This window comes from Streptomyces sp. NPDC057302 (genome assembly GCF_042667685.1).
Classification (GTDB): domain Bacteria; phylum Actinomycetota; class Actinomycetes; order Streptomycetales; family Streptomycetaceae; genus Streptomyces.
On sequence record NZ_JBHUZJ010000054.1, the window covers coordinates 1 to 56,706 of the forward strand.

General features: G+C 71.2%; 51 protein-coding genes and 1 riboswitch (1 of these 52 only partly in view). Of the genes, 37 read left to right on the plus strand and 14 right to left on the minus strand.

All coding sequences use genetic code 11. From position 1 onward, the window contains the following. Positions 1 to 57 precede the first annotated feature (57 nt). On the minus strand, positions 58 to 558 hold the full coding sequence (gene bldD / locus ACFUPX_RS29860; RefSeq protein WP_135330908.1) for a transcriptional regulator BldD: 501 nt from the start codon (positions 556 to 558) through the stop codon (positions 58 to 60). A 198-nt stretch (positions 559 to 756) separates the two neighbouring features. Between bldD and pyrR the strand changes: the two genes are divergently transcribed. From pyrR to ACFUPX_RS29930, 14 genes are all read left to right on the plus strand, one after another. After that, positions 757 to 1,329 carry a bifunctional pyr operon transcriptional regulator/uracil phosphoribosyltransferase PyrR gene (gene pyrR, locus ACFUPX_RS29865; RefSeq protein ID WP_383329432.1) on the plus strand — a complete coding sequence of 191 codons (573 nt, stop codon included), beginning with the start codon at positions 757 to 759 and terminating at the stop codon, positions 1,327 to 1,329. Between the two features lie 80 nt (positions 1,330 to 1,409). Beyond that, entirely contained in the window at positions 1,410 to 2,396 is a 987-nt protein-coding gene (locus tag ACFUPX_RS29870) for an aspartate carbamoyltransferase catalytic subunit (RefSeq protein WP_383329435.1), read from the plus strand. 4 nt (positions 2,397 to 2,400) lie between these two features. Further along, complete coding sequence (locus tag ACFUPX_RS29875; protein ID WP_383329438.1) at positions 2,401 to 3,690, plus strand: dihydroorotase; 1,290 nt, start codon at positions 2,401 to 2,403, stop codon at positions 3,688 to 3,690. Continuing rightward, positions 3,687 to 4,280 (plus strand): hypothetical protein, encoded by a 594-nt coding sequence (locus ACFUPX_RS29880; RefSeq protein ID WP_383329441.1) that lies wholly within the window; start codon positions 3,687 to 3,689, stop codon positions 4,278 to 4,280. Before ACFUPX_RS29875 ends, ACFUPX_RS29880 begins: the two co-directional genes overlap by 4 nt. Further along, positions 4,277 to 5,422: a glutamine-hydrolyzing carbamoyl-phosphate synthase small subunit gene (gene carA / locus ACFUPX_RS29885; RefSeq protein ID WP_383329444.1), complete on the plus strand. Its 1,146-nt coding sequence runs from the start codon at positions 4,277 to 4,279 to the stop codon at positions 5,420 to 5,422. Before ACFUPX_RS29880 ends, carA begins: the two co-directional genes overlap by 4 nt. Further along, positions 5,415 to 8,723 (plus strand): carbamoyl-phosphate synthase large subunit, encoded by a 3,309-nt coding sequence (gene carB, locus ACFUPX_RS29890; protein WP_383329447.1) that lies wholly within the window; start codon positions 5,415 to 5,417, stop codon positions 8,721 to 8,723. Before carA ends, carB begins: the two co-directional genes overlap by 8 nt. Positions 8,724 to 8,786: 63 nt before the next feature. After that, positions 8,787 to 9,896 carry a quinone-dependent dihydroorotate dehydrogenase gene (locus ACFUPX_RS29895; RefSeq protein WP_383329450.1) on the plus strand — a complete coding sequence of 370 codons (1,110 nt, stop codon included), beginning with the start codon at positions 8,787 to 8,789 and terminating at the stop codon, positions 9,894 to 9,896. Next, positions 9,893 to 10,738: an orotidine-5'-phosphate decarboxylase gene (gene pyrF / locus ACFUPX_RS29900; protein WP_383329453.1), complete on the plus strand. Its 846-nt coding sequence runs from the start codon at positions 9,893 to 9,895 to the stop codon at positions 10,736 to 10,738. The genes ACFUPX_RS29895 and pyrF overlap by 4 nt, the downstream gene beginning before the upstream one ends. Positions 10,739 to 11,025: 287 nt before the next feature. Then, positions 11,026 to 11,349, plus strand: a complete 324-nt coding sequence (locus ACFUPX_RS29905; protein ID WP_005319887.1) for an integration host factor — start codon at positions 11,026 to 11,028, stop codon at positions 11,347 to 11,349. Positions 11,350 to 11,387: 38 nt separating this feature from the next. Next, entirely contained in the window at positions 11,388 to 11,981 is a 594-nt protein-coding gene (gene gmk / locus ACFUPX_RS29910; protein WP_383329456.1) for a guanylate kinase, read from the plus strand. Between the two features lie 74 nt (positions 11,982 to 12,055). Beyond that, positions 12,056 to 12,328, plus strand: coding sequence for a DNA-directed RNA polymerase subunit omega (gene rpoZ / locus ACFUPX_RS29915; RefSeq protein WP_005319902.1), 273 nt, complete (start codon positions 12,056 to 12,058; stop codon positions 12,326 to 12,328). 118 nt (positions 12,329 to 12,446) lie between these two features. Continuing rightward, entirely contained in the window at positions 12,447 to 13,658 is a 1,212-nt protein-coding gene (gene coaBC / locus ACFUPX_RS29920) for a bifunctional phosphopantothenoylcysteine decarboxylase/phosphopantothenate--cysteine ligase CoaBC (protein WP_383329459.1), read from the plus strand. Positions 13,659 to 13,971: 313 nt separating this feature from the next. Continuing rightward, a complete protein-coding gene (gene metK, locus ACFUPX_RS29925; protein WP_383271923.1) occupies positions 13,972 to 15,180 on the plus strand; it encodes a methionine adenosyltransferase in 1,209 nt (402 codons plus the stop codon). A gap of 135 nt (positions 15,181 to 15,315) precedes the next feature. Continuing rightward, positions 15,316 to 17,514 (plus strand): primosomal protein N', encoded by a 2,199-nt coding sequence (locus tag ACFUPX_RS29930; protein ID WP_383329462.1) that lies wholly within the window; start codon positions 15,316 to 15,318, stop codon positions 17,512 to 17,514. Positions 17,515 to 17,943: 429 nt separating this feature from the next. Here ACFUPX_RS29930 and ACFUPX_RS29935 read toward each other — a convergent pair whose 3' ends face one another. Further along, a complete protein-coding gene (locus tag ACFUPX_RS29935) occupies positions 17,944 to 18,510 on the minus strand; it encodes a hypothetical protein (protein WP_383329465.1) in 567 nt (188 codons plus the stop codon). A gap of 317 nt (positions 18,511 to 18,827) precedes the next feature. Here ACFUPX_RS29935 and fmt point away from each other — a divergent pair, with 317 nt between their 5' ends. Both fmt and ACFUPX_RS29945 read left to right on the plus strand, forming a co-directional pair. After that, complete coding sequence (gene fmt, locus ACFUPX_RS29940) at positions 18,828 to 19,772, plus strand: methionyl-tRNA formyltransferase (protein ID WP_383329468.1); 945 nt, start codon at positions 18,828 to 18,830, stop codon at positions 19,770 to 19,772. Positions 19,773 to 19,806: 34 nt separating this feature from the next. Beyond that, positions 19,807 to 21,255 carry an RsmB/NOP family class I SAM-dependent RNA methyltransferase gene (locus ACFUPX_RS29945; protein ID WP_383329471.1) on the plus strand — a complete coding sequence of 483 codons (1,449 nt, stop codon included), beginning with the start codon at positions 19,807 to 19,809 and terminating at the stop codon, positions 21,253 to 21,255. On the opposite strand, the gene ACFUPX_RS29950 is transcribed toward ACFUPX_RS29945, so the two are convergent. Next, positions 21,229 to 23,496 (minus strand): MMPL family transporter, encoded by a 2,268-nt coding sequence (locus ACFUPX_RS29950; protein ID WP_383329474.1) that lies wholly within the window; start codon positions 23,494 to 23,496, stop codon positions 21,229 to 21,231. The genes ACFUPX_RS29945 and ACFUPX_RS29950 overlap by 27 nt on opposite strands. Before the next feature lie 132 nt (positions 23,497 to 23,628). On the opposite strand from ACFUPX_RS29950, the gene rpe reads away from it, so the two are divergent. From rpe to ACFUPX_RS29975, 5 genes are all read left to right on the plus strand, one after another. Continuing rightward, positions 23,629 to 24,315 (plus strand): ribulose-phosphate 3-epimerase, encoded by a 687-nt coding sequence (gene rpe, locus ACFUPX_RS29955; RefSeq protein WP_383329477.1) that lies wholly within the window; start codon positions 23,629 to 23,631, stop codon positions 24,313 to 24,315. Between the two features lie 203 nt (positions 24,316 to 24,518). After that, the gene (locus tag ACFUPX_RS29960; protein ID WP_383329573.1) at positions 24,519 to 25,517 is read left to right on the plus strand and encodes a sugar-binding transcriptional regulator; all 999 of its coding nucleotides are present in this window, start codon (positions 24,519 to 24,521) and stop codon (positions 25,515 to 25,517) included. Between the two features lie 91 nt (positions 25,518 to 25,608). After that, positions 25,609 to 26,016: a ribonuclease domain-containing protein gene (locus ACFUPX_RS29965; protein WP_383329480.1), complete on the plus strand. Its 408-nt coding sequence runs from the start codon at positions 25,609 to 25,611 to the stop codon at positions 26,014 to 26,016. Then, positions 26,013 to 26,387 (plus strand): barstar family protein, encoded by a 375-nt coding sequence (locus tag ACFUPX_RS29970; protein ID WP_383329483.1) that lies wholly within the window; start codon positions 26,013 to 26,015, stop codon positions 26,385 to 26,387. The genes ACFUPX_RS29965 and ACFUPX_RS29970 overlap by 4 nt, the downstream gene beginning before the upstream one ends. Before the next feature lie 174 nt (positions 26,388 to 26,561). After that, complete coding sequence (locus ACFUPX_RS29975; protein WP_383329486.1) at positions 26,562 to 28,004, plus strand: GuaB1 family IMP dehydrogenase-related protein; 1,443 nt, start codon at positions 26,562 to 26,564, stop codon at positions 28,002 to 28,004. On the opposite strand, the gene ACFUPX_RS29980 is transcribed toward ACFUPX_RS29975, so the two are convergent. Genes ACFUPX_RS29980 through ACFUPX_RS29990 form a run of 3 tightly spaced genes read right to left on the minus strand, consistent with a single transcriptional unit; the run spans position 28,001 to position 30,938 of the window. Next, complete coding sequence (locus tag ACFUPX_RS29980; RefSeq protein ID WP_383329489.1) at positions 28,001 to 29,020, minus strand: GDSL-type esterase/lipase family protein; 1,020 nt, start codon at positions 29,018 to 29,020, stop codon at positions 28,001 to 28,003. The genes ACFUPX_RS29975 and ACFUPX_RS29980 overlap by 4 nt on opposite strands. Continuing rightward, entirely contained in the window at positions 29,017 to 29,826 is an 810-nt protein-coding gene (locus tag ACFUPX_RS29985) for an SDR family NAD(P)-dependent oxidoreductase (protein WP_383329492.1), read from the minus strand. Before ACFUPX_RS29985 ends, ACFUPX_RS29980 begins: the two co-directional genes overlap by 4 nt. Further along, entirely contained in the window at positions 29,823 to 30,938 is a 1,116-nt protein-coding gene (locus tag ACFUPX_RS29990) for an LLM class flavin-dependent oxidoreductase (protein WP_383329495.1), read from the minus strand. The genes ACFUPX_RS29985 and ACFUPX_RS29990 overlap by 4 nt, the downstream gene beginning before the upstream one ends. 329 nt (positions 30,939 to 31,267) lie before the next feature. On the opposite strand from ACFUPX_RS29990, the gene ACFUPX_RS29995 reads away from it, so the two are divergent. Both ACFUPX_RS29995 and ACFUPX_RS30000 read left to right on the plus strand, forming a co-directional pair. Continuing rightward, the gene (locus ACFUPX_RS29995; RefSeq protein ID WP_383329499.1) at positions 31,268 to 32,731 is read left to right on the plus strand and encodes an amino acid permease; all 1,464 of its coding nucleotides are present in this window, start codon (positions 31,268 to 31,270) and stop codon (positions 32,729 to 32,731) included. Positions 32,732 to 32,741: 10 nt separating this feature from the next. Beyond that, the gene (locus tag ACFUPX_RS30000; protein ID WP_351168714.1) at positions 32,742 to 33,197 is read left to right on the plus strand and encodes an Lrp/AsnC family transcriptional regulator; all 456 of its coding nucleotides are present in this window, start codon (positions 32,742 to 32,744) and stop codon (positions 33,195 to 33,197) included. 60 nt (positions 33,198 to 33,257) lie between these two features. On the opposite strand, the gene ACFUPX_RS30005 is transcribed toward ACFUPX_RS30000, so the two are convergent. Further along, positions 33,258 to 33,842, minus strand: a complete 585-nt coding sequence (locus tag ACFUPX_RS30005; protein ID WP_383329503.1) for a Repetin — start codon at positions 33,840 to 33,842, stop codon at positions 33,258 to 33,260. Between the two features lie 184 nt (positions 33,843 to 34,026). Beyond that, positions 34,027 to 34,668: a Repetin gene (locus ACFUPX_RS30010; protein ID WP_383329576.1), complete on the minus strand. Its 642-nt coding sequence runs from the start codon at positions 34,666 to 34,668 to the stop codon at positions 34,027 to 34,029. 435 nt (positions 34,669 to 35,103) lie between these two features. Here ACFUPX_RS30010 and ACFUPX_RS30015 point away from each other — a divergent pair, with 435 nt between their 5' ends. Further along, the gene (locus tag ACFUPX_RS30015; protein ID WP_383329579.1) at positions 35,104 to 35,892 is read left to right on the plus strand and encodes a carbon-nitrogen hydrolase family protein; all 789 of its coding nucleotides are present in this window, start codon (positions 35,104 to 35,106) and stop codon (positions 35,890 to 35,892) included. Between the two features lie 61 nt (positions 35,893 to 35,953). After that, positions 35,954 to 37,648, plus strand: coding sequence for a flavin monoamine oxidase family protein (locus tag ACFUPX_RS30020; protein ID WP_383329506.1), 1,695 nt, complete (start codon positions 35,954 to 35,956; stop codon positions 37,646 to 37,648). Positions 37,649 to 37,745: 97 nt separating this feature from the next. On the opposite strand, the gene ACFUPX_RS30025 is transcribed toward ACFUPX_RS30020, so the two are convergent. Together ACFUPX_RS30025 and ACFUPX_RS30030 are read right to left on the minus strand one after the other, a co-directional pair. Beyond that, positions 37,746 to 38,678, minus strand: coding sequence for an LLM class F420-dependent oxidoreductase (locus tag ACFUPX_RS30025; RefSeq protein WP_383329508.1), 933 nt, complete (start codon positions 38,676 to 38,678; stop codon positions 37,746 to 37,748). An 88-nt stretch (positions 38,679 to 38,766) separates the two neighbouring features. Beyond that, positions 38,767 to 39,471, minus strand: coding sequence for a DUF5995 family protein (locus tag ACFUPX_RS30030; protein ID WP_383329511.1), 705 nt, complete (start codon positions 39,469 to 39,471; stop codon positions 38,767 to 38,769). Positions 39,472 to 39,673: 202 nt separating this feature from the next. Here ACFUPX_RS30030 and ACFUPX_RS30035 point away from each other — a divergent pair, with 202 nt between their 5' ends. Further along, on the plus strand, positions 39,674 to 40,804 hold the full coding sequence (locus ACFUPX_RS30035) for a glycoside hydrolase family 6 protein (protein WP_383329514.1): 1,131 nt from the start codon (positions 39,674 to 39,676) through the stop codon (positions 40,802 to 40,804). Here the strand turns inward: ACFUPX_RS30035 and ACFUPX_RS30040 are convergent. Then, a complete protein-coding gene (locus ACFUPX_RS30040) occupies positions 40,783 to 42,207 on the minus strand; it encodes a uracil-xanthine permease family protein (RefSeq protein WP_383329517.1) in 1,425 nt (474 codons plus the stop codon). The genes ACFUPX_RS30035 and ACFUPX_RS30040 overlap by 22 nt on opposite strands. 86 nt (positions 42,208 to 42,293) lie before the next feature. After that, the gene (locus ACFUPX_RS30045; protein WP_383329520.1) at positions 42,294 to 43,499 is read right to left on the minus strand and encodes an MFS transporter; all 1,206 of its coding nucleotides are present in this window, start codon (positions 43,497 to 43,499) and stop codon (positions 42,294 to 42,296) included. A gap of 98 nt (positions 43,500 to 43,597) precedes the next feature. Here ACFUPX_RS30045 and ACFUPX_RS30050 point away from each other — a divergent pair, with 98 nt between their 5' ends. The 11 genes from ACFUPX_RS30050 to ACFUPX_RS30100 all read left to right on the plus strand — a co-directional run bounded on the left by ACFUPX_RS30050 (position 43,598) and on the right by ACFUPX_RS30100 (position 53,746). Then, the gene (locus tag ACFUPX_RS30050; RefSeq protein ID WP_383329523.1) at positions 43,598 to 44,755 is read left to right on the plus strand and encodes an ROK family transcriptional regulator; all 1,158 of its coding nucleotides are present in this window, start codon (positions 43,598 to 43,600) and stop codon (positions 44,753 to 44,755) included. Between the two features lie 105 nt (positions 44,756 to 44,860). Continuing rightward, a riboswitch (FMN riboswitch) is annotated at positions 44,861 to 44,991 on the plus strand. A gap of 171 nt (positions 44,992 to 45,162) precedes the next feature. Next, the gene (gene ribD / locus ACFUPX_RS30055) at positions 45,163 to 46,266 is read left to right on the plus strand and encodes a bifunctional diaminohydroxyphosphoribosylaminopyrimidine deaminase/5-amino-6-(5-phosphoribosylamino)uracil reductase RibD (RefSeq protein ID WP_383329526.1); all 1,104 of its coding nucleotides are present in this window, start codon (positions 45,163 to 45,165) and stop codon (positions 46,264 to 46,266) included. Between the two features lies 1 nt (position 46,267). Then, entirely contained in the window at positions 46,268 to 46,915 is a 648-nt protein-coding gene (locus tag ACFUPX_RS30060; RefSeq protein ID WP_383329529.1) for a riboflavin synthase, read from the plus strand. 56 nt (positions 46,916 to 46,971) lie between these two features. Beyond that, entirely contained in the window at positions 46,972 to 47,577 is a 606-nt protein-coding gene (locus ACFUPX_RS30065) for a nicotinamide riboside transporter PnuC (RefSeq protein ID WP_383329582.1), read from the plus strand. After that, positions 47,574 to 48,872 carry a bifunctional 3,4-dihydroxy-2-butanone-4-phosphate synthase/GTP cyclohydrolase II gene (locus ACFUPX_RS30070; protein ID WP_383329531.1) on the plus strand — a complete coding sequence of 433 codons (1,299 nt, stop codon included), beginning with the start codon at positions 47,574 to 47,576 and terminating at the stop codon, positions 48,870 to 48,872. The genes ACFUPX_RS30065 and ACFUPX_RS30070 overlap by 4 nt, the downstream gene beginning before the upstream one ends. 54 nt (positions 48,873 to 48,926) lie before the next feature. After that, entirely contained in the window at positions 48,927 to 49,412 is a 486-nt protein-coding gene (ribH, locus tag ACFUPX_RS30075) for a 6,7-dimethyl-8-ribityllumazine synthase (protein ID WP_383329534.1), read from the plus strand. A gap of 35 nt (positions 49,413 to 49,447) precedes the next feature. Further along, complete coding sequence (locus ACFUPX_RS30080; RefSeq protein ID WP_107019637.1) at positions 49,448 to 49,720, plus strand: phosphoribosyl-ATP diphosphatase; 273 nt, start codon at positions 49,448 to 49,450, stop codon at positions 49,718 to 49,720. A gap of 55 nt (positions 49,721 to 49,775) precedes the next feature. Beyond that, positions 49,776 to 50,624 carry an ATP phosphoribosyltransferase gene (hisG, locus tag ACFUPX_RS30085; protein ID WP_383329537.1) on the plus strand — a complete coding sequence of 283 codons (849 nt, stop codon included), beginning with the start codon at positions 49,776 to 49,778 and terminating at the stop codon, positions 50,622 to 50,624. A gap of 21 nt (positions 50,625 to 50,645) precedes the next feature. Continuing rightward, positions 50,646 to 51,092 (plus strand): PH domain-containing protein, encoded by a 447-nt coding sequence (locus ACFUPX_RS30090; protein WP_383329540.1) that lies wholly within the window; start codon positions 50,646 to 50,648, stop codon positions 51,090 to 51,092. Between the two features lie 198 nt (positions 51,093 to 51,290). After that, positions 51,291 to 52,667 carry a hemolysin family protein gene (locus ACFUPX_RS30095; protein WP_383329543.1) on the plus strand — a complete coding sequence of 459 codons (1,377 nt, stop codon included), beginning with the start codon at positions 51,291 to 51,293 and terminating at the stop codon, positions 52,665 to 52,667. Then, positions 52,664 to 53,746: a hemolysin family protein gene (locus ACFUPX_RS30100; RefSeq protein WP_383329546.1), complete on the plus strand. Its 1,083-nt coding sequence runs from the start codon at positions 52,664 to 52,666 to the stop codon at positions 53,744 to 53,746. Before ACFUPX_RS30095 ends, ACFUPX_RS30100 begins: the two co-directional genes overlap by 4 nt. Positions 53,747 to 53,781: 35 nt before the next feature. Here ACFUPX_RS30100 and ACFUPX_RS30105 read toward each other — a convergent pair whose 3' ends face one another. Beyond that, positions 53,782 to 55,644 (minus strand): AAA family ATPase, encoded by a 1,863-nt coding sequence (locus ACFUPX_RS30105; RefSeq protein ID WP_383329549.1) that lies wholly within the window; start codon positions 55,642 to 55,644, stop codon positions 53,782 to 53,784. Positions 55,645 to 56,077: 433 nt separating this feature from the next. Next, positions 56,078 to 56,706: the 3' portion of a uridine kinase gene (locus ACFUPX_RS30110; RefSeq protein WP_383329552.1), read on the minus strand. It continues 16 nt past the right edge of the window; only the last 629 of its 645 coding nucleotides appear in the window; its start codon lies off the right edge, out of view — the gene reads right to left on this strand; its stop codon occupies positions 56,078 to 56,080.

The following is a 56,706-nucleotide window of genomic DNA, read 5'->3' on the forward strand; positions in this document are numbered from 1 at the left end:
ACCCATTGGTTCCGGCCACCCCGGCGTTACGTTTCTGCTCAATTGCCCCTTGAGGGATCAGACGTCGTCGTGGGCGACTGCCCGGCGCGCGTCCGCGTCCAGGACGCCCCAGCTGATCAGCTGCTCGGTGAGAACCGAGGGCGACTGGTCATAGATCACGGCGAGGGTGCGCAGGTCGTCCTGGCGGATCGAGAGCACCTTGCCGTTGTAGTCACCGCGCTGCGACTGGATCGTGGCGGCATACCGCTGCAGCGGTCCTGCCTTCTCGGCCGGGACGTGCGCGAGGCGCTCCAGGTCGAGGACGAGCTTGGGCGGCGGCTCGGCCGCACCGCCCGGAGCGGTGCCGGGCAGCAGCTCCTGGACCGGGACGCCGTAGAAGTCCGCCAGCTCGGCAAGGCGCTGTACGGTCACGGCGCGGTCGCCGCGTTCGTACGAACCGACCACGACCGCCTTCCAGCGTCCCTGGGACTTCTCTTCGACACCGTGAAGGGAAAGGCCCTGCTGGGTACGGATGGCGCGGAGTTTGGCCCCGAGCTGTTTGGCGTATTCGCTGGACATATAGCTCCCCGGACGAAGAACGGTAACTCACTGTGAGGTTACGCAGCGTTACTTGGGTGCGTCAAGCCGAATGGTCCGTACCGACCCCTCCCAGGGGGGTCGTGACCGGCGACGTTGTCGTTGCTGGTAGCGTGGATGGCGCAATTTCGACGTCCTTTAAGGTCCGTCCCGTGAGGCGGAGAAGGAGGTCCGTTTCATATGGACTCGCACGACACGAACGAACCCGATGTCGCCCGGCCCGTGCTCGAAGGCCCGGACATCGCACGGGTGTTGACCCGAATCGCGCACGAGATCGTCGAGCGCGCCAAAGGCGCCGAAGACGTGGTGCTGCTCGGCATTCCCACCCGCGGCGTCTTCCTCGCCCGGCGACTCGCCGAGAAGCTCGAAGAAATCACCGGACGCACGATCCCGGTTGGCTCACTCGACATCACGATGTACCGCGACGATCTGCGCATGCATCCGCCGCGCGCACTGGCCCGCACCGAGATCCCCGCTGACGGCATCGACGGCCGCCTCGTCGTCCTCGTGGACGACGTGCTCTTCTCCGGCCGCACCATCCGCGCCGCCCTCGACGGCCTGAACGACATCGGCCGACCGCGCGCGGTCCAGCTCGCCGTCCTCGTCGACCGGGGCCACCGCGAACTTCCGATCCGCGCCGATTACGTCGGCAAGAACCTCCCCACGTCGTTGCGGGAGACGGTCAAGGTCCAGCTCGCCGAGGAGGACGGCCGCGACGCCGTGCTGCTCGGTGCCAAGCCCGCTTCCGCGTAGGACCGGCTTCCCTGCGGACCCGGGGCACAGCCCTGCGCGTCCGCATGCCCGCAAACCTCCCCATGACGGAGTAAACCCAGATGATGCGACACCTCATCTCGGCCGCCGACCTCACCCGCGACGACGCCGTTCTCATCCTCGACACCGCCGAGGAGATGGCCCGGGTCGCCGACCGGCCGATCAAGAAGCTCCCCGCCCTGCGCGGCCGCACGATCTGCAATCTGTTCTTCGAGGACTCCACCCGCACCCGGATCTCCTTCGAGGCCGCCGAGAAGCGCCTCTCCGCCGACGTCATCAACTTCGCCGCCAAGGGATCCAGCGTCTCCAAGGGCGAGTCCCTCAAGGACACCGCCCAGACCCTGGAGGCGATGGGCGTCGACGCCGTCGTCATCCGGCACGGCGCGTCCGGCGCCCCCTACCGCCTGGCCACCTCCGGCTGGATCGACGCCCCGGTGATCAACGCGGGCGACGGCACCCACCAGCACCCCACCCAGGCCCTGCTCGACGCCTTCACCATGCGGCGCCGCCTCGTCGGCAAGGACGAGGGCCTGGGCAAGGACCTGAGCGGCAAGCGCATCACGCTCGTCGGCGACGTCCTGCACAGCCGGGTCGCGCGCTCGAACGTCGACCTGCTGCACACCCTGGGCGCCCAGGTCACCCTGGTCGCCCCGCCCACGCTCGTACCGGTCGGCGTCGACAGCTGGCCCTGCGACGTGAGTTACGACCTGGACCGGGTGCTCCCGAAGTCCGACGCCGTGATGATGCTGCGCGTGCAGCGCGAGCGCATGAACGCCGCTTTCTTCCCGACCGAGCGCGAGTACTCCCGGCGCTACGGCCTGGACGGCGAGCGCATGGCGAAGATGCCCGAGCACGCCATCGTGATGCACCCGGGCCCGATGGTCCGCGGCATGGAGATCACCGCCGAGGTCGCCGACTCCGAGCGCTGCACGGTCATCGAGCAGGTCGCCAACGGCGTCCACACCCGGATGGCCGTCCTCTACCTGCTCCTGGGCGGCAACGAACCCGCCGTCACCCACACCCGCCCCACCGCCCACGAGGAGAAGTAAAACCATGAGCAAGACCCTGATCCGTGGTGCGAAGGTCCTTGGCGGCGAGCCCCAGGACGTCCTGATCGACGGCGAGACGATCCTCGAAGTGGGGACCGGCATCGAGGCGGGCGACGACGTGACCGTCGTCGAGGCCGACGGCAAGATCCTGCTGCCGGGCCTCGTCGACCTGCACACCCACCTGCGCGAGCCCGGCCGTGAGGACTCCGAGACCGTCCTGACCGGCACGCGCGCCGCCGCCTCCGGTGGCTACACCGCCGTGTTCGCCATGGCCAACACCTTCCCCGTCGCCGACACCGCCGGTGTCGTCGAGCAGGTCTACCGCCTCGGCCAGGAGGGCGGGTACGCCGACGTCCAGCCGATCGGCGCCGTCACCGTCGGCCTGGAGGGCAAGAAGCTCGCCGAGCTCGGCGCCATGCACGAGTCCGCGGCCGGCGTCACCGTCTTCTCGGACGACGGCAAGTGCGTCGACGACGCCGTGATGATGCGCCGCGCCCTGGAGTACGTGAAGGCGTTCGGCGGAGTCGTCGCCCAGCACGCGCAGGAGCCGCGCCTGACCGAGGGCGCCCAGATGAACGAGGGCGTCGTCTCCGCCGAGCTGGGCCTCGGCGGCTGGCCGGCCGTCGCCGAGGAGTCGATCATCGCGCGTGACGTGCTGCTCGCCGAGCACGTGGGCTCGCGGGTGCACATCTGCCACCTGTCGACCGCGGGTTCGGTCGAGATCGTGCGCTGGGCCAAGTCGCGCGGCATCGACGTGACCGCCGAGGTCACCCCGCACCACCTGCTCCTGACCGACGAGATGGTCCGCTCGTACAACCCGGTCTACAAGGTCAACCCGCCGCTGCGCACCGAGCGCGACGTCATGGCGCTGCGCGAGGCCCTGGCCGACGGCACCATCGACATCGTCGCCACCGACCACGCCCCGCACCCGCACGAGGACAAGGACTGCGAGTGGGCCGCGGCCGCCATGGGCATGGTGGGCCTGGAGACCGCGCTCTCCGTGGTCCAGCGGACGATGGTCGAGACGGGCCTGCTGACCTGGGCCGCGGTCGCCGACCGGATGTCCGTCAAGCCCGCCGAGATCGGCCGGGCCGAGGGCCACGGCCGCCCCGTCTCGGCAGGTGAGCCCGCGAACCTCACGCTTCTCGATCCGGATTACCGTGGTGTCGTGGACCCCGCGGGCTTCGCCTCGCGCAGCGGCAACACCCCCTACGAGGGCCGTGAGCTGCCCGGCCGCGTGACGCACACGTGGCTGCGGGGCCGCGCCACGGTCGTCGACGGGAAGCTCGCGTGACATCTCTGATCTCTGCGGCCGCAGGAAACGCCGCCGCAATCGCCGCCGAACAGAAGTCGGCGGACGTGACGGACTGGGCCGCCCGCGCGGGCTGGGTCGTCGGACTGCTGCTCTTCATCGCGCTCGTCTACTGGCTGATGCGCGAGGGCTGGAAGTGGCGCGGCACGCTCCAGGGCGACCTGCCCGAGCTGCCCACCGCGCCGAGCGAGCCGGGCCCGGCGAAACTTGAGCTGAGCGGCCGCTACCACGGCTCGACCACGGCAGGGCAGTGGCTCGACCGCATCGTGGCGCACGGCCTCGGCACCCGAAGCCGCGTGGAGCTGACGCTCACGGACGCGGGACTCGATGTCGTACGCCCCGGGGCGGCCGACTTCTTCGTCCCGGCCGCACAGCTGCGCGAGGCCCGGCTCGACAAGGGCATCGCGGGCAAGGTCCTCGCGGAGGGCGGTCTGCTGATCGTCACCTGGGAGCACGGCGAGAAGCTGCTCGACTCGGGCTTCCGCTCGGACCGCGCGGCCGAGCAGGCGCACTGGGTCGAGGCAATCAACAACATGATCAAGACCAGCACTACGGAAGGCACCGCACGATGACGACCTCCACCAGGGGAGCCAGCAAGGCTCCCGCCGTACTCGTCCTGGAGGACGGCCGCATCTTCCGCGGCCGTGCTTACGGGGCCGTGGGGGAGACCTTCGGCGAAGCGGTGTTCTCCACCGGCATGACCGGCTACCAGGAGACCCTCACCGACCCCTCGTACCACCGCCAGGTCGTTGTCATGACGGCCCCGCACGTCGGCAACACGGGCGTGAACGACGAGGACGACGAGTCGAAGCGGATCTGGGTCGCCGGATACGTCGTGCGGGACCCCGCGCGCGTGCCCTCCAACTGGCGCTCCCAGCGCACGCTCGACGAGGAACTCGTCAACCAGGGCGTCGTCGGCATCAGCGGCATCGACACCCGCGCCCTCACCCGCCACCTGCGCGAGCGCGGCGCCATGCGCGTCGGCATCTTCTCCGGCGAGGCCGTCGCGGACGACGCGGCGCTGCTCGCCCGCGTCAAGGAAGCCCCTCAGATGGTGGGCGCGAGCCTGTCCGCCGAGGTCGCCACCACCGAGCCGTACGTCGTCCCGGCCATCGGCGAGAAGAAGTTCACCGTGGCCGCCCTGGACCTGGGCATCAAGGGCATGACCCCGCACCGCATGGCCGAGCGCGGCATCGAGGTGCACGTGCTGCCCGCCACGGCGACGATCGAGGACGTGTACGCGGTCAACCCGGACGGCTTCTTCCTGTCGAACGGCCCCGGCGACCCCTCGACCGTGGACCTGACCGTGGTCAAGGGCGTCCTGGAGCGCAAGACGCCGCTCTTCGGCATCTGCTTCGGCAACCAGATCCTCGGGCGCGCGCTCGGCTTCGGCACCTACAAGCTGAAGTACGGCCACCGCGGCATCAACCAGCCCGTGCAGGACCGCACGACCGGCAAGGTCGAGGTCACCGCGCACAACCACGGCTTCGCCGTCGACGCGCCGCTCGACAAGGTCTCCGACACCCCCTACGGGCGCGCCGAGGTCTCCCACGTGTGCCTCAACGACCAGGTGGTGGAGGGGCTCCAGCTCCTCGACCAGCCCGCGTTCAGCGTCCAGTACCACCCCGAAGCAGCCGCGGGCCCGCACGACGCCGCGTACCTCTTCGACCGCTTCGTATCCCTGATGACCGCAGAAGGAGCCCAGCGTGCCTAAGCGCTCCGATATCCAGTCCGTCCTGGTCATCGGCTCCGGCCCGATCGTCATCGGGCAGGCCGCCGAGTTCGACTACTCCGGCACCCAGGCGTGCCGCGTGCTCAAGGCCGAGGGCCTGCGCGTCATCCTGGTGAACTCCAACCCGGCGACGATCATGACCGATCCGGAGATCGCCGACGCCACGTACGTCGAGCCGATCACCCCGGAGTTCGTCGAGAAGATCATCGCCAAGGAGCGCCCCGACGCGCTGCTCCCGACCCTCGGTGGCCAGACCGCGCTCAACACCGCGATCTCCATGCACGAGCAGGGTGTCCTGGAGAAGTACGGCGTCGAGCTCATCGGCGCCAACGTCGAGGCGATCAACAAGGGCGAGGACCGCGAGCTCTTCAAGGGCGTCGTCGAAGAGGTCAACAAGAAGATCGGGCTCGGCGAGTCCGCCCGCTCGTACATCTGCCACTCCATGGACGACGTCCTCAAGGGCGTCGACGAGCTGGGCGGCTACCCCGTGGTCGTCCGCCCCTCCTTCACCATGGGCGGCGCCGGTTCCGGCTTCGCGCACGACGAGGAGGAGCTGCGCCGCATCGCCGGGCAGGGCCTCACGCTCTCGCCGACCACCGAGGTGCTCCTGGAGGAGTCCATCCTCGGCTGGAAGGAGTACGAGCTGGAGCTGATGCGCGACAAGAACGACAACGTCGTGGTCGTCTGCTCCATCGAGAACTTCGACCCGATGGGCGTGCACACCGGCGACTCGATCACCGTCGCGCCCGCGATGACGCTGACCGACCGCGAGTACCAGGACCTGCGTGACGTCGGCATCGCGATCATCCGCGAGGTCGGCGTCGACACCGGCGGCTGCAACATCCAGTTCGCCATCGACCCGACGGACGGCCGGGTCATCGTCATCGAGATGAACCCGCGCGTCTCGCGGTCCTCCGCGCTCGCGTCGAAGGCCACCGGATTCCCGATCGCGAAGATCGCGGCGAAGCTGGCCGTCGGCTACACGCTGGACGAGATCCCGAACGACATCACCGAGAAGACCCCGGCCTCCTTCGAGCCGACGCTCGACTACGTGGTGGTCAAGGCCCCGCGTTTCGCCTTCGAGAAGTTCCCCTCGGCGGACTCGACCCTGACGACCACCATGAAGTCGGTCGGCGAGGCCATGGCGATCGGCCGCAACTTCACCGAGGCGCTGCAGAAGGCGCTGCGGTCCCTGGAGAAGAAGGGCTCGCAGTTCACCTTCGTGGGCGAGCCCGGCGACAAGGCCGAACTCCTGGCCGAGGCCGTCCGGCCGACCGACGGGCGCATCAACTGCGTCATGCAGGCCATCCGCGCCGGCGCGACGCCGGAAGAGGTCTTCGAGTCCACGAAGATCGACCCGTGGTTCGTCGACCAGCTCTTCCTGATCAAGGAGATCGCGGACGAGCTGACCGCCGCCGAGCGCCTGGACGCCGGTCTGCTCGCCGAGGCCAAGCGGCACGGCTTCTCCGACCACCAGATCGCCGAGATCCGCGGGCTGCGCGAGGACGTCGTGCGTGAGGTGCGCCACGCACTGGGTGTGCGCCCGGTCTACAAGACGGTCGACACCTGCGCCGCCGAGTTCGCCGCCAAGACGCCGTACTTCTACTCCTCGTACGACGAGGAGAACGAGGTCGCCAAGCGCGAGAAGCCCGCGGTCATCATCCTGGGCTCGGGCCCCAACCGCATCGGCCAGGGCATCGAGTTCGACTACTCCTGCGTCCACGCCTCCTTCGCGCTGAGCGACGCGGGCTACGAGACCGTGATGGTCAACTGCAACCCCGAGACCGTCTCCACGGACTACGACACCTCCGACCGGCTGTACTTCGAGCCGCTGACGCTCGAAGACGTCCTGGAGATCGTCAACGCCGAGGCGCAGGCAGGGCCGATCGCGGGCGTCATCGTCCAGCTCGGCGGCCAGACCCCGCTCGGCCTCGCGCAGGCGCTCAAGGACAACGGCGTGCCGGTCGTGGGCACCCCGCCCGAGGCCATCCACGCCGCCGAGGACCGCGGCGCCTTCGGCCGGGTGCTCGCGGAGGCCGGTCTCCCGGCGCCCAAGCACGGCACCGCCACCACGTTCGCCGAGGCCAAGGCCATCGCCGACGAGATCGGCTACCCCGTCCTCGTACGCCCGTCGTACGTGCTCGGCGGCCGTGGCATGGAGATCGTGTACGACGAGACGCGCCTGTCCTCGTACATCGAGGAGTCGACCGAGATCAGCCCCTCGCGGCCGGTCCTCGTCGACCGCTTCCTCGACGACGCGATCGAGATCGACGTGGACGCGCTCTACGACGGCGAGGAGCTCTACCTCGGCGGCGTCATGGAGCACATCGAGGAGGCCGGCATCCACTCCGGCGACTCGGCGTGCGCCCTGCCCCCGATCACCCTCGGCGGCTACGACATCAAGCGCCTGCGCGCCTCCACGGAGGGCATCGCCAAGGGCGTCGGCGTCCGCGGGCTCATCAACATCCAGTTCGCGATGGCCGGGGACATCCTCTACGTCCTCGAAGCCAACCCGCGCGCCTCGCGCACCGTCCCCTTCACCTCGAAGGCGACCGCGGTGCCGCTGGCCAAGGCCGCCGCGCGCATCTCGCTCGGCGCGACCGTCGCCGAGCTGCGCGCCGAGGGCATGCTCCCGGCGACCGGTGACGGCGGCACGCTGCCGATGGACGCGCCGATCTCGGTGAAGGAAGCCGTCATGCCGTGGTCGCGCTTCCGCGACATCCACGGGCGTGGCGTCGACACCGTCCTCGGCCCGGAGATGCGCTCCACCGGTGAAGTCATGGGCATCGACTCGGTGTTCGGCACGGCGTACGCCAAGTCGCAGGCGGGCGCGTACGGCCCGCTGCCGACCAAGGGCCGCGCCTTCATCTCGGTGGCCAACCGCGACAAGCGCTCGATGATCTTCCCGGCGCGCGAACTGGTCGCGCACGGCTTCGAGTTGCTCGCCACGTCCGGCACGGCCGAGGTGCTCAAGCGCAACGGCATCAACGCCACGATCGTGCGCAAGCAGAGCGAGGGCGAGGGTCCGAACGGCGAGAAGACCATCGTCCAGCTGATCCACGACGGCGCGGTCGACCTCATCGTCAACACCCCGTACGGCACGGGTGGCCGCCTCGACGGCTACGACATCCGCACGGCGGCCGTCTCCCGCTCCGTGCCCTGCCTGACCACGGTCCAGGCGCTCGCCGCGGCCGTCCAGGGCATCGACGCGCTCAACCACGGGGACGTGGGCGTGCGTTCACTCCAGGAACACGCGGAGCATCTGAACGCGGCCCGCGACTAGCAGCCCACCAGGGGGACACCGAACCGGTGTCCCCCTTCTGCTGAGGACCCCAAGGACATCCCCATGTACAAATTCTTCTTCAACCTCGTCTTCAAGCGCATGGACCCGGAGCGGGCCCACTACATGGCCTTCCGCTGGATCCGGTTCGCCGCCCGCGTCCCCGTCCTTCGCACGTTCGTCGCCGCCGTACTCGCGCCGCGCCACAAGGAGCTGCGCACCGAGGCCTTCGGCCTGCGGATGCACGGGCCCTTCGGTCTCGCGGCGGGCTTCGACAAGAACGCCGTCGCGATCGACGGCATGTCGATGCTGGGCTTCGACCACATCGAGATCGGCACCGTCACCGGGGAGCCGCAGCCCGGCAACCCCAAGCAGCGGCTCTTCCGCCTCGTGCAGGACCGCGCGCTGATCAACCGCATGGGCTTCAACAACGAGGGCTCGGCGGCCGTGGCCGAGCGCCTGGGTGCCCGCAAGGCCGTCTTCAGGACGGTCGTGGGCGTCAACATCGGCAAGACCAAGGTCGTCCCCGAGGAGGAGGCCGCCGCCGACTACGTGAAGTCGACCGAGCGGCTCGCCGTCCACGCCGACTACCTGGTCGTGAACGTGTCGTCCCCGAACACCCCCGGCCTGCGCAACCTCCAGGCCACGGAGTCCCTGCGGCCGCTCCTGACCGCCGTACGCGAGGCGGCCGACCGGAGCGTCACCGGGCGGCGCGTTCCGCTGCTCGTGAAGATCGCCCCCGACCTGGCGGACGAGGACATCGACGCGGTCGCCGACCTGGCCGTCGAGCTCGGCCTCGACGGCATCATCGCCACGAACACGACCATCGCGCGCGAGAGCCTCGGTTTGCGATCCGAACCTTCGCTCTACGGAGAGACCGGTGGCCTGTCCGGTGCGCCCCTCAAGGAGCGCTCCCTGGAGGTCCTGAGCCGCCTCTACGCGCGCGTGGGCGACCGCATCACGCTCGTGGGCGTCAGCGGCATCGAGAACGCCGAGGACGCCTGGCAGCGGATCCTCGCCGGCGCCACCCTGGTGCAGGGCTACAGCGCGTTCATCTACGAAGGGCCCTTCTGGGCCCGCGCGATCCACAAGGGGCTCGCCGCCCGTCTGCACACCTCCCCGTACGCCACGCTCGCCGAGGCCGTCGGCGCCGACGTAAGGAAGTCCGCATCATGAGTGCCCTCGAACCCTTCGGTACGCGCCTTCGCCACGCCATGGACGAGCGCGGGCCGCTCTGCGTCGGCATCGACCCGCACGCGTCCCTGCTGTCCGCCTGGGGCCTGAACGACGACGTGGCGGGCCTGGAGAAGTTCACCGGGACCGTCGTCGAGGCACTGGCCGGGAGCGTCGCGGTGTTCAAGCCGCAGAGCGCGTTCTTCGAACGCTTCGGCTCGCGCGGCATCGCCGTACTGGAGAAGGCGGTCCAGGAGCTGCGCGCGGCCGGCGCCCTCGTGGTGATGGACGCCAAGCGCGGCGACATCGGCTCGACGATGGCCGCGTACGCCGAGACCTTCCTGCACAAGGACTCGCCGCTGTTCAGCGACGCCCTCACCGTCTCGCCCTACCTCGGCTACGGCTCGCTGAAGCCGGCCGTCGACCTCGCGCGCGAGAACGGCACCGGGCTCTTCGTGCTCGCCCTCACCTCGAACCCCGAGGGCGCCGAGGTGCAGCACGCGGTGCGCGAGGACGGCCGCACGATCGGCGCGACGATGCTCGGGCACCTGGCGGCCGACAACGCGGGCGCGCGGCCCCTGGGGTCCTTCGGGGCCGTCGTCGGGGCCACGCTGGGCGACCTGTCCTCGTACGACCTCGCGATCAACGGTCCGCTGCTGGCCCCCGGCATCGGCGCGCAGGGCGCCACTCCGGCGGATCTGCCGGGCGTCTTCGGGGACGCCGTACGCAATGTCGTGCCGAGCGTCAGCCGGGGTGTTCTGCGTCACGGTCCCGACGTGGTGGGTCTGCGCGTCGCGGCGAGCCGGTTCGCGGACGAGATTCGTGAGGCCGTCGCCTCGGTCTGAGGGTCCGCTGAGGGCGTTTTTCCGTCTTCGAACGACGTGTCCGGCCACGTCACTACGTTTCCTTGATGGCTCGCCGGGCCAAATCAGGGGTGAAATGCCCGGAATGTCCACCTCGACAGAGGCTGACCAGGACTTTTCGTCTGTTCTCGCTGACTCCGGCGGCCATGCCCGCTAGTCTCCGACGAGAGCGAACGGGCAAGCGCGTTGCACGTTGCTCACCAGGTGTGGGGCGACTAGGTTCCTCACCGGTCCGTATCCGACAGTTCGACATCCGAGGTGACGTAGGCGTGGCTCTTCCGCCCCTTACCCCTGAACAGCGCGCAGCCGCGCTCGAAAAGGCCGCCGCGGCTCGCCGGGAGCGGGCCGAGGTCAAGAATCGACTCAAGCACTCCGGCGCCTCCCTTCATGAGGTCATCAAGCAGGGACAGGAGAACGATGTCATCGGCAAGATGAAGGTCTCCGCTCTCCTGGAGTCCCTGCCCGGCGTGGGCAAGGTCCGCGCCAAGCAGATCATGGAGCGTCTTGGCATCTCCGAGAGCCGCCGTGTGCGCGGTCTCGGCTCCAACCAGATCGCCTCCTTGGAGCGTGAGTTCGGCGGTGGCGCTGCCTGACGTTCTCAGGCACTCCTGAGAACCTGGATAATCGCTGCATGGCTGCAACATCCCGGGGGACGACCCCCGTGCCCCCGGACGTACGTCCGCGGCTGACCGTGCTCTCCGGCCCCTCAGGGGTCGGCAAGAGCACGGTCGTCGCTCATATGCGCAAAGAACACCCCGAGGTGTGGCTCTCGGTCTCGGCCACCACCCGCAAGCCCCGGCCCGGCGAGAAGCACGGCGTCCACTACTTCTTCGTCTCCGACGAAGAGATGGACAAGCTGATCGCCAACAGCGAGCTGCTCGAATGGGCCGAGTTCGCGGGCAACCGCTACGGCACGCCCCGGGCTGCCGTCCTGGAGCGCCTGGAGGCGGGCGAGCCCGTCCTTCTGGAGATCGATCTGCAGGGCGCACGCCTGGTCCGCGAGTCGATGTCCGAGGCCCAGCTCGTCTTTCTCGCTCCGCCCAGCTGGGAGGAGCTGGTCCGCCGGCTCACCGGCCGGGGGACCGAGGCGCCGGAGGTCATCGAGCGCAGGCTCGGCGCGGCGAAGATCGAACTCGCCGCCGAGGCCGAGTTCGATACGACCCTGGTCAATACCTCCGTCGAGGATGTGGCGCGTGAGCTGCTAGCCTTGATGAAAGTTGTTTGATCTTCTTCATCCTCAGTAACCCGGATTGATCTTCATTCTTCATTCGAAGCTCAATCCCCATCGGAAGGCAGAGAGTGTCCTCTTCCATCACTGCGCCCGAGGGCATCATCAACCCGCCGATTGATGAGCTCCTCGAAGCGACCGACTCGAAGTACAGCCTCGTGATCTACGCCGCCAAGCGCGCGCGTCAGATCAACGCGTACTACTCGCAGCTCGGTGAGGGCCTGTTGGAGTACGTCGGCCCGCTGGTGGACACGCACGTCCACGAGAAGCCGCTCTCGATCGCGCTCCGCGAGATCAACGCGGGTCTGCTGACGTCCGAGGCCATCGAGGGCCCGGCGCAGTAGTAGCCGTTCTTTTCTTGCAGTTCTTCATCCCGGGCCCGGCAGCGCGACTGCCGGGCCTGTGGTGTGTCATGGAGTCGTACGTTCCCCGGTGCGGGGATCGCGAGTGCGGGGAGGCACGGTGGGCAAGCCCAAGGTCGTTCTGGGGGTCAGCGGCGGTATCGCCGCGTACAAGGCCTGTGAGCTGCTGCGGCGGCTGACCGAGTCGGGCCATGACGTACGCGTCGTGCCGACCGAATCGGCGCTGCACTTCGTCGGCGCGGCGACCTGGTCCGCCCTGTCCGGCAACCCGGTCTCCACCGAGGTCTGGTCCGACGTCCACGAAGTGCCGCACGTACGGATCGGCCAGTCCGCCGACGTCGTGATCGTTGCCCCGGCGACCGCCGACATGATGGCGAAGGCCGCCCACGGCCTCGCCGACGACCTCCTGACGAACACGCTCCTCACCGCCCGCTGTCCGGTGATCTTCGCCCCCGCCATGCACACGGAGATGTGGGAGCACCCGGCCACGCAGGAGAACGTCGCCACGCTGCGCCGCCGCGGGGCCCTGGTCATCGAGCCCTCCGTGGGCCGCCTCACCGGCGTGGACACGGGCAAGGGCCGCTTCCCCGACCCGGTGGAGCTCTTCGAGGTCGTGCGCCGGGTCCTGGCGCGCGGCGACCTGCCCCGCGACCTCGCGGGGCGGCACGTCGTCGTCAGCGCGGGCGGGACGCGGGAGCCGCTGGACCCCGTCCGCTTCCTGGGCAACCGTTCCTCCGGCAAGCAGGGGTACGCGCTGGCCCGCAGCGCGGCGGCGCGCGGCGCCCGCGTTACGCTCGTGTCGGCGAACGCGGCGCTGCCGGAGCCCGCGGGCGTCGACATCGTGCCCGTCGGCACGGCCGTCCAGCTCCGCGAGGCGGTCCTGAAGGCGTCCGCGGACGCCGACGCCGTGGTGATGGCCGCAGCCGTGGCCGATTTCCGCCCCGAGACGTACGCGACCGGAAAGATCAAGAAGAAGGACGGACAGGAGCAGCCCCCGATCGCCCTGGTCCGCAACCCCGACATCCTCGCCGAGATCGCGGGCGAGAGGCCGCGCCCCGGCCAGGTCGTCGTCGGCTTCGCCGCCGAGACGGACGACGTGCTCGCCAACGGCCGCGCCAAGCTGGAGCGCAAGGGCTGCGACCTGCTCGTCGTCAACGAGGTGGGCGAGCGCAAGACGTTCGGCTCCGAGGAGAACGAAGCGGTCGTGCTCGGCGCCGACGGGAGCGAGACCCCCGTTCCCTACGGGCCGAAAGAAGCGCTCGCGGACACCGTCTGGGATCTCGTTGCGGAACGCCTGCCGAAGAATTCCTGACAGAGCAAGAGCGACGCCCGGAAGAAATCCCCTGCCGAAACCTCGGCGGAACAGGGGCGAAAACCCGGACTCGAATGTCACAATCGCCCCACTGGACGCCTCAAACCCGGGAAATTCGGGCGCGAGGCCCTCTGGTGGAGACCGATCGTCGTACCGCACAATGCAGTGCCGCAGGTCACAGCGCTCCCAAGTGGCGAGACACGTGGTCCGGCGGCCGAGTGTGACCGATAAACTGGTCTCGGACGACGCCGGGCGCAGCTCCCGGCCGTCCACCAATGATCAGCCAGCAGCCGCTGCAACCACAGGGAGCGATGTGTCCCGCCGTCTCTTCACCTCGGAGTCTGTGACCGAGGGTCACCCCGACAAGATCGCTGACCAGATCAGCGACACCATTCTCGACGCCCTTCTGCGGGAGGACCCGAAATCCCGGGTCGCCGTGGAGACGTTGATCACCACCGGCCTGGTGCACGTGGCCGGCGAGGTGACCACCAAGGCGTATGCGCCGATCGCGCAGCTGGTGCGCGACAAGATCCTCGAGATCGGTTACGACTCCTCGAAGAAGGGCTTCGACGGCGCCTCCTGTGGCGTCTCGGTGTCCATCGGCTCGCAGTCCCCCGACATCGCGCAGGGCGTCGACACGGCGTACGAGAAGCGCGTGGAGGGCGACGAGGATGAGCTCGACAAGCAGGGTGCGGGCGACCAGGGCCTGATGTTCGGCTACGCCTGCGACGAGACCCCGGAGCTGATGCCGCTCCCGATCCACCTCGCGCACCGCCTCTCGCGCCGCCTGTCCGAGGTCCGCAAGAACGGGACCATCCCGTACCTGCGCCCCGACGGCAAGACCCAGGTCACCATCGAGTACGACGGCGACAAGGCCGTCCGCCTCGACACGGTCGTGGTCTCCTCGCAGCACGCGTCGGACATCGACCTGGACTCGCTGCTGGCTCCCGACATCCGGGAGTTCGTGGTCGAGGCCGAGCTGAAGGCGCTCCTCGAGGACGGCATCAAGCTGGAGACCGAGGGCTACCGCCTCCTGGTCAACCCGACCGGCCGCTTCGAGATCGGCGGCCCGATGGGCGACGCCGGCCTCACCGGCCGCAAGATCATCATCGACACGTACGGCGGCATGGCCCGCCACGGCGGCGGCGCCTTCTCCGGCAAGGACCCGTCCAAGGTCGACCGCTCGGCCGCGTACGCGATGCGCTGGGTCGCCAAGAACGTGGTCGCCGCGGGCCTCGCCGCCCGCTGCGAGGTCCAGGTCGCCTACGCGATCGGCAAGGCCGAGCCGGTGGGCCTGTTCGTGGAGACGTTCGGCACGGCCACGGTCGACACCGACAAGATCGAGGCCGCCATCGCCGAGGTCTTCGACCTGCGCCCGGCCGCGATCATCCGCGACCTGGACCTGCTCCGCCCGATCTACGCCCAGACCGCCGCGTACGGCCACTTCGGCCGCGCGATCCCCGACTTCACGTGGGAGCGGACGGACCGCGTGGACGCGTTGCGGAAGGCCGCGGGGCTGTAAGGAGCCGTCAGGCTCCCTCGTTTCGCGAGTTCTGACCAAGCCCGGTTCCCCCTGGTCGGGGGCGCCGGGCTTCGTCGTGCCGTGGCGGATATCGGGCTCGCGGTCGTGTCAGTGGGGTCTGGTAGGAATGCTGCTGTGAGCAGCGAGAACCAGAAATCTGAGGGGGCGGGCGGAGCCGAGCCTCCGGAGCAGCTTGCGCTTATTCGGGAGACGGTGCGCAAGGCCGAGGTGCCGCGGGCCAAGCCGCGGACCTGGCGGGGGGCTCCGTTGGCCGCTCATTTGCCGGTGGCTCGGGTGCTTGTCGACAAAGGTGTGCTGCATCTTGACCGGTACTTCGACTATGCGGTGCCCGAGGAGTTGGACGAGCAGGCGCAGCCCGGGGTGCGGGTTCGGGTGCGGTTCGGGGCCGGGGCGCGGAACGTGCGGGGCGGGCGGCGTGAGGGTGGGGGGCTGATCGACGGGTTCCTTGTCGAGCGTGTCGCCGAGACCGACTATTCGGGGCCCCTTGCCGCTCTGGCGCAGGTCGTGTCGCCGGAGCCGGTGCTCGACGCGGAGTTGCTCGGGCTCGCTCGGGCCGTGGCCGATCGGTATGCGGGCAGCCTCGCCGATGTGTTGCAGCTGGCCGTTCCGCCTCGGCATGCCCGGGCCGAGGCGCGGGAGATGGGGGAGGTTCCGGCTCCTCCGGCCGCGCCTGATGCCGGGTCCTGGCAGCGGTACGGACATGGCGCCGAGTTTCTGGGGGCGCTCGCCTCCGGGGGTGCTCCTCGGGCCGTGTGGACCGCTCTTCCCGGGCCGGAGTGGGCCGAGGAGATCGCCAGAGCCGTGCAGGCGACGCTTGCTTCGGGGCGGGGGGCTCTGGTCGTCGTGCCTGCCGGGCGGCCCGCGGCGAGGGTCGATGCGGCGCTGACCGAGCTCATGGGGGCGGGGCAGCATGCTCTGCTCACCGCTGATGTGGGGCAGGAGCGGCGGTATCGCGAGTGGCTCTCCGTACGGCGTGGTGCCGTGCGGGCCGTCGTGGGCACCCGGGCCGCCATGTTCGCGCCCGTGCGCAATCTCGGGCTCGTCGTGATCTGGGACGACGGCGATGCCAGCCACAGCGATGACAACGCTCCCTTTCCGCATGTGCGCGAAGTGCTCGAGCTTCGGGCCTCGCGGGACAAGTGCGGTTTTCTGTTGGGGAGTTGGAGTTGCACGGTCGAGGCCGCGCAGCTCGTGGAGAGCGGGTGGGCGGCGCCGCTGGTCGCCGACCGTGAGCAGGTGCGGGGGGCCGCGCCGCTCGTACGGACCGTGGGGGACGGAGACCTTGCCCGGGACGGGGCGGCTCGGGCCGCGCGGCTGCCGACCCTTGCCTGGAACGTGGTGCGGGAGGGGCTGAAGCACGGGCCCGTGCTGGTGCAGGTGCCTCGGCGGGGATATGTGCCCAGGCTCGCCTGCGAGAGGTGCCGGGAGCCCGCGCGGTGCCGGCACTGTGCGGGGCCGCTGGAGGCGCGGGACGGTGGAGGGCTGTGGTGCGCCTGGTGCGGGGTGGAGGAAGGCGCCTGGCACTGCGGTGAGTGCGGGGGGTTCCGGCTGCGGGCGCAGGTCGTCGGGGCGCGGCGTACGGCCGAGGAGCTGGGGCGGGCGTTTCCGGCGGTGCCGGTGCGGACGTCCGGGCGGGAGCAGGTTCTTGACACCGTGCCGGGGACGCCCGCGCTGGTGGTGAGTACGCCGGGGGCGGAGCCTGTCGCCGAAGGCGGTTATGCCGCTGCCCTGTTGCTCGACGGGTGGGCCATGCTGGGGCGGCCCGATCTGCGGGCCGGGGAGGATGCCCTGCGGCGGTGGATCGGCGCGTCCTCGCTGGTGCGGCCGCAAGGGGAGGGCGGGACCGTGGTGGTCGTGGCCGAGCCGACGCTGCGGCCCGTGCAGGCGCTTGTGCGGTGGGATCCCGTGGGGCATGCGGTGCGGGAGCTTTCCGAGCGGGCCGAGTTGGGGTTTCCGCCGGTGTCGCGGATGGCTTCGGTGGCGGGGGCGTCGGAAGCGCTCTCCGCGTTTCTCGCGGCGGCGGAGCTGCCGGGGGACGCGGTGGTGTTGGGGCCCGTTCCTGTGCCGGAGGTCATGTCCGGGCCTGCGTCTGGGGCTGGGTCCGGCTCTGGGGCCGGTCCCGCGCGCCGGGGCGGGGGACCGGCTGTCGGGGAGCGGTGGGAGCGGGTGCTGGTGCGGGTGCCGCCGGGGAGCGGGGCGGCGCTTGCCGCTTCGCTGAAGGTGGCTCAGGCTGCGCGGATGGCCCGGGGGGCCGGGGGAGGTGGAGGGGCGGAGCCTGTGCGGATTCGGGTGGACCCGCTGGACATTGGCTAGGCCCGCCCTTGCTTTGGCCTCCCGCCGGGGGGTTTCCGCTGCGCGGTGCTGCCTGGGCGGGGCTTGCCGCCCTGCCCACATGCGCCCCGCAGCTTCGGGGTTGTGCCCACGCTTCCCCAAGCTCTCGGCTTCGCTCCGCTCGCGCAGGGGAGGCCCCGATCGCCCTGCGGAACGCCTGCCCACGAGGGGAGCGGCGGGTGCCTGCCCACAACGGGAGCGGCGGGTGCCTGCGACGGCGGCGGGCGGCGGTTCGCAACGCGGGTGCCTGCGACGGCGGCGGGCGCCTGTCCATAACGCGGGCGCCACCCGCGTTATGAACCGCCGCCCGGCCGTCGTCACAGTGCCTGGCACAACGGCGGTGGTCGTACGCAACGCGGGCGGCCTCCTGCCGGGGAAACCGGTAGGAGGCCGTCGATGCTGTCGGCGTACTCAGCCGTTGCGCGGGCCCGGGAAGGCGTTGGGGCGGGGGTCTTCGCGGAGGGCGGGGCTGCCTGCCGTGGGCTGGGTCGGCATGGCGCGGGCCGCGGGGACCGAAGGGACCGAGGGGACGGAAGGGAGAGGGGCGCCGACCGGGACCGGGGGGCGGACGGACGCGGAGGAGGGGACTGTCTCCGTGGCGCGCTCCGCTTCCGCCGCCGCCTGGGTCGTGGCCCGGCGGGCGCCGTAACGGCGGTGCACCGCCTGCTTGGTGACCCCGAGGGCCGAGCCCACCGCGTCCCACGAGAAGCCCAGCGAGCGGTCGAAGTCGACCGCGGCGGTGACCAGTGTCTCGACGCTGTCCCGCAGCTCCTGGGCGAGGCGGACGGTCGGGGCGGGGGCGCGCCCGTACACGACGAAGCCCGCGGAGGGGCTGGAGCGCCGGGGGCGGTAGACGTTGCCGAGCTGGGCGGTGAGCGTACGCAGTGCGTCCACCTGCCGGCGGACCCGCTCGATGTCCCGGACCAGGAGATGCAGGCTGGCCCGTGCCTGGGCGTCGTGGGTTGCGTGGTCGGCCATGAACAAGCCTCTCGAACCGGCGTTGAAAAGGATCGGGCCGCGTCAGCGGCCCGTTGTGGTCAACTCTTTCTTGACCAACGCGCTAGTTCGTGTGGGGTCACGGTGCGGGGGCGTATGCGCATATGTACAGGGCGCGCGTGGGCGCGCACGCCCCCGGGCGTGCGGCATCCGGAATGGCTCGGAATGGCTCGGAACGGCTCACGGAACGGATCCCGGATCGGCTCACGGCATGGCCCCGCGGAGGGCGGCCCGGCAGAGCGGCTCATAGACTGGTGCGCTGCCCGCACGTTCCCGTCCCGAGAGGCCGACAGCCACCGATGAAGCTCGTCTTCGCAGGCACCCCCGAGGTCGCCGTCCCCGCCCTGGACGCCCTGATCGCCTCCGACCGGCACGAGGTGGCCGCCGTCGTCACCCGGCCCGACGCCCCCGCGGGCCGCGGCCGCAGGCTCGTCGCGAGCCCCGTCGCCCAGCGCGCGGAGGAGGCCGGGATCGAGGTCCTCAAGCCCGCCAAGCCGCGCGACGAGGAGTTCCTGGCCCGGCTGCGCGAGATCGCCCCCGACTGCTGCCCGGTCGTCGCCTACGGCGCCCTGCTGCCCAAGGTCGCCCTGGACGTCCCGACCCGCGGCTGGGTCAACCTGCACTTCTCGCTGCTGCCCGCCTGGCGCGGCGCCGCGCCCGTGCAGCACGCCGTGATGGCGGGCGACGAGATCACCGGCGCTTCCACCTTCCTGATCGAGCAGGGGCTCGACTCCGGCCCGGTGTACGGCACCGTCACCGAGGTCGTCAGGCCCACCGACACCAGCGGTGACCTCCTCACCCGCCTCGCCTTCGCGGGCTCCGGGCTGCTCGCCGCCACCATGGACGGCATCGAGGACGGCGCCCTGAAGGCCGTACCGCAGCCCGCCGACGGCATCACCCTCGCCCCGAAGATCACCGTCGAGGACGCCCAGGTGGACTGGGCCGCCCCGGCCCTGCGCGTCGACCGGATCGTGCGCGGCTGCACCCCGGCCCCCGGCGCCTGGTCCGTGTTCCGCGGGGAGCGCCTGAAGATCATCCAGGCCGCGCTCGTCCCGGACCGCACCGACCTCGCGCCCGGCGAGCTCGCCGCCGCCAAGAACAACGTGTACGTCGGCAGCGGCTCGCACGCCGTGGAGCTGCTCTGGGTCCAGCCGCAGGGCAAGAAGCCGATGCGCGGCGCCGACTGGGCGCGCGGGGTGCGGATCGCCCCGGACGAGCGCCTCGGCGCCACCGACGTACGCTGAACAGGTTCAGCCCCCATCCAATAGCGGAGCACCTTTGAACGACCAGCCCAGCCGTCGTCCCCCGAAGCAGGGGAAGCCCGGCAAGCCCCACCGCCGCCCCAAGAAGGACCCCGTCCGCTTCCTCGCCTTCGAGGCGCTGCGGGCCGTGGACGAGCGCGACGCCTACGCGAACCTCGTCCTGCCCCCGCTCCTGCGCAAGGCCCGGGAGAAGGAGGGGCCCGAGAAGTTCGACGCGCGTGACGCGGCGCTCGCCACCGAGCTGGTCTACGGGACGCTGCGCAGGCAGGGAACGTACGACGCGATCGTGGCGGCCTGCATCGACCGGCCGCTGCGCGAGGTCGACCCGCCGGTCCTGGACGTGCTGAACATGGGCGTGCACCAGCTGCTCGGGACGCGCATCCCGACGCACGCCGCCGTCTCCGCCTCGGTGGAGCTGGCGCGCGTGGTGCTCGGTGACGGGCGGGCCAAGTTCGTCAACGCGGTCCTGCGCAAGGTCGCCGCCGACGATCTCGACGGCTGGGTGGCCAGGGTCGCGCCGCCCTACGACGAGGACGCCGAGGACCACCTCGCCGTCGTCCACTCGCACCCCCGCTGGGTCGTCTCCGCGCTCTGGGACGCCCTCGGCGGCGGCCGTGCGGGCATCGAGGACCTGCTCGAGGCCGACAACGAGCGGCCCGAGGTCACCCTCGTGGCCCGGCCGGGACGTACGACCGCCGGTGAACTCCTCGACGCGGTCGGTGAGGAGTCCGCGCTGCCGGGTCGCTGGTCGCCGTATGCCGTGCGGCTCAGCGAAGGCGGCGAGCCCGGATCGATCGACGCCGTGCGCGAGGGCCGTGCCGGGGTCCAGGACGAGGGCAGTCAGCTCGTCGCGATCGCACTCGCGAACGCCCCGGTCGAGGGGCGCGACGAGAGGTGGCTCGACGGCTGCGCGGGACCCGGCGGCAAGGCCGCCATGCTCGCCGGTCTCGCCGCTCAGCGTGGCGCGACCCTGCTCGCCGCCGAGAAGCAGCCGCACCGGGCCCGCCTCGTCGCGCAGGCCCTGCGGGGCAACCCGGGTCCGTACGAGGTCATCGCCGCCGACGGCACCCGGCCGCCGTGGCAGCCCGGCACCTTCGACCGCGTCCTGGTGGACGTGCCCTGCACGGGACTCGGCGCCCTGCGCCGGCGCCCCGAGGCCCGCTGGCGCCGCCGTCCGGAGGACCTGGACGGCTTCGCGCCGCTCCAGCGGGGACTGCTGCGTACCGCGTTGGAGTCCGTGCGCGTCGGAGGCGTCGTCGGATACGCCACCTGTTCCCCGCACCTCGCGGAGACGCGTGCCGTCGTCGACGACGTGCTCAAGCAGCACGAGGGCGCCGAACTGATCGACGCGCGCCCGCTGCTGCCCGGCGTCCCCGCCCTGGGCGACGGACCCGACCTCCAGCTGTGGCCGCACCTGCACGGCACGGACGCGATGTATCTAGCGCTGATCCGGCGGACGGCCTGACCCTTCCGAGTCCGACTCCGAGTCCGACTCCGACGCACCGGAACCCGCACTCGCCCCCGACCCCGACCCTGCCGTCACGGTCGAGGGCGTGCGGGCGGCCGGGTCCCTGCTCAGGGCGTGCGGCCACCAGACCTTCGGCCCCACGTCCAGGAACAAGGCTGTGACCAGGACGGACCGTACGACGAAGGTGTCGAGCAGGACGCCGAGCGCGACCGCGAAGCCGATCTCGGCGAAGCCCACCATCGGGAGCGTGCCGAGCGCGGCGAACGTGCCCGCGAGGACCAGGCCCGCCGAGGTGATCACCGCGCCGGTCGCGGCGAGGCCCGTGACCACGCCCGCACGCGTGCCCTGTCGGCCCGCCTCCTCGCGGATGCGGGTCGACAGGAAGATGTTGTAGTCGATGCCGAGGGCCACCAGGAACACGAAGACGAACAGCGGGAAGTCCGTGGCCTCGCCCGCGTAGTCGAAGACGTGGTGGAAGGCGAGCGCGCTGATGCCCAGCGCGGCGGTGAACGAGAGAACGACCGTCGCGATCAGGAGCAGCGGCGCGACCAGGGCACGCAGCAGCAGGGCGAGGATCAGCAGGACGACCAGGAGGACGAGCGGGATCACCAGCTTGTTGTCGTGGGTCGTGGCGCGGTCCATGTCCAGGATGGCCGCCGTGTTGCCGCCCACCTGCGCGTCCGCGTCGGGCACCGCGTGCACCGCGTCGCGCACCCGCTGCACGGTCTGCTTGGCCGCCTCGCTGTCGGTGGCGTCGGTCGTCGTCACCTCGAACAGGACCTTGCCCTCGTACTCCGGTTTGGTGCCCGGCGGTACGACGATGCTGGAGGGGACCACCCCGCGCGTCCGGGCGACCGTGTCACGGACCTCGTCGCCCCGGGCCGCGTTCGCCACGACCACCAGCGGGTCACCGCTGCCCGCGTCGAAGTACTCGGCCTGCACCTCCTGGCCCACGATCGAGTCCGGCTTGTCCGTGAACGAGTCCGCGTTGCTCAGCCCGTCCGCGCGCAGCTGCGTCATGCCCAGTGCGAGCGCCGCGAGCACCACCGCGGTGATGCTCCAGGTCAGGCGGGGGCGGTGGGCGATCCGGCGGCCCGTGCGGGCCCAGACGCCCCGCTCGGTGGGCTCCTGGGAGCCGTTGTGCGGGACCAGCGGCCAGAAGAGCCACCGGCCGCAGACCACGAGGAGCGCGGGGAACAGCGACAGCATCGCGATCAGGGCGACCGCGACACCGATGGCGGCGACGGGACCCAGGCCCCGCGTCGAGTTCATGTCGGCGGTGAGCAGGACCAGCATGCTGACGACGACCGTGGCACCCGAGGCGATGACCGCGGGGCCCGCCCGGTGCAGGGCCAGCTGCATCGCTTCGTGCCGGTCCTCGTGCCTGCGCAGCTCTTCGCGGTAGCGGGCGACCAGGAGCAGGGCATAGTCCGTCCCCGCCCCGAAGACGAGCACCGTGAGGATGCCCGCGCTCTGGCCGTTGACCGTCAGCCCCGCGTGCTCCGCGAGCAGGTAGATCAGCGCCTGCGCGGTGAAGAGGGAGACGACCGCCGAGATCAGCGGGACGATCAGGAGGACCGGACTGCGGTAGGTGATCAGGAGGATCACCACGACGACGCCGCCCGCCGCGAGGAGCAGCGTCGAGTCGAGGCCCTCGAACGCCTCGGAGAAGTCCGCGGACGTGCCGCCGGGCCCGGTGACGTGCACCGCGAGACCGTCGGAACTTTCCCCGGTGCCGCCCACGCCCGCCCGGATGGAGTCGACGGCGGGCGCGATCCGCTCCCAGCCCTTCTCGTCCATGGTGATGGGCACGAAGACCTGCGCCGCCTTGGCCGCATCGGCGCCCGCGGCCTTCTTCGTGTCGAAGAGGGGGCCGCGCGTCTCCTCGCCGCGGATGCCGTGGGCGCTCAGCTCCTTGAGCTCGCCCACGTCCTTCCTGATCTGCGCCCGGTCCTTCGCGGTGAGCCCGCTCTCACGGGCGTACACGACGATCGCCGGAATCTGCTCCGGCCTGAAATCCTCGGAGACCTTCAGGACTTGGGTGGACTCCGCGGAACCCGGCAGCCAGGACGAGGCCTGGTTGTCCTGGGCGTCCGTGAGCTTCTGGGCGAGCGGTGCGGCGGCGACGATCACCACCAGCCAGAACAGCACCACCAGCCACTTGGTGCGCCGCCCGCACACCAGCCAGGCCACGCCTCGGCCCGTCTGGCGCTGTCCGTCCGACCGTTCGTCTGGCATGGCTACCCCCGCTGCCCCACGTGGTGCCGGTGGACCGCCCAGCATGGCACGAGGTCCATGGTCAAAGGGGCCGGTCGGCTCACGCTTCGGACCGTGGGAGGCAACGCGCGCCGGGCATGGCAGTCTTGGGGCATGGCCGTGCAGATCAACCCCAGCATCCTGTCCGCGGATTTCGCCCGTCTTGCCGAGGAGGCAAGGGCGGTCGAAGGTGCCGACTGGCTCCATGTCGACGTCATGGACAACCACTTCGTCCCGAACCTCACCCTCGGGGTGCCGGTCGTAGAGTCGCTGGCGCGAGCGACGGACACGCCGCTGGACTGCCATCTGATGATCGAGGACGTCGATCGCTGGGCTCCGCAGTACGTCGAAGCGGGAGCCGGATCGGTCACCTTCCACGTGGAGGCCGCCGCGGCGCCCGTCCGCCTGGCCCGTGAGATCCGCGCGCAGGGCGCCCGCGCCTCCATGGCGCTGCGGCCCGCGACCCCCATCGAGCCGTACGAGGACCTGCTCCCCGAGCTCGACATGCTGCTGATCATGACCGTCGAGCCGGGGTTCGGCGGCCAGGCCTTCCTCGACATCATGCTTCCCAAGATCCGCCGCACCCGTGAGCTGATCAGCAAGCACGGCCTCGAACTCTGGCTCCAGGTGGACGGCGGCGTCTCCGCCTCGACCATCGAGCGCTGCGCCGAGGCGGGCGCCGACGTCTTCGTGGCCGGATCCGCGGTGTACGGCGCGGACGACCCCGCGGCGGCGGTACGTGCACTGCGCAACCAGGCGGCCGGGGCGATGTCCACGGCGGCATGGGCGTGCGGCCACTGAGCCACGGATACGTGAACGCAGTCCTTCAGGGCTGATCAAGTACGTCGGATCTGCAAGGATGAACGGCGAACCCGGGTTGTGCTGCGGCAATGCGCGCGAAGCCGCACCAATGGGTGTGAATGCGTATGCGCGTGAACGCGCGCACGTCAGTTGCTTGAAATGACAGTGAGGAGATCGTCGTGTCGACGGGCGGCCGGTCAGCCATGCGGATGGGACCCGCGGAGCTGGTGCAGGCGGCGGCCATGGCCCGCCGCTTCTATCTCGAGGGCAAGTCGAAGATCCAGATCGCCGAGGAGTTCGGCGTCAGCCGCTTCAAGGTGGCCCGGGTTCTGGAGACGGCTCTCGAGCGCGATCTCGTACGGATCGAGATCCGTGTGCCCGCCGAGCTGGACGCGGAGCGCTCGGACGCGCTGCGCGCCCGCTACGGCCTGCGGCACGCGGTCGTGGTCGAGTCGCCCACCTCGGCCGACGAGGTCGAGGAGTCGCCCGATCCCGAGAACCTCGGTGAGGTCGCGGCCGATCTGCTCGGCGAACTGGTGACCGAGGGCGATGTGCTCGGCCTCGCGTGGGGGCGCTCGACGATCCACATGGCCGCGGCGCTCGACCAGCTGCCGCCCTGCACGGTCGTGCAGCTGACGGGTGTGTACGACGCCGGGACCGCCGAACGCGGTTCGGTCGAGGCCGTGCGGCGTGCCGCGCAGGTCTCGGGCGGCGAGGCCCACCCCATCTACGCGCCGATGCTCCTGCCGGACCCGGCCACGGCCGCCGCGCTGCGGAACCAGACCGGGATCGCTCGGGCTTTCGAGTACTTCGACAAGGTCACCGTCGCCGCCGTCTCCATCGGCTCCTGGGAGCCCGGCATCTCCACGGTCCACGACATGCTCAGCGACGAGGAGCGCGCGCACTACGCCTCGCTGGGAGTGGCCGCCGAGATGTCCGCGCACCTCTTCGACGCCGAGGGGCGCCGGGTCGGGCGCGACCTGGGGGAGCGGTGCATCACCGTCGAGGCCGACCGGCTGCGGCGCATCCCCGAGGTCGTCGCCATCGCCGGTGGGCAGCGGAAGGCCGCCGCGATCGACGCGGTGCTGCGTTCGGGGCTCGTCACCAGCCTCGTGACGGACACCGCTGCCGCGGATCAGCTGCTGATCATGGGGCACACGCCGCATCCGGCGCTTGACCGGGCCGACCCGGACGGCAGCTGAGTCGCTGCGGGTACGCCGTGGCTGGGCGCGCAGTTCCCCGCGCCCCTTCGGGGCGCTGCGGTACGGGGACGGCTATGGAAGCATCTGCCCCATGGTGCTCCGGTTTGTACCTCGTGTATTGGGTGCGTTGCTGGTCTGCCTCGCCGCTCTCGTCACTGGTTGTTCCTCGGGCAGCGGCGGGGCTGTGGAGGCTTCGGCTTCCGCCCCCGCCTGGGCGCACGGCATGGCCACCGTCCCCGCCGGCCGGCTGCCCGCCGAGGCCCGGCGGACGTTGCGGCTCATCGATGACGGCGGGCCCTTCCCGTACGCCAAGGACGGCTCCACCTTCGGCAACTTCGAGGGCGGGCTGCCCGAGCGGCGGCGCGGTCACTACCGCGAGTACACCGTGCCCACCCCGGGCGCACGCGACCGGGGCGCACGCCGGATCGTCACCGGGAGCGGCGGCGAGACCTACTACACGGACGACCACTACCAATCCTTCAAGGCGGTACTGAGATGACGTCCGAACCTCCGGCGCAGCCGCTGGCATCCGTCCTCGCGGCCGTCCACGCCGCCGGAATGGCCACCGTCTCGCTCGACCTGGAGGGGGTGCGCGACAAGGCGGCCTTCATGGACCGCTGCGCCCGCGCGCTGGAGCTGCCCGAATGGTTCGGGCGCAACTGGGACGCGCTCGCCGACTGCCTCACCGACCTCGGATGGGCGCCTCCCGCGCCCGGCCGCCTCTTCGTCGTCACGGGCTGGCAGGAGTACGCCGATGCGGCGCCCCAGGAGTGGATCGTCGCCCAGGAGGTGTTCACCGACGCGGTCGAGTACGCCAGGCAGCGCGGGACGGGCCTGGAGATCGTTCTCGCGCTAGGCGCCCGCGCCTGAGCGGACGGTGACCACCGGGGCCGCCGCTTGGAGGTTCCGACCAGGGGCCTTCCGCTGCGACTGGGTGATCATCCCAGGCGGCGCACGGCCCAGGACATGGGACACTGAAGTACGTGCTTTTCCCTCGGCCTAACTGTCCGGGGGCCACCTCTGATCGACTGGGATGAGCAGCACGTGCGCTTCCTCAATGACATCCAGCCTGCGTACGACCTGACGTACGACGACGTCTTCATGGTGCCGCGGCGCTCCGCCGTCGGATCGCGTCAGGGCGTGGACCTCTCGTCGCCGGACGGCACCGGCACCACGATCCCGCTGGTCGTCGCGAACATGACCGCGATCGCGGGACGCCGGATGGCCGAGACCGTCGCCCGCCGCGGCGGCCTCGTCGTGATCCCGCAGGACATTCCGATCGAGGTCGTCACCGAGGTCATCTCCTGGGTCAAGACGCGCCACCACGTCCTGGACACCCCGATCGTCCTGGCCCCCACGCAGACCGTCGCCGACGCGCTCGCGCTGCTGTCCAAGCGCGCGCACAACGCGGGCGTCGTCGTGGACGCGGACCAGAAGCCGATCGGCGTCGTCACCGACACGGACCTGAACGGCGTCGACCGCTTCACCCAGATCTCCGAGGTCATGTCCAAGGACCTCGTGCTCCTGGACGCGGACATCGACCCGCGCGACGCCTTCAACAAGCTGGACGCCGCCAACCGCAGGTACGCGCCCGCGGTGGGCAAGGACGGCCGCCTGGCCGGCATCCTGACCCGCACCGGCGCCCTGCGCGCGACGCTCTACTCGCCCGCCCTGGACGCCAAGGGCAAGCTGCGCATCGCCGCCGCCGTCGGCATCAACGGCGATGTCGCGGCCAAGGCCAAGCAGCTCCTCGACGCGGGCGCTGACACGCTCGTCGTGGACACCGCGCACGGCCACCAGGAGTCGATGATCGCCGCGGTCAAGGCCGTGCGCGCGCTCGACCCGCAGGTGCCGATCGTCGCGGGCAACATCGTGGCCGCCGAGGGTGTGCGGGACCTGATCGAGGCCGGCGCGGACATCATCAAGGTCGGTGTGGGCCCCGGCGCCATGTGCACCACGCGCATGATGACCGGTGTCGGCCGCCCGCAGTTCTCCGCGGTGCTCGAGTGCGCCGCCGAGGCCGCGAAGTTCGGCAAGCACGTGTGGGCCGACGGCGGAGTCCGCCACCCCCGTGACGTCGCCATGGCGCTGGCCGCCGGTGCTTCGAACGTCATGATCGGCTCGTGGTTCGCCGGGACGTACGAGTCCCCGGGCGACCTCCAGCAGGACGCCAACGGCCGCCTGTACAAGGAGTCGTTCGGCATGGCGTCCGCGCGTGCGGTGAAGAACCGCACCAGCGAGGAGTCGGCCTACGACCGCGCCCGCAAGGCGCTGTTCGAGGAGGGCATCTCGACTTCGCGGATGTTCCTGGACCCCGAGCGGCCCGGCGTCGAGGACCTGATCGACTCGATCATCGCGGGTGTCCGTTCCTCCTGCACGTATGCGGGCGCGGGGTCCCTGGCCGAGTTTGCCGAGCGGGCCACCGTGGGTGTGCAGAGCGCCGCGGGTTACGCGGAGGGCAAGCCCCTCCACGCCTCCTGGAGTTAGCCGCTTCGCGGGGAGCTGTGCCATGCGTCCGCGGGTTTACCGTGGCTGGTCGCGCAGTTCCCCGCGCCCCTCCCGGGCGCTGACATCACTGCCTTCGCCAGCAGCGCGTGGCCCTCGTCGCCCGGATGTACGCCGTCCACCAGGTGACCTGCGTGCAGCAGGCCGCCGCCCGGGAGCAGATCGGCCTTCGCGTCCAGGGCCGCCCTCTCCACCGCGTTCCGCAGGTCCTGGAGCGTCGCCCCGAGGGCGTTCGGTGTCGTCTCGGCGTCCGGGCGGATCACCGGGGAGACCACCAGGAGAGGGACGTCCGGGTGGCCCCGGCGCACCAGGGCCAGGAACGCCCGCGTCGTCTCGTACAGCAGCCCCGCCGAATGCGGCGTACGCGACCAGCAGTTCGTGCCGAAGGCCACGGTGAGCAAGTCCGCGTCCAGCGAGGCCAGTTGCTCGGCGCTCGCCGGCTCTCCGCGTGCCGCGCCCGCGTAGCCGAGGTTCACCGTCTCCAGGCCGAGGGCCCGCCCCGCCAGCGCGGGCCACGCCAGATGCGGACGCGAGGCCGACCAGCCCTCCGCGATCGAGTCGCCGTGGACGAGCCAGCGCGGCCGGCGCGCGGCGGGCGTCAGGGTGCCGTCCACCGGGCGCACCGCGTGCAGGACGGGCCGCAGCGTCTCCGGCAGGTGGAGAACGAAGTCGCCGTCAGGCTGCGGGAGATGAATCAGCGTCAGGTGCTCGCCGGGGGATGCCGGTGTGTCGATGGCGGCGGCCTCGCCCGTGAGCAGCGCGAGCAGCGTGAACACCGCGGGCGCATCGCGGTAGGAGTCCGCGGCCGACGGAGGCGACGCGGTGTACGCGACCTCCACGGCGCTCACTCCCCGCGCGGTGAACTCAAGGCGCACCCCGGCCGGCAGGCCCGCCCGCTCCCACGTGTCCCCCGGCAGCCGCGCCCGGTCGGCCGGGTCAGCGCGCAGCACCCCGCCGTCCTCGGCCCACCAGGGCGCGCCCCGCACGAACTCCCTCACCGCGCACCCCCGATGGTCGGATAGGGGAACTTCACGCCGACCCCGCCGTCCACGACGAGCGTCTGCCCGGTGACGTACGAGGAGAGCGGCGAGGCGAAGAACAGCAGGGCGGACGCGATGTCGGACGTCTCGGCCACGCGGTCGAGCGGGGCGTTGCGGGCGTTGCGCGCGCGGCCCTCCTCGCCGATCAGGCCCGCCACGCGTGGCGTCCAGACGACGCCGGGCGCCACCGCGTTCACCCGTACACCGCGCGGGCCGTACTCCACCGCCGCCGAGCGGACCAGGGAGATCAGGCCCGCCTTGGCCGCGCCGTACGCGGCGTGCAGGGGAGCCGCCGTCAGGCCCGACACCGACGCCACGAAGACCAGGGGGCCGCCGCCCGCGTCGGCGAGCGCCTCGCCGCCGTACTGGACCGCGAACCATGCCTGCCGCAGGACGAGGGAGAAGTGCCAGTCCCAGGACGCGTCGTCGAGGTCGGCCAGGGGGGTGTAGCGAGCCATGCCCACGATGTCGACGACACCGCCGATCGACCCCAACTCCCGCTGTGCGTAAGCGAACAGCTCCCGCATCTCGTCGCGCCGCGTCACGTCGGCGACGTACGCGATGCCGCCCGTCTCGGCGGCGACGGCTTCCGCCCGCCCCTTGTCGAGATCCACGCAGAGCACGCGCGCGCCCGCCGCGGTGAGCGCGTGGGCGGTCTGGCGGCCGATGCCGTTGCCCGCGCCGAGCAGGACGAAGACGCGGCCGTCCAGGCGGTGCAGGGCCGCGTAGTCGGGGACGGGGGAGGTGTCGAGGGGCTCGTTCACGGCTGCGCCCGCCGGGGCCGGTAGGCGGCCAGCTCCGGGATGACTTCCTTGCCCAGGATCTCGATCGTGCGCAGGATCTCCTGGTGCTCCAGAAAGCCCCACTGGACGTAGCAGATGAGCTGGTCGATGCCGAGATCCGCGTACCGCTTGGCCTTGCGGACGATCGTCTCCGCGTCGCCGATGAGGATCATGTCGCCGTCGTTGAACTCCTCGACGGGCACGCTGCCTTCGATGATCGGGGTGAGCAGGGGGAAGGTCCGCTCGCGCTCGTCGGGGGTCAGGTGCGGCAGCTCCCAGTCGAGCGTGAACTGGGCCAGGTTGCGGTACCACCAGGCCACCGAGTCCCAGACCCGCCGCGAAGGCCGGTCTGCCACGTGCACCAGCGTGTACGCGCTGACGCGGTCCGTGGTGACGTCCGTGATGGGCGAGGCAGTGCGCGCCGCCGCGCGGTAGGCGGCGACCTGGCGGGCCATCGCGTCGAGCGGCTGCATGATCGAGAAGGAGAGCAGACCGAGCCCCGCCGCGCCCGCCACCTCCGCGGAACCGGGTGACGTCGCCGCCATCCAGCACGGCGGATGCGGGTCCTGGACCGGCTTCGGCGTGACCATCCGGCGGGGGAAGGTGAAGCGCTCGGACTCGTAGGCGAAGTACTCCTCGCGCCACATGCCCGTCACGATCTCGATCGCCTCGCGCCAGTCGGACCGCGACTGCTCCCTGTCGACACCAAATGCCGTCTGCTCCATGGGAGTCGAGCGTCCCGTGCCCCACTCGACGCGGCCCTCCGAGAGCACGTCGACCGCCGCGACCTTCTCGGCGATCCGCTGCGGGGGAGTGAAGCCGAAGGGGGTGAGGGTGACGCCGAAGCCGAGGCGTATCCGCTCGGTGAGCGCCGCGAGATGGCCGAGGAGCACCTCGGGCGCCGGGCAGTGCGAGCGGCCCTCGCGGAAGTGGTGCTCCACGGCCCACACCGTGCGGAAGCCGACCCGGTCCGCGAGCCGGATCTGCTCCACGGCCTCGCGGTAGGCGCGCTGCTCGGCGATGCGCTGGCCGTGCGGATGGGGTCCGTTCCAGGGCTTGGGTACGTCGATCTCGTACAGCACATCGAGGTCCATGGCCTGCTGCCTCCCTCTCGACCGGGGTGCGCGACCGGCTCGGCCGGAGTGCACGATGGGGGAGATCTGACGAAGTGTCAATGACCTCCCGGACGCCCCGGCACGCAACGGACGAAACGGACCGCGCAACGAAGACCCGCGAGAGGGAGAAGTGCGCAACGATCATGCGGGGTTGCGCAAGGTTGCTGCATTACGTATGTGAAGCGCGTCTCATAGAGTCATCCGCTGTACGTGGTGTGGCGGGGACCGCCTGCTCGGCGGTCCCCATCCATGCGTGGGTGCTGCCGCCGGTCCCGCCGCCCTGACCGGCAGCGATGAAGGAGCCATGCGTGCTCGACCAAGGCGCACCCCCGCAGAACCGCCCAAGCCCCCCGGGGATATCGGGGTTTGGACGCCGCTTGATGTGGCGCAAGCCGGTGGAACTCCTGGTCGCGGAGGGCGGCCAGGGCGAGGGCGGCTCGCTGCGGCGCTCCCTCGGCATGTGGCAGCTGACCATGATCAGCATCGGTGCCACGCTCGGCACCGGCATCTTCGTGGTCCTCGGCGAGAGCGTCCCCAAGGCCGGGCCCGCCGTGACCCTGTCCTTCGTGCTCGCCGGACTCACCGCACTCTTCTCCGCGCTCTCCTACGCGGAGCTCGCGGGCTCCATTCCGGTCGCCGGATCCTCGTACTCATACGCGTACGCAACGATGGGTGAACTCGTCGCCTGGGTCTGCGGCTGGTGCCTGGTCCTGGAGTACGGCGTCTCGGTCGCGGCGGTCGCCGTCGGCTGGGGCGAGTACCTCAACGAGCTGCTCGACGGCACCATCGGGGTCACCATCCCCGATGTGCTCTCCTCGGCTCCGGGCGAGGGCGGCATCATCAACCTGCCGGGCCTGATCGTCGTGCTGCTCGCGATGGTCTTCCTGCTCGGCGGCGCCAAGGAGTCGGCGCGCGCCAACACGATCATGGTCATCGTGAAGATCGCCGCGCTCGTGCTCTTCTGCACCATCGGCTTCATGGGCTTCAAGTCCGGCAACTACTCGGACTTCATGCCGCTCGGCACGGCCGGCGTCAGCGCCGCCGCCGCGAGCCTCTTCTTCTCGTACATCGGCTTCGACGCCGCCTCCACCGCCGGTGAGGAAGCGAAGAACCCGCAGCGCGACCTGCCCCGCGCGATCATGCTGTCGCTGATCATCGTCACGGCGCTCTACGTCCTGGTCGCGGCCGTCGCCGTCGGCGCCTGGAACTGGAAGGACTTCGAGGGCTCCGAGGCCACGCTCGCCGCGATCATGAACGACGTCAGCGGCCAGAGCTTCTGGGGCACGCTGCTCGCCGCCGGCGCGGTCATCTCCATCGCGTCCGTCGTCCTGACCGTCCTCTACGGCCAGACCCGCGTCCTGTTCGCCATGTCCCGCGACGGCCTGGTCCCCAAGGTGTTCGGCAAGGTCAGCAAGAAGACGGGCACGCCCCGCGTGAACACGGTCATCGTGTCGCTGTTCTGCGCCGCCCTCGCCTCCGTCATCCCGCTCGGCAAGCTCGTCGACGCCACCAGCATCGGCACGCTCTTCGCCTTCGGCCTGGTCAACATCGCGGTGATCGTGCTGCGCCGGACCCGCCCGGACATGCCGCGCACCTTCCGGGTGCCGCTGGGCTGGCTCTTCCCGGTGCTCGGCTTCGGCTTCTGCGCGTACAACATGTTCAGCCTCGACACCGTCACCTGGGTCGTCTTCGGTGTCTGGATGGCCGTCGGCCTCGTGTTCTACTTCCTGTACGGCATGAGCCGCTCCCGATTGGCCTCCGCAGAGAAGTGATCCACCCCCAGTGCGACTGAACGATCTCGACGAACGCATCGTGCACGCCCTCGCCGAGGACGCCCGCCGTTCCTACGCCGACATCGGCCAGCTGGTCGGGCTCTCCGCGCCCGCCGTCAAGCGGCGCGTGGACCGGCTCCGGGAGACCGGGGCGATCACGGGATTCACCGTGCGGGTCGACCCGGCCGCTCTCGGCTGGGAGACCGAGGGGTTCATCGAGATCTACTGCCGTCGCAACACCTCGCCCGAGGCCATCCGCCGTGGCCTCGAGCGGTATCCGGAGATCGCGTCCGCGTCCACCGTCACCGGTGACGCGGACGCGGTCGTCCAGGTCTTCGCCGCCGACATGCGGCACTTCGAGCGGGTGCTCGAGCGGATCGCCGGTGAGCACTTCGTGGAGCGGACGAAGTCCGTGCTGGTGCTTTCGCCTTTGATGCGGAGATTCTCTTCGGGGGCGCCTGCGTAGTGCCTCGGGCGCGAGTGCGTCGTGGCTGAGCGCGCAGCTCCCCTCGCCCCTTACGGGGCGCTACTTCATCGGCAGTACGTGCAGGTCGCCGCTGCCCGGCTTGGTTTTGTCGAACGGCGCCGCGCTCACGCACTTGGGCATGTCGTCCGGCAGGTCGTTCGGGATGCCGACCATGGCCCAGCTGTAGCCGAAGCGGTCCTGCTTGCCCTGGTCGTGGATTGTCAGGCCCAGGCGCTTGCCGATCGCCCCCTTGAGGCCGCCGTCCGCCTTCGTGACGACCGCCGACACGGTGGCGACCTTGCCGCCGGTCAGCAGGCAGTCCACGCGGGCCTCGGCGGAGCCGCCGAACTTGGGGTTCGTCATGTAGTGGCTGAGCTTGATGGTGCCGTGCGCCTTGCGCGGATCGTTCTTGTCCGCCGCGTCCAGATGGGCGTCGATGGTGACGGTGGCGTCGTCGCCGGGTGGCCGGTCCAGCTTGGCGGTTCCGGTCAGGGCGGCGGCCTCGCGGGCGGCGCTCGGGGCGTCCGAAGCGGTCGCGTCCGAAGCGGTCGCGTCCGACGCGGTCGCGGAGCCTGCGACTCCGGCGAGCGTGAGGAGCGTGGCGCCTACGGCGACGACTCGGATGAGGGTGGAGCGGCGGTGCATGGGGAGCCCCCGTCTGACTGCGGTCGGCCCGGTCCTTCCGGGCGTGATCCACACTTCCGTGGACCGGTGCGCGGTGCATCGCGCGCAAGGTGGTGACCGGCTCCGCCGTGCGGCGGGGGACAGCTGGTCCGTGAGGTGGAGCTGCCGGGCCCGCCCGACCCCCGTACGGGCGAGCCCAGGCGCGTCAGCCGGTCGGGTACGTGAGGTGCCAGGGCTTGACGTCGAAGTCGCCGGTGCCCTTCTTGACCTTCTCGAAGGGGGCCGAGCTCGTGCACTTGGGGAGCTTCTTGGTCCCGTCGGGGCCGCCCACCGCGGCCCAGCTGTAGCCCACGCGGTCGTGCGCGCCCTGGTCGTGGACGCTGAAGCCGACGCGTCCGCCCTTGATGTCCTTGAGGTTGGTGTCGGTGATGATGCCGGTGGCCGTGGCGACCTTGCCGCCGCTCATCAGGCAGTCGATGCGGCCCTTCGCCCAGCCGCCCTTGCCGCCCGGCTTGTCGAGGTGGACGAAGCGGAAGGTGCCGGTCGCCTTGTCCGGACGCATGTGGTGGCGCTGGGCGAGGTGGGCGTCGAACGTGAACGTCACGTCCTCGGTGGTCTTGCGGTACAGCTTCGCGCTGCCGGTGAGCGCGGCGGCCTCGCGGGGCTTCGTGTGCGCCGTGCCCTCGCTCGTGCCCTGGCTCTGTGGCGTGCCCCCGCCCTTCGGAGTGCCCTCGCCCTTCGGGGTGCTCTCGCTCTGCGCTGTGTTCTCGCGCGAACCGCCACCGTCCGCCGCGACGGCCGCTCCCGCGGCTCCGGCGCAGATCAGGAGGGCGGTTGCGACGGCGATCGCACGCCTGTGGCTGCGGCTGCGGGCGCGGGTGCCGCCGCGGGTGCCGGTCGGGCGGCTGTCGGCGATCTGATTGCTTGCGTTGCGGCTCACGGGGAGCCTCCGTCCGAGGTGCCGTTCACCCGGTCCTTCCGGGCGAGATCACGGTCTCGCGGCAAGGGGTCGGGGCACGTCCGGCCACGGGCGGCAATCCGCCTCCGCCGCGCGGCGGGGAACGCCCGCGCACACCCTGCGCCCGGCGGTGGACACCGCTACGACCCCGGTCCCATGGCGCCGCGCAACGAATCGCCGCCACCGGCCCCGTACGCGCAACGGATCGAGCATCTGCCCGCAACGCTCGCGCCTTGTCCGGGCTACCCCGCCGACCGTACGGTCTAACGGTCCCCACCAGTCCCTCAGCCCCTTCGCACGCCCCGAGGTCCCGCCATGCTCCCGCTGCGCACCGCCCTGCTCCAGAGCTCGGGCCGCCCCGGCTCCGTCGCCGCCAATCTGAAGGCGCTCGACGAGGCCGCCGCACGTGCGTCGGCCGCCGGCGCGGGTCTCCTGGTGGCGCCCGAGATGTACCTCACCGGGTACGCGATCGGCGACGACGTGGCCCGCCTCGCCGAGCCCGCCGACGGGGCGTCCGCCGCCGCGATCGCCGAGACCGCCGCACGCCACGGCGTCGCGGTCGCCTACGGCTACCCGGAGCGGGAGGGCGAAGCGGTCTTCAACTCCGTCCAGCTGATCGGCCCCGACGGCGTGAGCCTGGCGAACTACCGCAAGACCCACCTCTTCGGCTGCTTCGAGCGCGACTCCTTCACCTCCGGTGAACAGGCCGTCGTACAGGCCGAGTTGGGAGGTCTGCGGATCGGCCTGATGATCTGCTACGACGTGGAGTTCCCGGAGAACGTCCGCGCGCACGCCCTCGCGGGCACCGACCTGCTGCTCGTGCCCACGGCCCAGATGCACCCCTTCCAGTTCGTCGCCGAGTCCGTCGTGCCGGTGCGGGCCTTCGAGAACCAGATGTACGTCGCGTACGTCAACCGGGTCGGCAAGGAAGGGGAGTTCGAGTTCGTCGGGCTCTCCACGCTCGCCGGACCCGACGGCGTCGCGCGCACCCGCGCCGGACGCGAGGAGCAGCTGGTGTTCGCCGACGCCGACCCGGCCTTCCTCGCCGCGTCGCGCGAGGCCAACCCGTATCTGCGCGACCGCCGCCCGGGTCTGTACTCGTCCCTGATCTGACCCCTCCCGAGCCTCCCCCTTCTTCTTCTGTTCTGCCGTTCCCGCAAGGAGTCCGTACCTCATGACGTCCACGGTGCCCAACGCCGTCCAGCACACCGACGCGCAACCGCCGATCACCATGTTCGGTCCGGACTTCCCGTACGCGTACGACGATTTCCTCGCGCACCCGGCGGGCCTGGGCCAGATACCCGCGACCGAGCACGGCACGGAGGTCGCGGTCATCGGCGGCGGCCTGTCCGGCATCGTGGCGGCGTACGAACTGATGAAGATGGGCCTCAAGCCCGTCGTCTACGAGGCCGACCAGATCGGCGGGCGCCTGCGCACCGTCGGCTTCGACGGCTGCGACCCGGGGCTCACCGCCGAGATGGGCGCGATGCGCTTCCCGCCGTCCTCGACGGCGCTGCAGCACTACATCGACCTGGTGGGCCTCAAGACCCAGCCCTTCCCCAACCCCCTCGCGGAGTCGACCCCCTCGACGGTCGTCGACCTCAAGGGCGAGTCCCACTACGCGACGTCCGTCGACGACCTTCCGCAGGTCTACCGCGACGTGATGAACGCCTGGAACTCCTGCCTGGAGGAGGGCGCCGACTTCTCCGACATGAACCGCGCCCTGCGCGAGCGCGACGTACCCAAGATCCGCGAGATCTGGTCCAAGCTCGTCGAGAAGCTCGACAACCAGACCTTCTACGGCTTCCTCTGCGACTCCGAGGCCTTCAAGTCCTTCCGGCACCGCGAGATCTTCGGCCAGGTCGGCTTCGGCACGGGCGGCTGGGACACCGACTTCCCGAACTCCATCCTGGAGATCCTGCGCGTCGTCTACACCGAGGCCGACGACCACCACCGCGGCATCGTCGGCGGCAGCCAGCAGCTGCCGCTGCGGATGTGGGACCGCGAGCCGCAGAAGATCGTGCACTGGGCGCCCGGCACGTCCCTGAGCTCGCTGCACGAGGGCGGTGTGCCCAAGCCCGCCGTGACCCGTCTGGACCGCACCGCGGGCAACCGCGTCACCGTCACCGACGCCTCGGGCGACATCCGCACCTACCAGGCGGCGATCTTCACCGCCCAGTCCTGGATGCTGCTCTCCAAGATCGCGTGCGACGACACGCTCTTCCCCATCGACCACTGGACGGCGATGGAGCGGACCCACTACATGGAGTCCTCCAAGCTCTTCGTCCCGGTCGACCGGCCGTTCTGGCTGGACAAGGACGAGGAGACCGGTCGTGACGTGATGTCCATGACGCTCACCGACCGTATGACGCGCGGGACCTACCTCCTCGATGACGGACCGGACAAGCCCGCCGTCATCTGCCTCTCCTACACCTGGTGCGACGACAGCCTGAAGTGGCTGCCGCTCTCGGCGAACGAGCGCATGGAGGTCATGCTCAAGTCGCTCGGCGAGATCTATCCCAAGGTCGACATCCGCAAGCACATCATCGGCAACCCGGTGACCGTGTCGTGGGAGAACGAGCCGTACTTCATGGGCGCGTTCAAGGCGAACCTGCCGGGCCACTACCGCTACCAGCGGCGCCTGTTCACGCACTTCATGCAGGGCTCGTTGCCCGAGGACAAGCGGGGGATCTTCCTCGCCGGTGACGACATCTCGTGGACGGCGGGGTGGGCCGAGGGGGCCGTGACGACCGCGCTGAACGCCGTGTGGGGCGTCATGCACCACCTCGGCGGGGCCACGGACGGGACGAACCCCGGGCCCGGCGATGTGTACGACGAGATCGCGCCCGTCGAGCTGCCGGAGGACTGAGCGCCGATTCCGCCGGGGCGCGAGGGAATCCGCTGGTCCGTTGTGGCCGGTCGCGCAATTCCCCGCGCCCCTTCGGGCGCTTCCCCCGGCCCGGGTCTCACACCCCGGCTGCCCGTGCCGCCTCGTACACCTCCGCCGCCAGATCCTTCAGCTCCTCGGCATCCCTCGTGCTGCCCGCGAGCTCGACGAGGATCTCCTCGACCGCGCCCGTCGAGGCGTGTGCCTCCAGGTCTTCGACGATCTGTGCGACGTTGCCCTGGAAGGGGGAGCGCTTCGCGCCCTCGTACGCGGTCGGCGTGTAGCGCGCGTTGACCCGCAGGACGCTCTGGACCGGCTCGGTGCGGCCCCGCTCGGCGGCCAGTTCCTTCAGGGCCTGGGCCTGCTCGGCCAGCTTGTCGGCGCCCATGCCGATCGGCATCCAGCCGTCGGCGCGGTCGACGAGCCTGCGCAGGGCGCGCGGGCTGCCCGCGGGCAGCAGGACCGGGATGGGGCGTGCGGGCTTGGGGCCGACGACCGAGGGCGCGATCGTCGTCAGCTCCCCTTCGTACGACACCGGGTCCGGGCCCCACACCGCGCGGCAGACGTCGAGAAGTTCGTCCAGGACCTTGCCGCGCCGGTTGAAGGGGGCCACTCCCGCGGCCGCGTACTCGTCGTGGGACCAGCCCGTGCCGAGGCCCGCGACGACCCGGCCGCCGCTCGCCGCGTCCAACGTGGCCAGCGAACGCGCCAGTTGGAACGGCACGTGCAGCGGGGCGATCAGGACGCTGGTGCCCAGGCGTGCCCGCTCGGTGGCGGCGGCGGCCAGGGTCAGCGTGATGAGCGGGTCGGCCACCGAGCGGTACGAATCGGGCCAGGGCAGGCCCTCGACGCCGTACAGACCCTGGGTCGCGGGCTCGGGGAACAGGATGCGTTCATAGACCCACAGGCTCTCGTAGCCGATCTCCTCCGCCGCGCGGGCCACGGCCGGGACGTCACGTCCGATGCTGTACTGCTTGCCCTGCGGAAGGCCGAGCCCGAGTCGTGTGGCCATGCTGGTGCTCCTTCGCATCCGGGGTAACTTCCTTCAACGTACAACGATCGTCGGGGAGTTGGGTGGGGGGCGGCGCGAGGTGGCCGGATCAGTCGGGCAGGGGCGTGAGCAGCATCCGGCCCACCAGGCCGACCGCTCCGTCCAGGCGGTCCCGGAACTCCTCGGCGACGCGCGGCAGTTCACGCAGGGCCCGCAGCGCGAGCGCCGTCGCCCAGGCGCTGTCCCTGGCCCGCTCCAGACTCCAGGAGCCGAGGAGGTGGGTGAGCGGGTCGGCGATCTGGAAGAGGTCGGGGCCCGGCATCAGCTCTTCGCGGATGCGCTCCTCCAGCGAGACGAGGATGTCGCCCACGCGGTCGAACTCGTCCTCCAGGTCGGCCGGTTCGCAGCCGAGCGTACGACAGGTGTCCATGACGGCCAGCGGAAGGTCGTGCCCGATGTGCGCGTTGATGCCCGCGAGTGCGAACTGCAACGGGCGTACGCCGGGGTGGCGCCGGAGCTGGAACAGCGGCCGCCAGCAGGCGGGCGGTCTGCGGTCGGCGGCCACCGTGTCGACCGCCCTCAGATAGCGCTCGGCGAACAGGACGTCCAGCGTGATGGCCGCTCCGGTGTCCGGGAACAGGCCGCTGCCGACGTGCCGGGCGACCTCTTCGGTGACCGAGAGATAGACCCGGTTGAATACCCCCACCCCGTCGCCCGAAGGGAAGCCGGCGTCCAGGGCGCGCATCCGCGTCGCCACGCCGTCAACCCCGTCTGCCGGGCCTGTGAACTCCGCGAACCGCTCCAACTGCGCCATGGTGGCAGGGTCCCAGTCCTAGGCTGGCCGGAATGCCGCCGCACCGGCCGCTTCCCCAGAACGAGGGAACGGAGACCGTGTGTGCCCCTGGGAAGGGGAGCCGGGGTGCGGGGGAGGGGGAGGCCGCACAGTGTCAGCAGACCGCGCACGACATCGCGTCGCACCACGTGCCGGGCGAAGGAGCGCCGCCCGGCACGGGATCATGTCCGCGGCGGCTTCGGTCGTGGCCGCCGTCGGAGCCGTCGCCGCAATGGTGTCCGCCCTGGATGAGGGCGGCGGCAAGGACCGGGCGCGCCCGAAGGTGACGAAGTCGCCGACGCTCGAACCGCTGCCCGCGGTGCCGACGCCGTCCGCGTCGAAGCCTTCGGCGAAGCCGTCGCCCGCCAGGTCCTCCGCCGCTCCGAAACCGCGGCCGAAGCCTTCGGTGCAGCGCCCGAAGAGGCCGAACACCGCCGCGGACAAGGACGAGAAGGCCAACTCCCTCTACCGGCACGGTGATTCCCAGGTGCTGGACTGGGTCAGGGCGAACCGGGACGACCCGCGCCGCCCGCTCATCGAGTCACGGATCGCCGACCGGCCCGCGGCCGTGTGGTTCGCCGAGTACGCGCCGCGGACCGTCACCTCCCGGGTGCGCGCGGTGACGTCGGCCGCGGGCAGCCGGGTGCCCGTCGTCGTGCCGTACGCGATACCGGACCGCGACTGCGGGGGCGCGTCGCAGGGCGGGGCGCCGGACCTGGCCGCGTACGACAGGTGGATCGGGAAGTTCGCCGCGGGCCTCGGCTCCGGCGAGGTCGTCGTCATCCTCGAACCGGACGCGATCGCGCAGTCCGAGTGCCTCTCGGCGAAGCAGCGCACCGCCCGTTACGCCTCGCTCGCCCGCGCGGGCCGCACCCTCAAGGCCGCCAACCCCAGGGCGAGGGTCTACTTCGACGCCGGGCACTCCGGCTGGAACGCGGCGGCCGAGCAGGCGGGGCGGCTGCGTGCCGCGGGCGCGGCGTCCCCCGCGGCCTCCGACGGCATCTTCACGAACGTGTCGAACTTCCACCGCACCGCCGACGAGGCCGCCTACGCCCGCAAGGTCCTGTCCGCGCTCGGCGGCCCGCCTGGGCTGGGCGCCGTCATCGACACCAGCCGCAACGGCAACGGCGCCCCGGCGGGCGGGAAGTGGTGCGACCCGGCGGGGCGAGGGCTCGGGCAGAGCCCCACGCTCCGTACCGGCGAGGCCCGCATCGACGCCTACCTGTGGATCAAACTGCCGGGCGAGTCCGACGGCTGCCAGGGCGCGCCGGGGACGTTCTCGCCCGGCTACGCCTACGACTTGGCGCGCGGCTGAGAGCCGTCGGCGCCCGGCTCAGGGGTCTCGTCGTTCTCGCCGTACGTGGACGTGCCCGAATCGAGCAGCGGCTCCTGCGACTTGAGGTGCGGCGGGGCGAAGGCGCGCAGGACGTGATAGCCGGTGATGACGACGATCGTGCCGAGCGCGATGCCGCTCAGCTCGAAGTTGTCGCTGATCTTCAGCGAGACCCCGCCGACGCCGATGATGATGCCGGCGGCGGCCGGGACGAGGTTCAGCGGATTGCGCAGATCGACCCCGGCGCTGATCCAGATCTGGGCGCCGAGCAGGCCGATCATGCCGTAGAGGATGACGGTGATGCCGCCGAGCACGCCACCGGGGATCGCCGCGACGACCGCGCCGAACTTGGGGCAGAGGCCGAAGAGGAGGGCGAAGCCCGCGGCGGCCCAGTAGGCGGCCGTGGAGTAGACGCGGGTCGCGGCCATCACGCCGATGTTCTCGGAGTACGTCGTGTTGGGCGGGCCGCCGACCGCCGTGGAGAGCATGGAGGCGGCGCCGTCGGCGGAGATCGCCGTGCCCAGCTTGCCGTCCAGGTTGTCGCCGGTCATCTCGCCGACCGCCTTGACGTGCCCGGCGTTCTCGGCGACCAGCGCGATCACGACGGGCAGCGCGACGAGGATCGCCGACCACTCGAAGCTCGGCGCGTGGAAGGACGGCAGGCCGATCCAGTCGGCGTTGCCGACGGCGGAGAGGTCCAGGCGCCAGTGGTCGACGACCTTGCCCGAGCCGTCCGCCGAGTGGATCTTGCCGAAGACCAGGTCGAGCGCCCAGGACAGGGCGTACCCGAAGATCAGCCCCAGGAAGATCGCGACGCGCGACCAGAATCCGCGCAGGCACACCACGGCCAGACCGGTGAACAGCATCACCAGGAGCGCCGTCCACTGGTCCTGCGGCCAGTACGTGGAGGCGGTGACCGGCGCCAGATTGAAGCCGATCAGCATGACGACGGCGCCGGTGACGATCGGCGGCATCGCGGCATGGATGATCCGCGCCCCGAACTTCTGGACGGCGAGGCCCACCAGGAACAGCGCCGCGCCGACCACGAAGACCGCGCCCGTCACCGTCGCCGACGAGCCGCCCTGCGCGCGGATGACCGCGGCCACGCCCACGAACGAGAGCGAACAGCCCAGATAGCTGGGCACCCGGCCGCGCGTGGCGAGCAGGAAGATGACCGTCGCGACGCCCGACATCATGATCGCGAGGTTCGGGTCGAGGCCCATCAGGACGGGCGCCACGAAGGACGCGCCGAACATGGCGACCACGTGCTGGGCGCCGAGCCCGATGGTGCGCGGCCACGAGAGCCGCTCGTCGGGACGGACGACGGCTCCGGGCGCGGGGGTGCGCCCGTCGCCATGCAGTCTCCAGCGCACGCCGAGATCCATGTTCTGTTCCGCCTTCTGTGCGCCCGACTTTGTCAAGACCTGAATGAGTCAGCGCAATGTTAATCCGGCATAAGTGCCCTGGTTCCTCACGGGCCGGGTGTCGTCGCCTTCGCGGGAGCGGTCGTCGTGGCCTCGCGGCCGTCCGTGCGCAGGACCCCCGCGAAGACCGCGAGCCCGCAGGCGAGCACCGTCACCAGGCCGAAGGAGACGACCAGGCTCGTGGCATCGGCGAGCGTGCCGATCGCGGACGGGGCGATCAGGCCCGACGTGTACGTGATCGTTGCGACGCCCGCGATGGCCTGACTCGGGTTCGGGCCGCTGCGCCCTGCCGCGGCGAACGCGAGGGGCACCACGACCGCGATGCCGAGCCCGAGCAGCGCGAACCCGCACATGGCGAGCGCCGGGTGCGGCGCCACCACCACGAGGAGGCCGCCTAGCGCCGCGACCACGCCGCCCACCCGCACCGTGCGCACCGCCCCGAAGCGGTCCACCACCGCGTCGCCCGCGAGCCGCGCGATCGCCATGGTGAGCGTGAAGCCGGTGGTGGACGCGGCGGCGACACCGGCGGAGGAGTCCAGGACGTCCCGCAGATAGACCGCCGACCAGTCCAGGCTCGCGCCCTCGGCGAAGACCGCGCAGAAGCCGACGGCGCCGATGAGCAGCGCCGACTTCGGCGGCAGCGAGAAGCGCGGCGGCGCCTCGTCCTCGGGTTCCGCCTGGAGGTCGAGCACTCCCTGGCAGGCGATCAGGCCGATCGCGGTGAGCGCCACCGCGGCGAGCGCGTGGTGCAGCCTGGCGTCGGCGCCCAGGTGGGCGGCGACCGTGCCGGCCGCGGAGCCGATCAGGGCGCCGACGCTCCACATGCCGTGCAGGCCCGACATGATCGACTTCTTCATGCGGGCCTCGATCTCGACGCCCAGGGCGTTCATCGCCACGTCCGACATGCCCGCCGTCGCGCCGTACACGAACAGGGCGACGCAGAGCGTGAGCAGGTTCGGCGCGAGCGAGGGCAGGATCAGCGCCATCGTCCACAGGGCGAGCAGGCCGCGCAGCGCCGTCCTGGCACCGAAGCGGTGGCTGACCCAGCCCGCGAGCGGCATCGCCACGGAGGCGCCGATCGCCGGGAAGGCGAGGGCGAGGCCGAGAAGCCCGGCGCTGAGGTCGGCGTGCTCCTGGATCCAGGGCACGCGTGTCGCGAAGGAGCCGGTGACGGCGCCGTGTACGCAGAAGACAGCGGCCACGGCATACCGCGCGCGCTTCAACTGACGTACGTCGTGGACCACTTCACTCATCGTTGCCCCGTCCCTCCCAAGGTGCCTCCCCGGTACGGCGACGTAAACTATCAGGAACCCTGCCTGATAAATAGCAGCTTTATGGAAGGATCCCCGGCATGCCCGCATCACCGAGCACCGCCCGGGCCATCAACGACCGGCTCGCCCTGGGGCTCCTGCAGCGCGAAGGGCCGCTGACGGCCAACCAGTTGAAGCAGTTGACCGGTCTCTCCCGGCCCTCGGTCGCCGATCTGGTCGAGCGCCTCCAGGGCTCCGGCCTGATCGCCGTCGTGGGGGAGGCGGGTGCCCAGCGCAGGGGACCCAATGCCCGCTTGTACGGGATCGTCGCGGACCGGGCGCATCTCGCCGCCCTCGACGTGCGCACCGGCGGCGTCTCCGTGGTCGTCACCGATCTGCTCGGCGCGGTGCTCGCCGAGGCCTCCGCGCCCATCGGCGGCGACACCGGCACCGGGCCCGCCGTGGAGCGCGCCGTCACCCTCGTGGAAGCCACCGCGCGGGACGGCGGCGTCCAGCGGCTGCACACCGTGGCGATCGGCGCCCCCGGCCTCATCGACCCGGCCACCGGTGAACTGCGCGACACCACCGCGCTCCCCGCCTGGCACCGGCGCCTCGCCGGGGCTCTCCAGGAGCGGTTCCCGGCGCGCGTGCTCGTGGAGAACGAGACCAACCTCGCCGCCCGCGCCGAACAGCGTGACGGCGCCGCCCACGACCGCGACACCTTCGTGCTCCTGTGGCTCGGCGAAGGCGTCGGCGCCGCCGTCGTGCTCGACGGCAGCCTGCGCCGCGGGGCGTCGGGCGGCACCGGGGAGATCGGCTTCCTGCCGGTTCCCGGCACGGACGTGCTGCCCTCCGCCACCGGCTGCGAGGGCGGCTTCCACTCGCTGGCCTGCGCCGCCGCGCTCCGTGACCTGGGCGCCGGGCATGGCCTCGCGACCGGGGGAGACGGCGCGGACGTGGTGCGGCGCGCCGTCGAGACGGGCCACGGCGCCTTCCTCGACGCCGCCGCCGACCGGATCGCCGTCGGCGCCGCCGCCATGGCCGCGATCCTCGACCCCGGCTGCGTGGTCCTGGGCGGAGAGGTGGGCCGTGCGGGCGGCGCCGCGCTCGCCGCGCGCGTGGAGGCACGCGTCGCCGCGATGTCCCCGCTGCGCACCGAGGTGCGCGCGAGCGCGTTCGGCGGCGCGGCGGTGCTGCGGGGCGCGCTGCTCGCCGCCAGGGACACGGCGCAGGACGAGCTTTTCGGGCCACGCCACTGACCGGGCCACTGACCGCGCCGCCGCCCCGGCAGCTGTGAGCCAGGCCACAGAGGCTCGCCCGTATGGGGGCCGATCAGGCGTGGCACACTGGCTTCGTACCAAAAGCAGCGCACTCCGGGGTCGGTGTAATTCCGAACCGGCGGTTATAGTCCGCGACCCGGCCGCCTCCAGCGGTCGGTTGACCAGGTGAAACTCCTGGACCGACGGTGAAAGTCCGGATGGGAGGCAGTGCGCGGCGGGCGGGCATTCGTGCACGTCGCCGAGTGGCTTGTTTTTGGGATACCCGGCTTTTTCGGGTTCCCCAGGGAGAGGTCTCGTTTCCGGCGTCGCTCCCGGTGTCGCAGTCCGTACATTCTGTCGTCATCGACAGGCCCCGGAGTCCGTGCCCTATGAGGCAGGAGGACCCGGTGGCCACCGCAGCCGCAGTCACAGCGAATGAGCACGAGCGTGCCGCCATGCGCCGCGCCATCGCGCTCGCCGCCCTCGGACTCGGCTCCACAAGCCCCAACCCGGTCGTCGGCTGCGTCATCATCGACGCCTCCGGGCAGACCGTCGGCGAGGGTCACCACCAGCGCGCGGGCGGCCCGCACGCCGAGGTCCACGCCCTGCGCGCGGCCGGCGAACAGGCCCGCGGCGCCACCGCCCTGGTCACCCTCGAACCCTGCAACCACACCGGCCGCACCGGCCCCTGCGCCCAGGCGCTCATCGACGCCGGCATCGCCCGTGTCGTCTACGCGGTCGGCGACCCGAACCCCGCCGCGACCGGGGGCGCGCAGCGACTGCGCACCGCCGGGGTCGACGTGGAGTCGGGCCTCCTGGAGGACGAGGCCGCCGCGGGGAACGCCGCTTGGCTGACCTCCGTGCGGCTCGGCCGTCCGCACGTCACCTGGAAGTACGCCGCTTCGCTCGACGGCCGCATCGCCGCCGCCGACGGCAGCAGCCGCTGGATCACGTCGGCCGAGGCACGCGCCGACGTCCACCGTCTGCGCGCCGCGTGCGACGCGGTCGTCGTCGGCTCCGGAACCCAGCGCGCCGACGACCCGCACCTCGCCGTGCGGGGCGTCGAAGGCGCCGTCCAGCCGCTGCGCGTCGTCGTCGACACGAACGGCACGGCGGTGCGGCCCGGCGCCCGCGTCCTGGACGACGCGGCGCCCACACTCATCGCCGTCGCCGAGAACGTCACCCCCGAGGGAGCAGCCGAAACGGTGCGGCTCCCGCGCGCGGACGGCGGGCTGGACATCGAGGCCCTCCTGGCCGAACTCCACGCGCGCGGCGTCCGCTCCGTACTCCTCGAAGGCGGCCCGACGCTCGCCGGCGCCTTCGTCGCCGCCGGCGCCGTCGACCGCGTCGTCGCCTACCTGGCCCCCGTCCTGCTCGGCGCGGGCCCCGCCGCCCTGACCGGCGGCGGAATCACGACCATCACCGAAGCGTTGCGGCTCGACGTGAGCGAGACCGTCCGCATCGGCCCCGATCTGCGCGTCACCGCGACCCTCGTAGCGAAGGAGCACTGAAGTGTTCACCGGAATCGTCGAAGAGCTGGGCGAGATCACCGCCGTCGAGAACCTGGACGACGCGTCGCGCTTCCGCGTCCGTGGCCCCGTCGTCACCGACGGCGCGAAGCACGGCGACTCCATCGCGGTCAACGGCGTCTGTCTGACGGTCGTGGAGCACGAGGGCGCGGAGTTCACCGCCGACGTGATGGCCGAGACCCTGAACCGCTCCAGCCTCGGCGCGCTCGCGGCCGGATCGCGGGTCAACCTGGAGCGCCCCACCGCCGTGGGTGACCGCCTGGGCGGCCACATCGTGCAGGGGCACGTGGACGGCACCGGCGAGATCGTCGACCGCAAGCCCTCCGAGCACTGGGAGATCGTCAAGGTCTCGCTCCCCGCGGACCTCTCCCGCTACGTGGTGGAGAAGGGCTCCATCACCGTCGACGGCGTCAGCCTGACGGTGGTCGACGCCGGGCCCGACTACTTCACCATCAGCCTCATCCCCACCACCCTCGCCCTGACCACGCTCGGCATCAAGCAGCCCGGCGACCCGGTCAACCTCGAGGTGGACATCATCGCGAAGTACGTCGAGCGGATGCTCGGCGACCGCGCCCCCGCTGTTCCCACTGCCGCTCAGGCTGCCGCTCCCGCTCAGGAGGCCACGAAGTGAACTGGCTCAACTCCGAAGCCTTCACGGCCTTCGGGCAGCACGTGATCTGGTCCGACATGGTGGGCAACACCGTCGGCCTGATCGCCCTCGCCCTCGGCTGGCGGCGCTCCATATGGACCTGGCCCGCCCAGTTCCTCTCGGGCGTCATCCTCGTCGGCGCCTACGCGTCCGCCCACCTCACCGGCGGTGTCGGCAAGCAACTGCTCGTCATCGGCGTGGCCCTGTGGGGCTGGCGCCTGTGGACCAACGGCAAGCAGCAGGCGCAGGACGGCTCCATCGCCGTCCGGTTCGCGACCTGGAAGGAGCGCGGGGTGCTGCTCGGCGGCACGGCCGTCGGCACCCTCGCGGTCGGCGCCCTGTTCGCCGCCGTCCCCGACCTGTCCTGGAACCCCTGGCCCGACGCCTACATCTTCGTCGGCACGCTCGCCGCGATGGTCGCCCAGGCCCGCGGTCTCGTCGAGTTCTGGTTCGCGTGGCTCCTCGTCGACGTGGTCGGCGTTCCGCTCGCGTTCAGCAGTGGTCTGGCCTTCTCGGGCCTCGTGTACGTCATCTACCTCGCGCTCGTCCTGTGGGGCATGCGCGACTGGTGGCTGCGGTCGCGCTCTGTGTCCTCGCAGGACTCGCAGCCCTCGCAGCCCGTCATGGAAGGAGCCCCGGCATGAGCGCGGCACCGGTTTGGTACAGCACGGGTCACGAAGAAGACGCGTCGGACCTCGCTCTCGACCCCGTCGAGGCGGCCATCCGCGACATCGCCGCCGGGCGGCCCGTCGTGGTCGTCGACGACGAGGACCGCGAGAACGAGGGCGACCTCGTCATCGCGGCCGAGAAGGCGACGCCCGAGATCATCGCCTTCATGATGAGCGAGTGCCGCGGCCTGATCTGCGCACCCATGGAGGGCGACGAGCTGGACCGCCTCCAGCTCCCGCAGATGGTCGAGAACAACACCGAGTCGATGCGGACCGCCTTCACGGTCTCCGTCGACGCGAGCGGCGCGCACGGCGTCACCACCGGCATCTCGGCCGCCGACCGCGCCACCACGCTCCAGATGCTCGCGGCGGGCAGCTTCGAGCCCACCGACTTCGTGCGTCCGGGCCACATCTTCCCGCTGCGCGCCAAGTCCGGCGGCGTCCTGGTCCGGGGCGGCCACACCGAGGCCGCGGTCGACCTGGCCCGGCTCGCGGGACTGCGCCCGGCCGGGGCCATCGTGGAGATCGCGGGCGAGGACGGCACGATGCTCCGCCTGCCCGAGCTGATCCCCTTCGCCCGCAAGCACGGCCTGACGATCATCTCCATCGAGGACCTGATCGCCTACCGCAGCGGCAGCGAGCCGACGGTCCGCCGCGAGGCCGAGGTCCACCTGCCCACCGCCTTCGGCGACTTCACGGCGTACGGCTACCGCTCCACCGTCGACGGCGTCGAGCACGTCGCCCTCGTCCACGGCGAGATCGGCGAGGGCGACGACGTCCTGGTCCGCATCCACTCCGAGTGCCTGACCGGCGATGTCTTCCACTCCCTGCGCTGCGACTGCGGCCCGCAGCTGGAGGCGTCCATGCGGCGCATCACCGACGAGGGGCGCGGCATCGTGGTCTACCTCCGCGGCCACGAGGGGCGCGGCATCGGACTGCTTTCCAAGCTGCGCGCCTACGAGCTCCAGGAGCGCGGCAGCGACACTCTGGACGCCAACCTGGAACTCGGCCTGCCCGCCGACGCCCGGGACTACGGAGCGGGCGCGCGGATCCTGGACGACCTCGGCGTCCGCAGCGTGCGCCTGATGACGAACAACCCCGACAAGACCGAAGCGGTGATCCGGCACGGCCTGAAGGTCACCGGACGCGAGCCGATGGCGGTCCAGGCGGGCGAGCACAACCTGCGGTACCTGCGCACCAAGCGGGACCGGATGGGGCACGACCTGCCCTGGCTCGACACCCCTGAGGTGTCGGCCTGCGGCAACCAGTAAGCAACGTACGACACAAGCGACGTACGAGAAATTTCGAGCGACCAGGAGAAGCGCGTGAGCGGCAAGGGTGCACCCGTACTGAGCGTGAAGAACTGCGGAGACCTGCGGGTCGCGGTGATCGCCGCCCAGTGGCACGAGAAGGTCATGGACGGCCTCGTCGACGGCGCGCTGCGCGCCCTGCACGAGCTCGGCATCGACGAGCCGACCGTCCTGCGCGTGCCCGGCAGCTTCGAGCTGCCGGTCGTCGCCAAGGTCCTCGCGGGCCGCGGCTATGACGCGATCGTGGCGCTGGGCGTCGTCATCCGCGGCGGAACCCCGCACTTCGAGTACGTGTGCCAGGGCGTCACCAACGGTCTGACCCAGGTCACGGTGGACACCGGGGTGCCCATCGGCTTCGGCGTCCTGACCTGCGACACCGAGGAGCAGGCCCTGGACAGGGCGGGCATCGAGGGCTCCCACGAGGACAAGGGGCACGAAGCGGTCACCGCGGCCGTCGCCACCGCGACCACGCTGCGTACGATCTCCGAACCCTGGCGGTGAGCGGGGCCGGGGAGCCGCGTAAAGTAAGCGACATCATGTCCAAGAAGACTTTCGAGGAGCTCTTCACCGAGCTCCAGCACAAGGCCGCCACCGGCGACCCCGCCACGTCACGCACCGCCGAGCTGGTGGGCAAGGGCGTCCATGCCATCGGCAAGAAGGTCGTCGAGGAGGCCGCCGAAGTCTGGATGGCCGCCGAGCACGAGGGCAAGGAAGCCGCGGCCGAGGAGATCTCCCAGCTCCTCTACCACGTGCAGGTGATGATGGTCGCCCGCGGCATCTCCCTCGACGACGTGTACGCGCACCTCTGAGCCGTACGCCCGCCCCGCCACCCAACTCCCCCTGAACGCAAAGGAATCCGTCCTCATGCTGCGCATCGCCGTCCCCAACAAGGGTTCACTGTCCGGACCTGCGTCGGCGATGCTCCATGAGGCCGGATACCAACAGCGCAAGGAGTCCAAGGAGCTCGTCCTCGTCGACCCGGACAACGAAGTCGAGTTCTTCTACCTCCGGCCCAAGGACATCGCGATCTATGTCTCGGCCGGCAAGCTCGACATCGGCATCACCGGGCAGGACCTCCTGATCGACTCCGGCGCGAACGCCGAGACGATCCTGCCGCTCGGCTTCGCACGCTCCACCTTCCGCTTCGCCGCCAAGCCGGGCACGGCAAGCACCATCGCGGACCTCGCGGGCAAGACCGTCGCGACCTCGTACGAGGGAATCGTCGCCAAGCACCTCGCCGACAGCGGCATCGACGCCTCCGTCGTCCACCTGGACGGCGCCGTCGAGACCGCCATCGAACTGGGCGTCGCCCAGGTCATCGCGGACGTCGTGCAGACCGGCACCTCGCTGCGCAACGCGGGCCTCGAAGTGTTCGGCGAGCCGATCATGAAGTCCGAGGCGGTCGTCATCCGGCGCACCGGCGCCGACACCGACGAGCCCAAGGTCCAGCAGTTCCTGCGCCGCCTCCAGGGCGTCCTGGTCGCCAGGGCGTACGTGATGATGGACTACGACTGCCGTGCCGAGCACCTGGAGCAGGCCGTCGCCCTGACGCCCGGCCTCGAATCGCCGACGATCTCACCCCTGCACAACGAGGGCTGGGTCGCCGTCCGCTCCATGGTCCCGGCCAAGGAGGCCCAGCAGATCATGGACGACCTGTACGCCATCGGGGCGCGGGCCATCCTGACCACGGCCATCCACGCCTGCCGCCTCTGAACCGGCAGGAGATCCCGCCTCATGTCTGAGCTTCCCGCGCTTCCCGCCCTGCCCGTCACCTTCCGGCCCGGCCGCACCCGCGTCGTCCTGCTCACCGCGGGCGCCGCCATCTTCGTGGTCCTCACGGTGATCTCCCTGCTCATCCCGGGCCTCAGCGCGGGGGAGCGGATCAGCTTCATCTTCACCGGTGCGCTGCTCTTCGGCGTGCTCATGCTGCTGAGCAGGCCCAAGGTCGTCGCCGACGAGGCCGGCGTGACCGTCGTCAACATCGCCACCAGCAGGCGCCTGGCCTGGGCCGAGATCGTCCAGGTCAATCTGCGCCCCGGCGACCCGTGGGTGTTCCTCAACCTCAGCGACGGCACCAGCCTCCCGGCCATGGGCATCCAGCCGGGCATCGCCAAGCAGCGGGCCATCAGCGACGCGCGCTCTCTCCGTGCCCTCGCCGAGGCCCGCACCCCGCAGGGCTGACGCATCGGGCCGGGTCTTGATTAATCTGGTGGCGGGGCACGCATGGTGTGCCGCCCCGCCCCTGTCGGGCCCGCCCGGTCCACAGGGGCTCCTGCTAACCGAGGAGTGACTCCCTCCGGCGATGGACGGTTCGTCCTGTAGTACATGCGCCGCCCCCTCCCGACATACCGGGACTGGACTCACCAGGGAGGCGGCGGCATGACGACTTCCCTGCTGCTTCTCGGGGCGGCATTCCTGCTGATTCTGGCCAACGGCTTCTTCGTGGCCGCCGAGTTCGGGCTCGTCACCGTCGAGCGCCCGGACGCCGAGAAGGCCGCCGCCGACGGCGACCGACGGGCCCGTACGGTCGTCGACGCCCTCAAGGAGCTGTCCTTCCAGCTCTCCGGCACCCAGCTCGGCATCACCATCACCTCACTCGTGGTCGGCATGCTCGCCGAACCGGCCCTCGCGCATCTGCTCGCGGGACCCTTCACGGCGACCGGCCTTCCGGAAGGCGCCGTACCGGGCGTCTCCGTGGTCGTCGGGATGCTCCTCGCGTCCGCCGTGCAGATGGTGATCGGCGAGCTGGTCCCGAAGAACTGGGCGGTGTCCAAGCCGCTCCAGGTCGCGCGCTTCGTCGCGGGCCCCCAGCACGTGTTCTCGCGCCTCTTCAGGCCCGTGATCTCCCTCCTGAACACCACCGCCAACCGGCTCGTGCGCCTGCTCGGCGTCGAGCCCGCCGACGAACTGGCCTCGGCCCGCACGCCCGGCGAGCTGGTCTCCCTCGCCCGGCACTCGGCGCAGGCGGGCACCCTCGAACAGGACACCGCGGACCTGTTCGTCCGCACGCTCTCCCTGGGCGAGCTGACCGCGCAGCACGTCATGACCCCGCGCGTGAAGGTCAGCGCGCTGCAGACGTCGGCGACCGCCGAGGACGTGGTCAACCTGACCCGCGCCACCGGGCTCTCGCGCTTTCCCGTGTACCGCGAGCGCATCGACGAGATCGTCGGCATGGTGCACCTCAAGGACGCCCTCGCGGTCCCGGCCCACGAGCGCCTCAGGGCGCCCGTGAGCCGCATCGCGCAGGCGCCGCTCCTGGTCCCGGAGACGCTGCCCGTGCAGCAGCTCCTGGAGCAGCTGCGCAGCGAGCAGCCGATAGCCGTCGTCGTCGACGAGTACGGCGGCACGGCCGGCGTGGTCACCCTGGAGGACATCGTCGAGGAACTCGTCGGCGAGGTCCGCGACGAGCACGACCTGCTCGACCTGCCGGAGATCGCCGTGGCACCGGCCGAGGACGGCCGTCCCGCGTGGGACGCCGACGGCAGCTGCCGCGTCGACACGCTCCAGCGGATAGGACTCGACGTCCCCGAGGGGCCGTACGAGACCGTGGCCGGACTCGTCGCCGATCTCCTGGGCCGCATTCCCGCCCCCGGCGACCGGGCCGAGCTTCCGGGCTGGCGGCTCGCGGTACGACAGGTGGACCACTACCGCGCCGAGCGGGTACGGCTCGTGCGGGCCCCGGAAGCCACAGAGGCCAAGGAAGGCACCGATGCCGGTGTCCACGAGGCCATGAGCGTGGCGGAGGCCGCCCGATGAGCGTGTTCCAACTCCTGTTCGCCCTCCTCCTCGTCCTCGCCAACGGCTTCTTCGTGGGGGCCGAGTTCGCGCTCGTCTCCGTACGCCGCAGCCAGATCGAGCCCCTGGGCACCAAGCGGTCCCGCCAGGTCCTCTACGGCCTGGAACATCTGCCGCAGATGATGGCGGCCGCCCAGTTCGGCATCACCATGTGCTCGCTGACGCTCGGCGCGGTCGCCGAGCCCACCGTCGCGCACCTCCTGGAGCCCGTCTTCGAAGCGGCGCACATCCCCGAGGGGGCGATCCACCCGCTCGGGTACGCCATCGCGCTCGCCGTGGTCGTCTTCCTGCACCTCGTCGTGGGCGAGATGGTCCCGAAGAACCTCGCGATGGCCGCCCCGGAGAAGACCGCGCTCTGGTTCAGCCCCGGCCTCGTCGCCTTCGCCCGCCTCTGCCGCCCGGTCACGGTGGCGCTCGGGGCGTGCGCCCGGCTCGTGCTGAAGCTCTTCGGGGTGGAGCCCAAGGACGAGGTGGAGGCCGTCTTCACCAGCGAGCAGCTCAACCGGCTCGTCGGCGACTCGGGCCAGGCGGGACTGCTCGACCCCGAGGAGCAGGAGCGCTTGGAGGACGCCCTCGAACTGGGCTCGCGCCCGGTGACGGACGTCCTGCTCGACCGGGCCTCACTGGTGACCGTGGGCGCGGGGGTCACCCCGTCGCAGGTCATCGAACTCACCGGGCGCACGGGCTTCTCCCGCTTTCCGGTCTGCGCGGAGAACGGCGCCTTCATGGGCTACCTCCACGTGAAGGACGTACTCGATCTCACCGAGGGCGCGGACACGGATCGCGCGGTCCCGCAGCAGGTCTGGCGTCCGATGACGACGCTGCGCGCCGAACTCCCGCTGGACGACGCCCTGACGGTGATGCGCCGGGCCGCGACGCATCTGGCGCAGGTCGCCGACGCGTCGGGCAAGGTGCTCGGCCTGGTCGCCCTGGAGGACGTACTGCAGCTCCTGGTCGGCGAGGTCCGTGATCCGGCGCACCGGGTCTCCGTGCCGCGCAGGCCCCAGGAGTCCAGGGACGGGGCGGGCGCCCTGGTGTGACCGGCCGGGGCGGGGGCCCGGGAACCGCGGGGGTCTCAGACTCTCGGCGGGTCCTGCGGCCCCCGTCCCGAGAGCACCTCGCCGTACGCCTGCATCAGGTCCGGGAGCCGCAGGGTCGACAAGTCGTCACGGCTCGGCTCGCCGGGGTAGCCGGAGAGCCTCAGGTCGCGGTAGGCACAGCTCTTCTCGTAGAGCGTGCGCAGGAAGCGGCCGTTGCCCAGCTCGTCGATCCACGCCTGGTCGACCACGTGCCCGCTGATGGAGCGCAGCTCGTCGAGCGCCTCCTCGTCCCACACGTCGCCGTTCTCGGCGGCAAGCACCTCGCCGATGGAGGTCAGCTCCAGGGGGCGGTACGAGGGGAAGTCCACGCGGGTGGTGAAGCGGGACGAGAGCCCGGGGTTGGCGGCAAGCAGGCGGTCCATGCCCTCGGGGTAGCCGGCGAGGATCACGACCAGGTGGTCGCGGTTGTCCTCGGCGCGCTTGAGCAGGACCTGGAGGGCCTCGTCGCCGTACGCGTCGCCCTTGCCGTACCCCGAATTGGAGAGGGAGTAGGCCTCGTCCACGAACAGGACGCCGCCGATCGCCGAGTCGATCAGCTCGTTGGCCTTCACCGCGGTCTGGCCCAGATACTCGCCGACCAGGTCCGCGCGCTGCGCCTCCACCAGGTGGTCGCCGCCGAGCAGACCGAGCGCGTAGAACGCCCTTCCCAGGATGCGGGCCACCGTGGTCTTGCCGGTGCCCGAGGGGCCCGAGAAGACGAAGTGTCGTTTCGGCGGCTGCACGGGCAGTCCCTGCGCGGTGCGCAGGCGCGCCATGTTCAGCTGCGCCGAGAGCGCCTTCACCTGCCGCTTGACCGGTTCGAGGCCGACCATGCCCTCCAGTTCGGCGAGGGCGGCCTCCAGGAGCGCGGGATCGGTGGGCCCCGGCGGCAGCTGGGGCTGGACGGGGATCACGGCCTTCTCGCGCACCGCGTCGGTCTCGGTGGGGGCGCCGCCCGCGGGCAGGTCGGGCCCGGTGACCTTCAGATCGCGGCCCTCGGTGCCGAAGAGCGGGTCGATCCCGTCCGGTCCCTCCATCACGTCCTGCCCGAAGCCGGTCAGGGTGATCGCCGCCAGGTCGGTCACCTCGTCGTACCCGTCCCCCTCCGAGATCGCCGCCAGCCGCGCGGAGGTGTCCATGAAGGAGGGGTCCACCCGGTGCACCGCGCGGTAGAGCGGCAGGGCCGCCGCCGAGCGGCCCGTGCCCTCGTGCGCCCGCGCCAGCCAGTAGCGCAGCTCCTTGCGCTGCGGCTGCTCGCTGCGGCAGCGCATCAGGGCACAGGACAGGAGCGGCTCGGCCTGGCCGAACATCTCCAGGCGTACGCGGGCCATGCCTCCGAAGAGGCCGGCTTCGATGCCCAGCATCGCGTCGTCGATCAGCGAGTCCGTGTGCCGGACCAACTGCTCCCAGTCCTTGACCAGATAGGACCGGCAGGCGTGCAGGAAGCGCACCTGCGGATCCGCGTCGACCGGCGGCAGCCCCGCCAACGCCCGGTCGAGCTCGGGGACATGGCGCCCGTCGAGCCAGTGCGACGCGTGCGCGAGCAGCAGATCGCGCGTGCTCTCCAGGACGGGCTGCACCCACCAGCCCAGCCAGTACCAGGAGTTGAGCGTGCGGCCGTGCCGGGTGCGCTGCTCCCCGAACCTGTCCCGGTGCTGGAACATCCGAAGGAGCGCCGTCGTCGTGTCGATGCGCAGCGCGTGCAGTCCGAGCCAGCCGTCGGCCATTCCCGGATCCATCCGCACCGCCGCCCGGAACTCCTCCTCCGCCTGCGGATAGGCGCCCATCGTGTAGGCGTCGACGCCCCTCAGCCAGGCGAGGTCGGCCGGGGCGGGTGAGCCCACCGCGTCGAAGTCCATCACGTCCCCCACAAACCGTGCCCCCGTTTGTGTACCGCCGGACCGGTGCCCGTCGGCAACTTCGCTGAACCGCCGTGCTGCGGACGGACGTTGAACCGGCGTGCAGAGCAGCCGTCCGTAAGTCGCACCGAAAGGCATCGTACCTGCGCAGGAGTGCTCGGCCGTAGGGTGCCGCAGCGCGGGATCAGGCAGGTGAAGGGGAACCCCGTCGTCACCGAGGGTGAGCGAAAGGCGGCTCGGAGCGTCCGGAATGCGACGTCGGAAGGCAGAACGAAGCCCCCGATCACGGGGGAACAACCGGGGGCTTCGCGTCTGCGGGCGGCCTCGAAAGGCCGCACATTCAGAACGTAAGTCCTGTAAGGGCCCTCGGTCAAGCCGAGTTGAGGCACTCATGGAAACTCGTGAGAAGTTCCGGAAGGCACTTTCCGCGGGGTCAGCGCACTGCCTCTGGTCCCTCACTCTGAGTGACGATTTGGCTCGCCGCAGACGTCTCATTCGGGCCCTGCAGCACCTCATATCCCTCGCGCCACTGTCGCACCAAAGACTGAGCGAAGGGGCGTGAAGGGTCTTCCGCGAAGTGCCGGCGCTCCGCGGGCTCCCACCCGTCCCAGAAGTCGCTCTGCACCGCCCCGTCCCGATGGCGCCCCCTGCCCCAGGCCTCTTTGCGGGGCAACTCCATCCACAGCAGCCGCGCCAGGAACGGACGCAGCGCGCGGCGGCCCGCGCCGACCCCCTCGACGATCACCACGGGCGCGGGCGGCAGGGTGCGGGTCTGCGGGCCGAAGCGGCGCGCGTGCCAGTCGTACGTCTCGTAGCGCGCGCTCTCGCCGTGCGAGAGCGGCACGACGACCTCGCGCCGCAGCCGCTCCGTCCAGCCGAAGAGCGCGTCATGGCTCGCGATGTCGTCAAGGCGCAGGACGGGCGCACCGCCCAGGGCTTGCGCGAGACGGTCGGCGAAGGTCGACTTGCCGGAGCCCGCGTGCCCGTCGACGGCCACGAGGCGTACGGGGCCGCAGGAGGGCGGCAGGCGCAGCAGTTCTCCGGCGACGCGGGACAGGGGAG

What these genes read in the sequence shown, in the direction of transcription:
- hisG (WP_383329537.1), top strand. Translation starts at nt 49,776, where the DNA reads ATGCTGCGCATCGCCGTCCCCAACAAGGGTTCACTGTCCGGACCTGCG.
- ACFUPX_RS30005 (WP_383329503.1), bottom strand. Translation starts at nt 33,842, where the DNA reads ATGCACCGCCGCTCCACCCTCATCCGAGTCGTCGCCGTAGGCGCCACG.
- ACFUPX_RS30020 (WP_383329506.1), top strand. Translation starts at nt 35,954, where the DNA reads ATGACGTCCACGGTGCCCAACGCCGTCCAGCACACCGACGCGCAACCG.
- ACFUPX_RS29970 (WP_383329483.1), top strand. Translation starts at nt 26,013, where the DNA reads ATGACGTCCGAACCTCCGGCGCAGCCGCTGGCATCCGTCCTCGCGGCC.
- rpe (WP_383329477.1), top strand. Translation starts at nt 23,629, where the DNA reads ATGGCCGTGCAGATCAACCCCAGCATCCTGTCCGCGGATTTCGCCCGT.
- ACFUPX_RS30045 (WP_383329520.1), bottom strand. Translation starts at nt 43,499, where the DNA reads ATGAGTGAAGTGGTCCACGACGTACGTCAGTTGAAGCGCGCGCGGTAT.
- ACFUPX_RS30040 (WP_383329517.1), bottom strand. Translation starts at nt 42,207, where the DNA reads ATGGATCTCGGCGTGCGCTGGAGACTGCATGGCGACGGGCGCACCCCC.
- ACFUPX_RS29960 (WP_383329573.1), top strand. Translation starts at nt 24,519, where the DNA reads ATGCGGATGGGACCCGCGGAGCTGGTGCAGGCGGCGGCCATGGCCCGC.
- ACFUPX_RS30090 (WP_383329540.1), top strand. Translation starts at nt 50,646, where the DNA reads ATGTCTGAGCTTCCCGCGCTTCCCGCCCTGCCCGTCACCTTCCGGCCC.
- ACFUPX_RS30100 (WP_383329546.1), top strand. Translation starts at nt 52,664, where the DNA reads ATGAGCGTGTTCCAACTCCTGTTCGCCCTCCTCCTCGTCCTCGCCAAC.
- ACFUPX_RS30070 (WP_383329531.1), top strand. Translation starts at nt 47,574, where the DNA reads ATGAGCGCGGCACCGGTTTGGTACAGCACGGGTCACGAAGAAGACGCG.
- ACFUPX_RS30030 (WP_383329511.1), bottom strand. Translation starts at nt 39,471, where the DNA reads ATGGCGCAGTTGGAGCGGTTCGCGGAGTTCACAGGCCCGGCAGACGGG.
- ACFUPX_RS29965 (WP_383329480.1), top strand. Translation starts at nt 25,609, where the DNA reads ATGGTGCTCCGGTTTGTACCTCGTGTATTGGGTGCGTTGCTGGTCTGC.
- pyrR (WP_383329432.1), top strand. Translation starts at nt 757, where the DNA reads ATGGACTCGCACGACACGAACGAACCCGATGTCGCCCGGCCCGTGCTC.
- ACFUPX_RS29895 (WP_383329450.1), top strand. Translation starts at nt 8,787, where the DNA reads ATGTACAAATTCTTCTTCAACCTCGTCTTCAAGCGCATGGACCCGGAG.
- ACFUPX_RS29950 (WP_383329474.1), bottom strand. Translation starts at nt 23,496, where the DNA reads ATGCCAGACGAACGGTCGGACGGACAGCGCCAGACGGGCCGAGGCGTG.
- ACFUPX_RS29875 (WP_383329438.1), top strand. Translation starts at nt 2,401, where the DNA reads ATGAGCAAGACCCTGATCCGTGGTGCGAAGGTCCTTGGCGGCGAGCCC.
- gmk (WP_383329456.1), top strand. Translation starts at nt 11,388, where the DNA reads ATGGCTGCAACATCCCGGGGGACGACCCCCGTGCCCCCGGACGTACGT.
- ACFUPX_RS30035 (WP_383329514.1), top strand. Translation starts at nt 39,674, where the DNA reads ATGTCCGCGGCGGCTTCGGTCGTGGCCGCCGTCGGAGCCGTCGCCGCA.
- ACFUPX_RS30025 (WP_383329508.1), bottom strand. Translation starts at nt 38,678, where the DNA reads ATGGCCACACGACTCGGGCTCGGCCTTCCGCAGGGCAAGCAGTACAGC.
- ACFUPX_RS29870 (WP_383329435.1), top strand. Translation starts at nt 1,410, where the DNA reads ATGATGCGACACCTCATCTCGGCCGCCGACCTCACCCGCGACGACGCC.
- pyrF (WP_383329453.1), top strand. Translation starts at nt 9,893, where the DNA reads ATGAGTGCCCTCGAACCCTTCGGTACGCGCCTTCGCCACGCCATGGAC.
- ACFUPX_RS30065 (WP_383329582.1), top strand. Translation starts at nt 46,972, where the DNA reads ATGGTGGGCAACACCGTCGGCCTGATCGCCCTCGCCCTCGGCTGGCGG.
- ACFUPX_RS29935 (WP_383329465.1), bottom strand. Translation starts at nt 18,510, where the DNA reads ATGGCCGACCACGCAACCCACGACGCCCAGGCACGGGCCAGCCTGCAT.
- ACFUPX_RS30105 (WP_383329549.1), bottom strand. Translation starts at nt 55,644, where the DNA reads ATGGACTTCGACGCGGTGGGCTCACCCGCCCCGGCCGACCTCGCCTGG.
- ACFUPX_RS30080 (WP_107019637.1), top strand. Translation starts at nt 49,448, where the DNA reads ATGTCCAAGAAGACTTTCGAGGAGCTCTTCACCGAGCTCCAGCACAAG.
- ACFUPX_RS29990 (WP_383329495.1), bottom strand. Translation starts at nt 30,938, where the DNA reads ATGGACCTCGATGTGCTGTACGAGATCGACGTACCCAAGCCCTGGAAC.
- carA (WP_383329444.1), top strand. Translation starts at nt 4,277, where the DNA reads ATGACGACCTCCACCAGGGGAGCCAGCAAGGCTCCCGCCGTACTCGTC.
- ACFUPX_RS30095 (WP_383329543.1), top strand. Translation starts at nt 51,291, where the DNA reads ATGACGACTTCCCTGCTGCTTCTCGGGGCGGCATTCCTGCTGATTCTG.
- ACFUPX_RS30050 (WP_383329523.1), top strand. Translation starts at nt 43,598, where the DNA reads ATGCCCGCATCACCGAGCACCGCCCGGGCCATCAACGACCGGCTCGCC.
- fmt (WP_383329468.1), top strand. Translation starts at nt 18,828, where the DNA reads ATGAAGCTCGTCTTCGCAGGCACCCCCGAGGTCGCCGTCCCCGCCCTG.
- bldD (WP_135330908.1), bottom strand. Translation starts at nt 558, where the DNA reads ATGTCCAGCGAATACGCCAAACAGCTCGGGGCCAAACTCCGCGCCATC.